39 protein-coding genes, 14 tRNA genes, 2 rRNA genes and 2 pseudogenes are annotated in these 45,272 nt (G+C 39.8%); 6 read left to right on the top strand and 51 right to left on the bottom strand.

Annotation, left to right across the window (positions count from 1 at the left end):
• The first annotated feature begins 341 nt into the window (after positions 1 to 341).
• Both ACDX78_RS19350 and ACDX78_RS19355 read left to right on the top strand, forming a co-directional pair.
• The gene (locus ACDX78_RS19350) at positions 342 to 1,514 is read left to right on the top strand and encodes an iron-containing alcohol dehydrogenase (RefSeq protein WP_486029956.1); all 1,173 of its coding nucleotides are present in this window, start codon (positions 342 to 344) and stop codon (positions 1,512 to 1,514) included.
• Positions 1,515 to 1,767: 253 nt separating this feature from the next.
• Positions 1,768 to 2,382 carry a GDSL-type esterase/lipase family protein gene (locus ACDX78_RS19355; protein ID WP_486029958.1) on the top strand — a complete coding sequence of 205 codons (615 nt, stop codon included), beginning with the start codon at positions 1,768 to 1,770 and terminating at the stop codon, positions 2,380 to 2,382.
• Positions 2,383 to 2,491: 109 nt separating this feature from the next.
• Here ACDX78_RS19355 and ACDX78_RS19360 read toward each other — a convergent pair whose 3' ends face one another.
• The 10 genes from ACDX78_RS19360 to ACDX78_RS19405 form a co-directional block, all read right to left on the bottom strand.
• A complete protein-coding gene (locus ACDX78_RS19360; RefSeq protein ID WP_486029960.1) occupies positions 2,492 to 3,439 on the bottom strand; it encodes an alpha/beta hydrolase in 948 nt (315 codons plus the stop codon).
• Positions 3,440 to 3,657: 218 nt separating this feature from the next.
• Entirely contained in the window at positions 3,658 to 4,902 is a 1,245-nt protein-coding gene (locus tag ACDX78_RS19365; protein ID WP_486029962.1) for a M20 family metallo-hydrolase, read from the bottom strand.
• Between the two features lie 68 nt (positions 4,903 to 4,970).
• A complete protein-coding gene (locus ACDX78_RS19370) occupies positions 4,971 to 6,077 on the bottom strand; it encodes a mandelate racemase/muconate lactonizing enzyme family protein (protein WP_486029964.1) in 1,107 nt (368 codons plus the stop codon).
• A 49-nt stretch (positions 6,078 to 6,126) separates the two neighbouring features.
• Positions 6,127 to 7,278, bottom strand: coding sequence for a M20 metallopeptidase family protein (locus tag ACDX78_RS19375; protein ID WP_486029965.1), 1,152 nt, complete (start codon positions 7,276 to 7,278; stop codon positions 6,127 to 6,129).
• 114 nt (positions 7,279 to 7,392) lie between these two features.
• Positions 7,393 to 8,808: a YfcC family protein gene (locus ACDX78_RS19380; RefSeq protein ID WP_486029967.1), complete on the bottom strand. Its 1,416-nt coding sequence runs from the start codon at positions 8,806 to 8,808 to the stop codon at positions 7,393 to 7,395.
• A 546-nt stretch (positions 8,809 to 9,354) separates the two neighbouring features.
• The gene (locus ACDX78_RS19385) at positions 9,355 to 9,939 is read right to left on the bottom strand and encodes a DNA-3-methyladenine glycosylase (protein WP_486029968.1); all 585 of its coding nucleotides are present in this window, start codon (positions 9,937 to 9,939) and stop codon (positions 9,355 to 9,357) included.
• Positions 9,940 to 10,201: 262 nt separating this feature from the next.
• On the bottom strand, positions 10,202 to 11,926 hold the full coding sequence (locus tag ACDX78_RS19390) for a sulfate adenylyltransferase (RefSeq protein WP_486029969.1): 1,725 nt from the start codon (positions 11,924 to 11,926) through the stop codon (positions 10,202 to 10,204).
• 364 nt (positions 11,927 to 12,290) lie between these two features.
• Entirely contained in the window at positions 12,291 to 14,966 is a 2,676-nt protein-coding gene (locus tag ACDX78_RS19395; protein ID WP_486029971.1) for a YhgE/Pip domain-containing protein, read from the bottom strand.
• A 92-nt stretch (positions 14,967 to 15,058) separates the two neighbouring features.
• Positions 15,059 to 15,634, bottom strand: a complete 576-nt coding sequence (locus tag ACDX78_RS19400; protein WP_486029973.1) for a TetR/AcrR family transcriptional regulator — start codon at positions 15,632 to 15,634, stop codon at positions 15,059 to 15,061.
• 164 nt (positions 15,635 to 15,798) lie between these two features.
• Positions 15,799 to 16,827 (bottom strand): aromatic acid exporter family protein, encoded by a 1,029-nt coding sequence (locus ACDX78_RS19405; RefSeq protein WP_486029975.1) that lies wholly within the window; start codon positions 16,825 to 16,827, stop codon positions 15,799 to 15,801.
• Positions 16,828 to 16,909: 82 nt separating this feature from the next.
• Here ACDX78_RS19405 and ACDX78_RS19410 point away from each other — a divergent pair, with 82 nt between their 5' ends.
• Entirely contained in the window at positions 16,910 to 17,428 is a 519-nt protein-coding gene (locus tag ACDX78_RS19410) for a methyltransferase family protein (protein WP_486029977.1), read from the top strand.
• 43 nt (positions 17,429 to 17,471) lie between these two features.
• On the opposite strand, the gene ACDX78_RS19415 is transcribed toward ACDX78_RS19410, so the two are convergent.
• Together ACDX78_RS19415 and ACDX78_RS19420 are read right to left on the bottom strand one after the other, a co-directional pair.
• Entirely contained in the window at positions 17,472 to 18,122 is a 651-nt protein-coding gene (locus ACDX78_RS19415; RefSeq protein WP_486030027.1) for an SDR family oxidoreductase, read from the bottom strand.
• A gap of 216 nt (positions 18,123 to 18,338) precedes the next feature.
• Positions 18,339 to 19,403: a C45 family autoproteolytic acyltransferase/hydrolase gene (locus ACDX78_RS19420; RefSeq protein WP_486029979.1), complete on the bottom strand. Its 1,065-nt coding sequence runs from the start codon at positions 19,401 to 19,403 to the stop codon at positions 18,339 to 18,341.
• 231 nt (positions 19,404 to 19,634) lie between these two features.
• On the opposite strand from ACDX78_RS19420, the gene ACDX78_RS19425 reads away from it, so the two are divergent.
• Together ACDX78_RS19425 and ACDX78_RS19430 are read left to right on the top strand one after the other, a co-directional pair.
• Positions 19,635 to 19,973 (top strand): hypothetical protein, encoded by a 339-nt coding sequence (locus tag ACDX78_RS19425; protein ID WP_486029981.1) that lies wholly within the window; start codon positions 19,635 to 19,637, stop codon positions 19,971 to 19,973.
• A complete protein-coding gene (locus ACDX78_RS19430) occupies positions 19,963 to 20,760 on the top strand; it encodes an ABC transporter substrate-binding protein (protein ID WP_486029983.1) in 798 nt (265 codons plus the stop codon). Before ACDX78_RS19425 ends, ACDX78_RS19430 begins: the two co-directional genes overlap by 11 nt.
• A gap of 383 nt (positions 20,761 to 21,143) precedes the next feature.
• On the opposite strand, the gene ACDX78_RS19435 is transcribed toward ACDX78_RS19430, so the two are convergent.
• From ACDX78_RS19435 to ACDX78_RS19450, 4 genes and pseudogenes are all read right to left on the bottom strand, one after another.
• A complete protein-coding gene (locus ACDX78_RS19435) occupies positions 21,144 to 21,377 on the bottom strand; it encodes a hypothetical protein (protein WP_486029985.1) in 234 nt (77 codons plus the stop codon).
• A gap of 153 nt (positions 21,378 to 21,530) precedes the next feature.
• Positions 21,531 to 22,697, bottom strand: a complete 1,167-nt coding sequence (locus tag ACDX78_RS19440) for an MFS transporter (protein ID WP_486029987.1) — start codon at positions 22,695 to 22,697, stop codon at positions 21,531 to 21,533.
• A gap of 249 nt (positions 22,698 to 22,946) precedes the next feature.
• Complete coding sequence (locus tag ACDX78_RS19445) at positions 22,947 to 24,131, bottom strand: DUF4317 domain-containing protein (RefSeq protein ID WP_486029989.1); 1,185 nt, start codon at positions 24,129 to 24,131, stop codon at positions 22,947 to 22,949.
• A 189-nt stretch (positions 24,132 to 24,320) separates the two neighbouring features.
• Positions 24,321 to 24,826, bottom strand: a pseudogene (locus ACDX78_RS19450) (TetR/AcrR family transcriptional regulator).
• A gap of 114 nt (positions 24,827 to 24,940) precedes the next feature.
• On the opposite strand from ACDX78_RS19450, the gene ACDX78_RS19455 reads away from it, so the two are divergent.
• Positions 24,941 to 25,219 carry a hypothetical protein gene (locus ACDX78_RS19455; protein ID WP_486029991.1) on the top strand — a complete coding sequence of 93 codons (279 nt, stop codon included), beginning with the start codon at positions 24,941 to 24,943 and terminating at the stop codon, positions 25,217 to 25,219.
• A gap of 82 nt (positions 25,220 to 25,301) precedes the next feature.
• On the opposite strand, the gene ACDX78_RS19460 is transcribed toward ACDX78_RS19455, so the two are convergent.
• From ACDX78_RS19460 to ACDX78_RS19630, 35 genes and pseudogenes are all read right to left on the bottom strand, one after another.
• Positions 25,302 to 25,433: a YuzL family protein gene (locus ACDX78_RS19460; protein ID WP_486029993.1), complete on the bottom strand. Its 132-nt coding sequence runs from the start codon at positions 25,431 to 25,433 to the stop codon at positions 25,302 to 25,304.
• 108 nt (positions 25,434 to 25,541) lie between these two features.
• Complete coding sequence (locus ACDX78_RS19465; RefSeq protein WP_486029995.1) at positions 25,542 to 26,300, bottom strand: acyl-[acyl-carrier-protein] thioesterase; 759 nt, start codon at positions 26,298 to 26,300, stop codon at positions 25,542 to 25,544.
• A gap of 314 nt (positions 26,301 to 26,614) precedes the next feature.
• Positions 26,615 to 27,082, bottom strand: a complete 468-nt coding sequence (locus ACDX78_RS19470; RefSeq protein WP_486029996.1) for an acyl-CoA thioesterase — start codon at positions 27,080 to 27,082, stop codon at positions 26,615 to 26,617.
• A 23-nt stretch (positions 27,083 to 27,105) separates the two neighbouring features.
• Complete coding sequence (locus ACDX78_RS19475; protein WP_486029998.1) at positions 27,106 to 28,845, bottom strand: class I adenylate-forming enzyme family protein; 1,740 nt, start codon at positions 28,843 to 28,845, stop codon at positions 27,106 to 27,108.
• Between the two features lie 24 nt (positions 28,846 to 28,869).
• Positions 28,870 to 30,111: a beta-ketoacyl-ACP synthase II gene (fabF, locus tag ACDX78_RS19480; RefSeq protein WP_486030000.1), complete on the bottom strand. Its 1,242-nt coding sequence runs from the start codon at positions 30,109 to 30,111 to the stop codon at positions 28,870 to 28,872.
• A gap of 185 nt (positions 30,112 to 30,296) precedes the next feature.
• Positions 30,297 to 30,845, bottom strand: a complete 549-nt coding sequence (locus ACDX78_RS19485) for an NADPH-dependent FMN reductase (protein ID WP_486030002.1) — start codon at positions 30,843 to 30,845, stop codon at positions 30,297 to 30,299.
• A gap of 716 nt (positions 30,846 to 31,561) precedes the next feature.
• Positions 31,562 to 32,635, bottom strand: coding sequence for a M20 family metallopeptidase (locus ACDX78_RS19490; RefSeq protein ID WP_486030004.1), 1,074 nt, complete (start codon positions 32,633 to 32,635; stop codon positions 31,562 to 31,564).
• A 1-nt stretch (position 32,636) separates the two neighbouring features.
• Positions 32,637 to 33,707, bottom strand: coding sequence for an ATP-grasp domain-containing protein (locus tag ACDX78_RS19495; protein ID WP_486030006.1), 1,071 nt, complete (start codon positions 33,705 to 33,707; stop codon positions 32,637 to 32,639).
• 862 nt (positions 33,708 to 34,569) lie between these two features.
• Entirely contained in the window at positions 34,570 to 35,025 is a 456-nt protein-coding gene (locus ACDX78_RS19500) for an SRPBCC family protein (RefSeq protein WP_486030008.1), read from the bottom strand.
• 673 nt (positions 35,026 to 35,698) lie between these two features.
• Positions 35,699 to 36,550 carry a DegV family protein gene (locus tag ACDX78_RS19505; RefSeq protein ID WP_486030010.1) on the bottom strand — a complete coding sequence of 284 codons (852 nt, stop codon included), beginning with the start codon at positions 36,548 to 36,550 and terminating at the stop codon, positions 35,699 to 35,701.
• A gap of 911 nt (positions 36,551 to 37,461) precedes the next feature.
• The gene (locus ACDX78_RS19510) at positions 37,462 to 37,965 is read right to left on the bottom strand and encodes a GyrI-like domain-containing protein (protein ID WP_486030012.1); all 504 of its coding nucleotides are present in this window, start codon (positions 37,963 to 37,965) and stop codon (positions 37,462 to 37,464) included.
• 69 nt (positions 37,966 to 38,034) lie between these two features.
• Positions 38,035 to 38,508 (bottom strand): DinB family protein, encoded by a 474-nt coding sequence (locus ACDX78_RS19515; RefSeq protein WP_486030014.1) that lies wholly within the window; start codon positions 38,506 to 38,508, stop codon positions 38,035 to 38,037.
• A gap of 60 nt (positions 38,509 to 38,568) precedes the next feature.
• A complete protein-coding gene (locus ACDX78_RS19520; protein ID WP_486030016.1) occupies positions 38,569 to 38,934 on the bottom strand; it encodes a VOC family protein in 366 nt (121 codons plus the stop codon).
• A gap of 88 nt (positions 38,935 to 39,022) precedes the next feature.
• Positions 39,023 to 39,406: a VOC family protein gene (locus tag ACDX78_RS19525; protein WP_486030018.1), complete on the bottom strand. Its 384-nt coding sequence runs from the start codon at positions 39,404 to 39,406 to the stop codon at positions 39,023 to 39,025.
• A 578-nt stretch (positions 39,407 to 39,984) separates the two neighbouring features.
• A pseudogene (locus tag ACDX78_RS19530) lies at positions 39,985 to 40,425 on the bottom strand (DUF429 domain-containing protein); the annotation flags it as partial.
• A gap of 21 nt (positions 40,426 to 40,446) precedes the next feature.
• Complete coding sequence (locus ACDX78_RS19535; protein WP_486030020.1) at positions 40,447 to 40,644, bottom strand: hypothetical protein; 198 nt, start codon at positions 40,642 to 40,644, stop codon at positions 40,447 to 40,449.
• 17 nt (positions 40,645 to 40,661) lie between these two features.
• On the bottom strand, positions 40,662 to 41,312 hold the full coding sequence (locus tag ACDX78_RS19540; protein ID WP_486030022.1) for a YdeI/OmpD-associated family protein: 651 nt from the start codon (positions 41,310 to 41,312) through the stop codon (positions 40,662 to 40,664).
• Between the two features lie 1,037 nt (positions 41,313 to 42,349).
• Entirely contained in the window at positions 42,350 to 42,664 is a 315-nt protein-coding gene (locus ACDX78_RS19545) for a nucleotidyltransferase domain-containing protein (protein WP_486030024.1), read from the bottom strand.
• A 1-nt stretch (position 42,665) separates the two neighbouring features.
• Positions 42,666 to 43,067 carry a nucleotidyltransferase substrate binding protein gene (locus tag ACDX78_RS19550; RefSeq protein ID WP_486030025.1) on the bottom strand — a complete coding sequence of 134 codons (402 nt, stop codon included), beginning with the start codon at positions 43,065 to 43,067 and terminating at the stop codon, positions 42,666 to 42,668.
• 348 nt (positions 43,068 to 43,415) lie between these two features.
• Positions 43,416 to 43,499, bottom strand: a tRNA-Leu gene (locus ACDX78_RS19555).
• A 4-nt stretch (positions 43,500 to 43,503) separates the two neighbouring features.
• Positions 43,504 to 43,577 (bottom strand) — tRNA-Cys (locus ACDX78_RS19560).
• 14 nt (positions 43,578 to 43,591) lie between these two features.
• Positions 43,592 to 43,663, bottom strand: a tRNA-Gly gene (locus tag ACDX78_RS19565).
• A gap of 6 nt (positions 43,664 to 43,669) precedes the next feature.
• A tRNA-Gln gene (locus tag ACDX78_RS19570) sits at positions 43,670 to 43,741 on the bottom strand.
• 20 nt (positions 43,742 to 43,761) lie between these two features.
• Positions 43,762 to 43,834 (bottom strand) — tRNA-His (locus tag ACDX78_RS19575).
• A 12-nt stretch (positions 43,835 to 43,846) separates the two neighbouring features.
• A tRNA-Trp gene (locus ACDX78_RS19580) sits at positions 43,847 to 43,920 on the bottom strand.
• Between the two features lie 16 nt (positions 43,921 to 43,936).
• A tRNA-Tyr gene (locus ACDX78_RS19585) sits at positions 43,937 to 44,021 on the bottom strand.
• Positions 44,022 to 44,041: 20 nt separating this feature from the next.
• Positions 44,042 to 44,117 (bottom strand) — tRNA-Phe (locus ACDX78_RS19590).
• Positions 44,118 to 44,151: 34 nt separating this feature from the next.
• A tRNA-Asp gene (locus ACDX78_RS19595) sits at positions 44,152 to 44,228 on the bottom strand.
• Between the two features lie 73 nt (positions 44,229 to 44,301).
• Positions 44,302 to 44,378 (bottom strand) — tRNA-Met (locus ACDX78_RS19600).
• A gap of 32 nt (positions 44,379 to 44,410) precedes the next feature.
• A tRNA-Val gene (locus tag ACDX78_RS19605) sits at positions 44,411 to 44,486 on the bottom strand.
• Between the two features lie 4 nt (positions 44,487 to 44,490).
• Positions 44,491 to 44,565, bottom strand: a tRNA-Glu gene (locus ACDX78_RS19610).
• A gap of 11 nt (positions 44,566 to 44,576) precedes the next feature.
• Positions 44,577 to 44,667 (bottom strand) — tRNA-Ser (locus ACDX78_RS19615).
• 3 nt (positions 44,668 to 44,670) lie between these two features.
• Positions 44,671 to 44,745 (bottom strand) — tRNA-Asn (locus tag ACDX78_RS19620).
• Positions 44,746 to 44,756: 11 nt separating this feature from the next.
• Positions 44,757 to 44,872, bottom strand: a 5S ribosomal RNA gene (rrf, locus tag ACDX78_RS19625).
• 211 nt (positions 44,873 to 45,083) lie between these two features.
• Positions 45,084 to 45,272 (bottom strand): 23S ribosomal RNA (locus ACDX78_RS19630); the annotation flags it as partial.

The raw sequence follows: 45,272 nt of genomic DNA on the forward strand, positions 1-45,272 counted from the left end.
CTTACGACGTACAGGACGTGCTAGTGCCGACAATGCCACAATTCTTTATGATGGGACGAGGAACTACTGTCCCGTAGTCCCAGGACGTGGCGTTTTTGTCGGCCAGCCAGTTACACTGCGATAAATGCAATTTCCATTATTACAAATCATATTGCGTTTGTATGTAGTCCTTTTGATCTACTTGTTTTTATATAACGGAAAATAAACCTATAATTATTTTATTTCATCACTGAATAGATGAATTTCATTATTTCAACCATTCTTGTAGCTTTTTATTTGCCTTTATAAAGAACTATATGGTAAGTCATGTAGTAGGTTCTTTAAAATAAGGAGGAACATCTGTGAAATCCTATAACTACTTTTGTCCGACCCAAATTGAGATGGGAATGGGGAAGGCCAGGAAACTTCCAAGTATGCTGCAGTCCCTACAAATCAACTCATCTATCTTACTTGTAAGTGACCCAGGTGTAATTCGTGCGGGAATAGTTAAGCCGATAAAAACTGCACTGGAAGAAGCTGGATTTCAAGTATCGTTATTCGACTCCATATCCCCCAATCCCAGGGACACCGATTGCTTAGCTGCTGCTGAACAATTTCGTGACTTTAATGCAGGCGCTGTTGTTGCCATCGGTGGTGGAAGTGCGATGGATACAGGTAAAGTTGTCGCACTATTTGGACCGAATGGCGGGACACCATCTGACTATGCAGACGGTCTACGTCCATACACCAACATTGCACCAATTATTTGCATTCCAACCACAGCGGGAACAGGATCGGAAGTCACTCGCTCCGCTGTTATAACCGAAGCATCTACACATCGGAAAATGACACTAAAACACGCTTTATTGCGACCCATTTTGGCCGTTCTTGACCCTGAATTAACATTCAGCGTTCCATCTTCTGTCACTGCCGCTACCGGTGTTGACGCATTGGTCCACGCCATTGAAGGATATACGTGTAAAGTAACAAATCCAATTTCACAAGCGCTTGGTGCCAGAGCGATGCAAGCCATTATTCCAGCATTGCCCATGGCCTTTCATGATGGCCAAAATGAAGCAGCTCGTCAAGACATGTTAGAAGGAAGCTTGTTGGCTGGTCTGTGTTTTGGTTCTGCTGACGTGGCAGCTGTGCATTGTTTAGCAGAAGCGCTTGGTGGGCTTTATGACACTCCTCATGGTGTCGCAAATGCCGTCTTCTTACCATATGTTCTACAATTCAACGCAGCGGAAAACAAGCAAATTCACGCTACAATAGCACGATATATGAGATTTGCAAAGGAATCGGACACAGATGAAATAGCTGTCGAAAAGCTCATAAAAGGAATTGCAGCTTTAATAGAGGATCTCAATATCCCCAAATTGAAAGACTTACCTGATATACGGGAAGAAGATTTCCCAAGTATTGTGGAATTGGCGTTACAGAACGGCTCAACATCAAGTAATGTTCGGATAGTTACACCTGCTGACTATCTGCAAATTCTTGAACGGACTTATCACGCACAGCCTGTATACTGATTGCCTAGATTTACAATAGATAATTGAGCAATAAAAGTGCGATACATGTTATTCATGTCTAATATGTATCGCACTTTTATTTAATAATTTTTTACAATTAATATCTTGATAAATATCTCGCTTTCGTGTACCTACCTTAGGTTCCGACCACGATTTTCCTCGTGTACGGTACCCTACGTCCCCCTTTCATGTATTTCACACACTCCAGGTTCTCTCATATACTATAAGACTATTTGTAAAAGGAGTGCCTTTCATGCCGTTAACATACACCGCACTTGGGGATTCTTTATCAGCAGGAGTTGGCTCGGCTTTCAGCAGTGGATATGTACAAAAATATGCACAAATTCTTGAAAGGCTTTATCACACTTCGATACAGCTTCATGTCCATGCAAAGCCGAAGATTACAACAACTGATTTCTTACAGTTTCTCTCCAACCCTCTTGTAAGACACGATATCGCAGCATCCAACTTCATCACCATTTCTATTGGAAGTAATGACCTTCTTCAGGCAAATAGAGCCTATATGAAACAAAAAGATCCGTGGATATTGGAAGAAGCGTACATTCATTTCCGGCAAAACATGCATAATATCATTCATGAGCTGATTCATATTCATTCACATACGAATCATTCAACATATATCATACAAGTTCTCGGATTATACAATCCCTATCCACAGCTCCCTCATAGTGATCCATGGATCCAAAAATTCAACACTGTGTTAAGCAGATTTAATTCACATACTGTGAGATACGTAGATCTATACGCTGCATTTGCCTATCACGGAAAAAAGGTATTGTCGTTTGGAATACACCCCAACGGGAAAGGCTATCAATTAATGGCTGAAAGATTAAAGGAAACACTATGAGGGTGCCTGGGACTGTGCGTAAATGCTCGTTGCTCGTCCCACCTTAAAGATCTGTCACTCCCCGAAAATCGTGGAAATTTGTCGATTGGGACATAGGTAAACTGTCCCATCATTCACCCAAAACACGATCAACAAACGCTCCCACTCTTTCTTTGAATTCTCCTGTAATATTATCCATTGCATCTGTATGCCCGGCATCAGGGACAATCCATAACTCTTTCTCTCCGCCGGCAGCATCATGTATTTCATATGCCATATCAGTTGGAACCAGGTCATCATCTCCCCCGTGAATGAGGAACAGCGGCAATGTATTATCTTTTACCTGATCGATGGCAGATGCACCACCAAGCGTATAGCCTGCTCTAATTTGAGTGATCACACTGGTGATTTCAAGCAGTGGGAATGCCGGCAATCCATATATATGCTGCAATTGGTGTGCCAACTCATCCTTTACGGTGGTATATCCGCTATCGGCAACGATTCCCTTCACTTCATCCGGCAAGTCTTCGCCGCTGGTCATTAGTACGGTGGCAGCTCCCATCGAATTCCCGTGCAAAATAATTTCTTCTGCCCCATATTCCTTCATCAGCAAATTAACCCAGTCAACAACATCCAATCGATCATGCCAGCCATATCCTATGTAATCCCCTTCACTTTCCCCATGCCCCCGTGCGTCCGGAAGCAGTATATCGAAACCTCTGTCATAATAAAGTCTAGCCAGCTTCCCCATATCTTCTCCGGTGTTGCGGAACCCATGGACAAGTATGACAGCCCGTTGGTCATCAGCATCATTTTCAATAAACTGGGAAACCAAATTCAAATCATCATAGGAAGTCATTTCAATGAGCTCTTTTTCTTGGCTCTCGAACCAATTGTTCACTTCCTCCAAAAGTGCTTGATCCGCAGCAGATGCCACCGTATCGGTTTCTTCCCGGTGCAGTTCCACCTCCGTTCCTCTTTTAATCCCTTCCCCGTAAAAGTAATTACCCGCAAAAATTAATCCAATAAATACGATAGCAAGTAGACTTGCAAAAGTAATAAGTAATTTCTTTTTCATATTCGTACTCCCCCACCATTGCTACTTTAATTTTCTGATTTTTCGTCAACTAAATTATAGCAGATTGATGGTTTGGCTGAAAACTATTAATCCAATTAAAAGTGTTTGCAGACAGAAAACGGCAGCATCATTAAAAAGAATGCAAAAGAGGCTTCTACAACTTAAATAAGGGAAAGGACTTTTATCCCTTTCCCCTCTCACAATAAGTAATTTATTACTTAATTTAAATCCTTATCCATATTGGCCAGCCGGCATACAGTCTCAAATAGTACATTTACCCCTTTTTCAATATCCTCATCCATTGTTAATTCAGACTCAACGTGACTTTTACCATTTACACTTGGAACAAAAATCATGCCGGTTGGCGCCATATCACTCATAAAACGAGCATCATGGCCTGCTCCACTTGGCAATTGCTTAAAAGAGCAACCAAGATCACGGGCACTGTCCTCCATAAGTTCGATGATTTGCGGATGAAATTTGTTCCCTTCCACTTTTTCGATGTCTTTAATGTCTAGGCTGACTCCTCTATTTAGGGCGATGGTCTCCATGTTTGTTTTCATTCTTTCCAAAGCCCTTTCTTTAACCTTATCTTCCAAATGCCGTAAATCAATGGTAAAAAACACTTCACCAGGAATGCTGTTGATGGAATCCGGGCTGACTGAGATGCTACCAACTGTTGCAACACCTCCATGTTCTGTTCCATTTTGCTCAATGGCAAGTATCATTTCAGCAGCTGCATTTAAGGGGTCCTTTCTCATATTCATTGGGGTTGCCCCCGCGTGGTCTGCTTCACCACTCACTGTTACTTTCAGCCATGCACTTCCAAAAATACCGGTTACTACGCCTATGGAAGTACTTTCCTTTTCCAAAAATGGCCCTTGTTCAATATGTAGTTCAACAAATGAATGTATATCCTGCAACCGGTTTTCCAACTTTCCTTTGTAACCAATCCACTCCAACTCTGCTTCAAAAGTTTTTCCATTCCGATCTTTCTTTTTATAGATTTCAGCTTTTTCATAAGCTCCTGTCATTCCGCCAGACCCCATCATTGAAGGAGCAAACCGTGCGCCTTCCTCATTTGTAAAATTAACGATTTCCACCGGTCTTTCCGTTTCCAGTTTTTTATCGTTTAACGTTCGAACTACTTCCAATGCAGACAAAATACCGAGCACCCCGTCAAACCTGCCCCCAGCCGGCTGTGTATCTAAATGGGAACCAATGACAACTGGACGCTTATCTGTTCTTCCCTTCCTCCTGCCATACATATTACCAAAATCATCAATCCTCACCTGTAATCCAGCTTCTTCCATCCACAATTGGAAAAAATTACGCATCTGCCGATCTTCCTCTGAAAGTGCCAGCCTTCTGAGACCATTCCCAGGTATTTCTCCTATTTTAGCGCTTTGCTCTATCGTATCCATTAGTCTTTCTATATTTATTGTGGAAGTTCCTTTGTTCATTTTTATCTATCCTCCTCAAAGTTTGGCTTATTGATTATATTCCTTTTCATTGGCACACTATGAATTTATCATTCCACTTTAAAATGTTTGACTGCTTTTTGCCTGACAAACGCTTCATCAACTTCAATCCCAAAACCAGGCTGATCATGAACAATTATCATGCCATCACGATATTCTGTTTTTGCTACATCCTCTTTAAACATCATCGGACCAACCATTTCATTTGAACGAATAATCTGCTGGGAAAAGCTAAGGTGGGCTCCTGCCATTGTTGCAACGGCAGATTCCACCATCGAACCAACCTGGCATGGCAGTCCTAGAGAATCTGCAAGATTTGCCAGCTTTAGTGCCGGGTAGATACCCCCAGTTTTCATCAGCTTAATATTGATATAATCGGCTCCCCTAAGTTGGGATAATGCTATTAAGTCTTCAGCTTGGTGAATACTTTCATCTGCCATAATGTTAACGCGTGTGGCATGCCGCACTTCAGCCATAGCTCCATGATCTCCGGCTTTTGTCGGTTGCTCATACCATTCCACTTTGCAATCACGCGTTTTTTCAATAACATAAATTGCTTCATTTGCTGTCCATCCCTGGTTGGCATCCACTCGAAGCTTAATGTGCTCAGGCAGTACCTGACGAACCATTCGAATTCGCTCTATATCTGTACCCGGGTCTGTACCAACTTTTATTTTCACATGGTTTATCCCTTTTTTCTCAATTTCTTTCGCTTCTTCTGCCATTTTTTCAGGGGGTAAAATACTTATCACATTTGGGATATCCAAATAATCATGTGCCTGCCCTCCGATCAATCGATACACAGGCTGTCCTGAAATTTTCCCCATCAAATCATAGAGGGCAAGGTCTATTGCCGCTTTTGCAGCAGGTGCTTCGTGCATTTGTTCATTCATTTTTCGATGAATTCGATTGATATTGAATGAGTATTCATTGATAACAAGAGGAGCCAGCTCGTGACGAATGATTTCAAATACGCTATCCCATGTTTCTCCTGTAACATGCTGATCGGGGACTGACTCACCCCAGCCAATATGACCATCCTCTGTTTCCATTCGGGTCAAAATCACAGGCATATCATGATAACTGTCATAGGAAACAATAAATGGCTTCATCAGAGCCAGCTTCAATCCATAAACATCCACCTTCTTAATTTTCATTACCAATGCTCCTTTGTGTTTGATAATTTTTATTTTTCAGCGTGCTTCTCTATCGATAGTCTTTTATGAGTTGGATCATCCATTTCATGGCATTCGGCAAAACTTTCTCATCAATATCAAAACGGGAGTGGTGATGAGGGTACTTGCTTTTTTCGCCGCCCATTCCAACAAAAGTAAAAGCTCCCGGCTTGTATAGCAGGTAGTTTGAGAAATCCTCAGCTCCCATAATAGGTGTCATTTCTTCAAAAACATCATTACCAAATGCCTTTTGCACAGCACGCTCCACTCGCTCGCTTTCTTCCTTATGATTAATCAAGGGTGGCGTACCTTTAATATATTCGACCTTCCCTTTTGCATGAAAGGTGTTGCAAATACCTTCAGTAATTTCACGTATACGTTTTTCAATATAACCCACTGTCTCCAGTGAAAAAGCTCGTACAGTACCTTTCATCGTAACCGTGTCGGGAATTATATTGTATGTTTTTCCGGCTTCTATACTTCCAATCGATATGACTTTCGTCTCGTTTGGATCTGTATTTCTACTCACGATTGCTTGCACTGCCTGAATAATATGAGAGGAAATATAAATGGGGTCAACCGTTGTATGCGGCGTTGATCCATGACCTCCAGACCCTTCAATGGTAATTTCAAATTCATCCGAAGAAGCCATCATTGGGCCATGGGCCAGACCAATTTTCCCTTTTTCCAATCCCTGCCACAAATGAAGACCATAAACTGCATCCACTCCATTCAGCGCACCTTTTTTCACTAGATTTGCTGCCCCGCTTGGCTCTGTTTCTTCCGAGGGCTGAAAAAGAAGGACGATATTGGGAGAGACCTTACCCCTGTTTTCTGAAATCCACTGCGCAACTCCCAGCAATATAGCCATATGTCCATCATGGCCACAGGCATGGGAAATACCCGGATTTTTGGATTGATATGGCTTTTCTCCTTCTTCCTGTACAGGCAATGCGTCCATGTCCGCACGTAATGCGATTGTCTGATTCCCTTTTGCTCCATTTATATATCCAACTACATGTGGCAATGGGTAGTCCAGCAACTCAATATTTAACTCGCTCAACCTTTTTTTGATAAATTTTGCCGTTTCAAATTCCTGCCATGATAATTCCGGATACTGATGAAAATATCGGCGGTCTTTAATTACTTGTGCTGTTAATTCTGCGAATGTTTTTTGACTCATATATTCCCTCTTCATATAAAATATTGTTTTAACACTTATATAAACCAAAGTGCTGTGGAACTTCATGTCCAACAGCACCAGTGGTTAATAACTATTATATTAAAAATAACAAAATTAAAACAGGAATAAATGAGCAATCGTCACAAAAATTCCCCCAAGAATATATTGAATAACCAGTAATGGCCAAATCCATCGCACCCATTTTGTCCAGGCAATTCCCGCTGCAGCTAACCCTGCCATGAAGTACCCTGAAGTTGGTGAGAAAATATTCGAAATACCATCACCAAATTGAAAAGCCAGCACGGCTGTTTGCCGTTCCACACCAACTAAATCAGCAAGTGGGGTCATAATCGGCATCGTTAAGGCCGCCTGACCGCTACCGGAGGGAACGAGAAAGTTCAATACAGATTGAGAAAGATACATTCCGACTGCCGTCAATTGACTGGGTAAGCCGCTGACCGCGTTGGACAAAGCATACAAAATTGTGTCCATGATCCGCCCGTCCTGCAGAACAGCCAGTATACCGTACGCGAATCCAACGACGAGTGCACCCATCACCAGCGTCTCACAGCCTTTAACAAAGTTTTCAGCAATAGAATTTACTTTCATTTTAGCAACGATACCCATTAATATCCCCATTAAAAAAAACAGCCCTGCAATTTCTGTAATGTACCAACCGAACTCAATAACACCAAAAGCTAATCCGAAAACAGTCAATACCAAGATACCCAAAATAATTCCTTGCCGTGTTGTTAATTCCTTTCTTTCTACTTCTTCTACCTGTTTTCTTTTCTGTTTATCTTCTTCATACATCAGACTCTTTGTAGGGTCTTTATTTATCTTTCTCGCGTAAAGCATGACATAGGCAATGGTAATGCCGACAAATATAAGCCAAAATATAATTCTTGGTACAAGACCTGAATAAATGGGAAGTTCTGCAATTCCCTGTGCCACACCTATGGTGAACGGATTCATAAAAGCTGCAGAAAAACCTGCTGCTGCCCCACCAAGTACAATGCCGGCACCAACGAGGGAATCATATCCGAGCAGTAATGCAAGCGGCGTAATAATCATAATGTACGGAATCGTTTCTTCCGCCAAACCAAAGACCGCTCCACCAAGGGCAAAGAAAACCATCAGAACAGGAATTAAATAAAATTCTTTTCCGTTCATCTTTGTCGTTACAGATGTTACGGCATTATCCAACGCACCGGTTGCTCGAAAAATCCCAAACGCTCCTCCAATAATAAAAATAAAGAAGATAATTCCCGCTCCATCTACCATACCCTGGTGTATGGACTGAAAAATTTCCAAAAATCCAACCGGGGTAGAGTCTACCTCTGCATAAGAACCATCGACGACGACTGTTTGTCCATCATCTGTTTCGGTACGCTCGTATTCACCAGCCGGCACTAAATAAGTTGCAATAGCCGCTATCACAATCAATATAAAAATAATGACATAAACATGAGGTACTTTGAATTTACTGGATTTGCTTCCCTTATCATAGTTCTCGTTTATTTCAGACATGCGTATTCCTCCTTATTTTTTATTTAATCATTCACCCAAACAAGTAATTGCAGAGCTGATATATAAAACAAATTTCTAATCCTACTATTATAAAGCTTTCTACCGGAATGATCTGGTGAGGCAGTTTTTAAGTTATATCAAAAACAAGGAACAAATATCACGATAGAAAATTAATAATTCTCCTACAAATAGAGAGATACTAATCTCTGTTTTTAGGTTGATTTTTTACTTCCATTTTCTCACCTTCGTCATAGTTAAAATCTTAATATATACCAGCTCATTTCGCAATTTTATTTTGTAATTTTTTAAATAAATAAAACAACCTATCTAACTGTTAAAATGGTAAACAACCACATAGGGCGTTTTGCAAGATGAGGTATTCTCTTTACAAATTATTTTGAGAGGCGCCAATGAATTGCCGGATTAATCCGAGAAGCATATTAATATACTCACCTCATGTTACGAACACATCCCGGTCTAATGCATAAACAAAATTGGTTCTTGCACATAGACTTGTTGCTGATTTCCAATAAATTAATGAATAAATCATCTTGAAACAAACGGATTACCCGAAACCCAAAACCTGTAAGGATAATCCATTGCTTCCCCGCTATTATCAATTCCAATCCTTTTTCCCTGCTCAATGCCTTCCGGTTCTTCACCTTCAGCAATAAATAAGGGCGGTTCAAGCAAGGAATGCCCATAATCATCCATATCAATTCCCAATGCTTTTGTCAGCTTCCCCGGTCCGCTCGTCAGATTCTGAAACTTTTTCACCGGTCTTCTTTTCAACATATTATCTATCCCTGCATAAGGCTCTACAGCTCTGATCAGCACAGCTTCAGGCTGTTCTTCCTCGCCGCTTACTACATTAATAAGCTTGTGCGTATGCATTTGATAGATGTATGCCAGACCTGCTTTCTGATACATGATATCGGTTCGTTTTGTTCTTCGGTTTCCAAAACTATGTGCTGCCCGGTCTGTTATCCCTAGATAAGCTTCCGTTTCTACAATAATACCTGAAGCTGTTCCTTCCTCTGTCTCTTTTATTAAAATACAACCTAGCAGTTTTTTCGCCAGGTCAAGCGTTGTTTCCTGATAAAATGATTCAGGGAGTGGTTTTCGCTGCATATTTCCCCTCATTTCAAAAAAGATTAAATACCCATCTAGCAAATTGTCCAATGAGACGTGGAAAAAACAACAATATATCCACAATGGTAACAATCCAATCAAACCGTTCATCATTTTTCTTTTTCGGTTTACTGATGATTACTCCCCCTTCGTTCTTTCCTTATATAATGTATTATAAGTAATATCATAAACTATGTACAACTTGAAAAGAGGAGATAGCTTTTCACTATCCCCTCATTACAAAACAAAATACCAAGTTATGCTAGTCTTCATCACTCCCGCGATAACGCTGATAAGGAAGCGGATTCCAAGTCCTGTAGGCCAATGCTTCCGACCTTAATGCAGATGGAATATCATCAAAAATTCGTTTAGCTACTTTTAATTCCTGCGCTGCTTCTTCCTTATCCTGATACATAAATTCATCAGATGCTTTTTCTGCTGCTTTATTCACTTTTTCCTCCAAATATTCCACAACCATATCCTGCTGTTTATGAATGGCTTCACGCGCATCAGCTACCCAATCAGCTTGTGCTGTCCGCAGCGTATCGGAAACATAACTGAATTCATCAAAGATTTCTTTATAAATTCGATCCGCATTTGACCGGACATCTAAAATAGCCTTCTCCAAGTCATCAATTGTCAGTTCTTCTGCTTCAAGGGCTTGATTTCGCATGGCGCCGCCCAGCCTGGAACGATTCAAATAGTACGGGAAAATACTTTTAATTGTTTTTCCGACCGGCGAAACGGCTTGATTATTTTCATCGATTCCTTTTGGCTGAACTCCCTGCATCGCAATTCGAGCTGATTCCGGCCTGACAATTTCTTTAGGCGGCAGCACACCATAACGCAATAATTCCCTAATACCTGTACCCGAAATATTAATTCTATAGCGCTCATCATGCGGACAAGTCATCTCTGTTGCCGGATGGTCACAACGCGTGCAATAAAATACTTCATGGAACAAGCGGATATCTATCCCTAATTCATCCGCTGTAAATTCATCAAAAATAGTATGTGCTGCATATTTGTCGTAATAGTCACCAATACCGGCATGATCCCGGCCAATCAGAGCATGGGTACAACCATAATTTTTCATAATGATGGCATGCAAAACTGCTTCCCGAGGGCCAGCAAAAATATACGTCACCCTTAATGGGGCCAGCAACGTTCTGTCTTTCGGATAATAATTATCCAACACACTGCGATAGGACAGCATGCGAAACTCATGTCTTGTATATTCGCGTTTGGCCATTTCTACTAATGGCTGAACAAATAAACCATCTAATTCTTCCAGCGCATTCCTATGAATATACTCATGCCCGCGGTGCAGCGGGTTTGCCCCTGTAATAAATCCGCCAACAGCGTTAAATTTCTTTTCTTCATAAAATTGTTTCCAAGTATCTTTTGGTTCCATTCTTATATTTTCAAATGGTCCCCAGTGTACCCTGCGCAGTAATTGAATCGGACCGCCTAAAGCAGTGTCACCCATTCTGCGGTAAACAGCATCCACCCCGGGGTGGTTCCGGTCTGTTGTTCCAAACAGGTGGGAAGCACGGAAATCCCGGTCATAGTGAAAAATATCATCCAATTTCAGAATGGCAACCGGCTCTTTCGATTCATCGGCAAGTGCCACCTCATCTCCAACGGATAATGTTTTAATAATTTGTTCATTCCGCTCGCCAACTGGTGCGAAACTGAGCGGCACAGGCCAAATAACACCATTTTTCAAACGCCCATCTGTGAGAACGGACTTATAATCCTCCTCATTCATAAAACCTTCGTTCGGAGACAGCACGCCAGTTGCTATCATTTCAACTGTAATTACAGCTTCCAAATCTATCATGATCATTGGCAGCTGCTTTGCTCTTTCCATGGCATCATCAAGCGCTGCCCCTGTAAGTACCCTGTTTACTAATTTTCCGCCATGCGGCTGCTGCGGATAACTGGCCAGCTTTTCTTCATCCAGTACGATTGTTTCTTTCTCCATTCTCTTCTCCCCCTCATTCCCCTTTGTAATCTATTGAATGGGACCTTCACTTTTTTCCACTTGTCCCTGTATTCATATATATGGAAGAACAACTTTCACTATAACTGTGAATGACTGTCTGCAAAATATTAATTGTGTACGCTGGATTTTAGAAAACGCCTACTTTTACTGTGATATAAAATCTGCAAAAATACAGACTACAAAACTGAAATAATAAAAAATCTGTAAATTCTATATATTTGTATATTAACGGATTTCATATAGTTTGTAAAGGCGTTTATCCTCCAAGCTCTCCATTCTTATGAAAAAGTAAAAGGTGTTACCCTGCTGTTTTAGAGGCTAACACCTAATACCTTCTGCTGTTCTAATCAATGAGTCTGCTTGCCTTCGATTTTTGATACGTTTTTTCAATTCGTTCTGTAAGAATTGGCTTTAATAACTGACCAATAATTAATGCAAGGATCCAAAACACAAGAAGAAACACTATATTTTTCCAAACGAGTGAAGAAATAATCCCGCCAAGGGCTTCTCTCAACAGGTCTATAGCATAGGGGAAAGGCATAAATGGATGGATAGCCTGAAAAAATGACGGAGCTACATCGATTGGAAATGTCCCCCCGCTGCTTGATAACTGAAGGACAAGCAAGACAATTGCTAATGCCTTCCCTAAATTCCCCAAAATAGAAACGAGTGTATAAACAATTGTCATAAAAATCACAGCAATGATCACGGAAAATAATATTGATAAAAATGGGTGAGCAGCATAGATTCCAAGTAATTGTAAATTCCCTACACTTACAATAATCCCTTGGAGTACTGCTACGATTAAAAACAATATCATTTTACCAAAGTATACCTGCCGCAATGTGTAACTCTTTCGCATGTCTTCCGGATGGAGATTTGTTGATATTAAATTGGATAATAACAATGCCCCGACCCATAAACTTAAAACAGTGTAAAAGGGAGCATTCGCTGAACCGTAGTTGGGTATATGGAATAAACTCTCTTCTTTTAAATTAACCGGACTTGCAAAAAAATCGCTCTCTTCATCCAAATCATTTCTTAAAACGGATATCAATTTAGTAATTCGGTCCCCATCTTCTATAACGCTTATTCGATCTACCGTTTTATGAATTGTTTCTTCCAAATCAGGAAGGTGCTCCCGGCTAAAGTTATTTAACTCACTTAATGACGCTTTTACTTCTGGTACTTGATCTTTTAAAATTTCCGCAACCTTTACGTACTTTTGTTCAACACCGGGGAGATCATCTTTAATCATTTTGGCAACGTGACTCACACGACTTTCTATAACCGGCAAGTCATCTCTTGTAAAATCTGCTACCCTTTTGATTATATCAATGACATCTGGAAGTTCTTCCTGTGTCTTTTGTACAAGCTCTGTCACTCTTGCCTCCACATCAGGTAACGTATTTAGCAACTCCTTGATTGTTTCCTCTCCTGCAATTACCACCTGCTCTGCCTGTTCAAGGACTTCTCCAATTTCGTCGAGTTCAACATAGGCATCTCCTATCTCAGATACCGACTCGGGTAAATTATCCAATAATCCTGCATACGCGTCATCTACATTCTCAGCCCATTCGCCTTCCAATAAATTTGCAAAATGGCTTGATGATTTTTCAGCCTTATGTGCTTTTTGACGAACTGTCTCTATTTGTTCCGTGTTAAGCTCTTCATGTTCCAGGTGTCCAATGAGCTGTTCAACTTCTTGTTGAAGAGATTCCAATACATTTTGCAGCTCTGTTAATCGATCAATGATTGCAAGTACATTTTCATCTTTTGTTGCTCCATATAGTATTCCATACATGTCAATGGTGTTTTCGAGGACATTTATATTAGATGCTAATTGATCATTTAGCTGTCTAAAAACGCTTGCCATCCCCTCCACCGATTCCTCATTTTCAATCATAGCCAGTGTTTGATCGACAGCCGACGCTGTTTGGTTCATAACATACAGCTGTTGAAGAAAAATTTCATTTACTGAATCTACTGAGCCTTCCACCTCCTGTACAAATTCACGAAGGGTCTCCACATATTCCCCGGCTTTATCTCTTTTTTCGACCAATGATGGGATTCTCTCTTGAATATTATTTATATTGTTATGTGCCAATTGGGTATTCTCTAATCCCCATTCCAGACGATTGGCAACTTCAGCAAATCGCTCAGCAATTGAATTTAAATCTTCAGCGGCTTGCTCCATTTCCGGAATAGACTGTTCCAGTTTTAAAACTTCATCACCCAACTGGTTAATAACAGGAAATTGTTCCTTCAAGCGTAATATCAATTCTGCACCACTATGAATTTGCGGGAAATAATCTTCCAATGCTAAAAATTGCTCTACACTACTATCAATTTCTTCCCAGTTTTCCTCTACCTCTATTAAGGTTTCAGCATATCTGTTTATTTCCGGTAAATGTTCGTCCAGTTCATAAATAACCTGTTTTATCCTCCGCATCGTTGGAAGTTCTTCTTCCAGTCTTATACCCAACCTGTCGAATTCCTCAAATAAAACCTTCGTTGTTTCTTGTACAAACTGTTCATTTATATTAGTTACAATAGCCGAAGCACCGGCTGATGTCATTTTAGGCGCAATAGCATTTATCTTTTCATTTACCTGATACGTTACCTCTGCTTTACGAGGCTCTCCATGTATTACTTGAGCCAGGCTTTCAGAAAATGCATGATCAATATAGATGCCTGCATAGTAATCACCATGCTTCACTCCATCTTCTGCCTCTTGTCTTGATGTAAATTCCCAACCCATTTCACGGTTATCTGCAAGGTTTTCGACCAGCTGATCCCCAATATTAATATACTCGTCTTCAATCTCTGCCCCTGCATCTTCATTCACTACAGCAATTTGTATTCCCTCCGTATTTGAATATGGATCCCAGGAAGCTCCTAAATTAAACCAGGCATACAGCGCAGGTAAAATAGCCAGTCCAATTAGCAGGATCCCTACGAAAGGCACCCTCCGTATATTTTTTAAATCTTGTTTAAAAATACTCCAAATATTTCTCATAACTCCTCCAATACAGTATTGCTATGATAAAGTATATTTTGACCAAAATAGTTTTTTGGTCAATTCACGAAAAATAAAAAAGGTAACTCTTATTACTCGCTACCTATACCTTCAATAAAATACATGTTTATTAATTCTGCAATCTGGTCTTTATCTAAAGACTCATAACGGTCTTTCCAATCATTAACTAGATTAACGTACATTTTAAACATTAAAAAAGCTGTGATCTTAGGATCGCACTCCCTCAGTTCTCCCCGTTCTATTGCCAATTTAATTTTTGACTCAATGAATTCACAAGTTTCATTTTCAATATCCTGAAGTACTTCAATAACCTCAGGAGTCCCCATCTCCTTTACTTCCTGTGAAAGTTTAATCATCAGCTCATGTTCTTCCTGGAATTTGGTAACTGCAAATAAAGCAGCATTAAAGTTTTCAACAAAAGGATGTCCGGTTGTAACTGCATCTGTCGCTATTTTTCTCATTTCAATACCCAGTTTGCGAATAATTTCATTTAACAACTCTTCTTTTGTAGTAAAGTAAGTATATATCGTACCTTTACCCACTTTAGCTATTTTTGCGACTTGATCCATTGTAGTTCCTTTATATCCAAAAAGGCTGAATGACTTCATTGCTGCATGTATAATTTTTACTTTTTTATCAGTGATCATTCACAGTTCTCCTCCGTTATGACCGAAAAACTATTTTAGTCATTTCATCCCTTGTAATTTTATCAAAATGTGAAAACTAAAGCAAGTGCATTTTGAAGTGTTTCATCCAATTGCTATTCCAGGAAAAAACTCACGTCTCACGCCCCATCTGCTTTCAGATAAGATTACTTTACTTTCTGATGAAATGATTTTGCAAGATTGTAAATCGATAATAATTCATATAAGATGATTAGGTCCGGAGGAAATCCTGTGAGATAATCAACATGCTTCCCAGCTGATACATTTCCCTCCCAAAATAACTTACGCAGTTGTAATTCCTCTTCCAAGTGCTTTTCTTCATCATATCTTGAGTTATCCTTCAGATTATTAACGAGAAATCCGGCAGCATGCTGAATCACTTTTTGTTTTTCCGTAGATAACAAAAATATTTGGGGCGGCATATTCATGAGATTCGTCATATGGTAGTGAATCAGCCGCAGATTTTTCAACTTCTGCTCGGCAAGGTGGAATGCATCTCGTTCACTTCCCACAAGCGGATGATATTTGGATTCCTCCCTTTGAAACTGAATTAATTTTTCCGATTGCACGATCTTTTTATCAAGCTGGTTTAAATCAGATTGATTTTGCGCTGGGTCATTCTCATTCAGCAAACTTTTCATAATTTTCCCTATTGTGTTCCCGGTTTGCTTAGAGATTTCTCTTATATTTTGTATGATCTCCCTCGTGTAATCCGGCGGGAGCACAAACATGTTTACCATAGTTGACACAAGAAGCCCTACAGTGGTAGTTCCGAGACGAATAAAGAAAGATATTAAATAGTTGCTGTGAATTACTTCCACCATAGCTACGGAAGTTAATGTCGCTACAAGAAGACCGGCGTGCAACTTCAAACGAAAACAGGTTGCAATGGTCAGTACAGCTGCCAATGTATATGTAATCGGAGAATTTCCGAACAACGCAATAAAGATAACAGCATAAGCTGATCCTATAGCAGAAGCCGGAAAACGGATCATGCCTTTTTTAATGGAGTCAGAGACCGTGGGCTCCAATGTTACAATTGCCGTTATCACAGCAAATACCGGCGGCCAATTCAGCAATTCACAAATCCATGCTGTAAGGAAAATGGCAACCCCTGTTTTAATTACCCTGCTTCCAACGAGCTCAAGAACACGCTTCAACCTTTTGACCCCCATTAGCACAATATCTTATACTTAGTTTAACACTTTTAGAGACAAAATTTAGTATCTTTACTGTGAAAATATGGAGGTGGGCATGATGAAACCGGACAAGCCATCTATTCTGTCGCAATTCCTTTCCATTACCATATTGCCTTTTAATGTCACTGTGGTTATTCCGGTGATTTTGTTATGCTTGTTTTCTTCCCGTCTGGCCTGGGGATTTGCTTTTCCGTATCATGTATTTGTACTATTTATCGGCGGGGTAATTTTCATTCTGGGACTGGTTATTGTCATATTGTCAATTCGTCAGTTTATCCAAAGGGGAAAAGGTACACTCGCGCCATGGGATCCTCCAAAAAACTTGGTAGTGAGCGGGCTTTATCGATACATGCGAAATCCGATGATAAGTGGAGTGGCATTTATTTTACTGGGTGAAACGATTTTTTTTGGTTCATGGCTCTTGCTTATTTGGTTTATCTTATTTTCCTCTGTTAATTATATTTATTTTATCGTTGGAGAAGAGCCGCTGTTGGAAGAAAAATTTGGAGCGGATTATCGGGAGTATAAAAAGAATGTTCCGCGTCTTTTGCCCAGAAGGAACCCGTGGAAACCATAAAAGACAACTCACCGCGGCAAGTTGTCTTTTATTTGAAAAGTTATCAGATGGAATTCACTGCATCTTCAACAGGCGTTGTTCCCTTCACTACTTGAAATTCTTTTCCGATCGACTTTTCATTTTCCAAACTGGCGAGGATTACGCTTGCAATATCTTCTCTCGCAACCTCGTCTCTATTCACTTCAGATGCTGCACTAACCGTTCCTGTTCCTTCTTCATTTGTCAGTAATCCGGGATGTATAATGGTATAATCCAGATCAGTTGCTTTTAACCATTCATCCGCATAATGCTTGGCGACAACGTATGGTGCAAAGTTTTCATTTGCTTCCTGAATTGCTTTACGGGTTGTATCAAAGGAACTAATCATAACAAAACGCTTTACACCTGCAGCTTTAGTCGCTTCAATTGTTTTAACTGCTCCATCCAAATCAATCATAATGGTCTTGTCTTTTCCAGTGTGACCACCGGAACCTGCAGTAAATACGACTGCATCGACCCCATCGGCAGCTTTTGCTATGGCATCTATGTCATCCTCCAGATCTACTACAGCTGTTTCTGCTCCTAAATCTTCAAAAAAGGAAGCCTGCTCCTGTTTGCGGATCATTGCTCTTGCTTCCAGGTTATCACTTTTTTGGATAAATTTAACCAAATGCTTTCCAATCTGACCATTTGCACCTACTATCAGAACCTTCATTGTATCATTCCTTTTCAATAATAATTTAGCCATATCTTTAATGTACCCTATGTTCATCGTAATAAATCAGCAATGGATTGTCTATTTTAGTGCATTTCATAAGAGTTGAAATGATTATATCCAAACAACTTAATCATCATCTATTGAACAGCCTCTAAATTCCCTGTTTTTCACATTTATTATAAATGGAGGAAAGTCATTTTTCATCATTACCATTTATGACTTAAACCAGTCCGCCTTTTCCCTATTTACAAATGGAATCTCTGTATCTACTTCTCCTTCCACACGTTCTACCGGAAAATCCTTCCCATCCAGCCATGCTGCAAAATCAAACTTTTTCGGTTCCTGATCCCCACCCAATGCATACCAGGCTTCCAGTTTTGAAGGAAAATAAGCAGAAGTATGAATCGTTCCTGCCCAGTTTCCGTAAAGTTTCGAGAATACGCCTTGATCAGTATCATTTAATAGTCTGAATGCTTCTTCCCCTGTTAAATGATGCGGTGCCACGGCTTCCATCGCACGCAATCTTTTCTTGGAATCTTCCAAAACATGCCGGTTTTCCTCGGTCATCATTTCAAAATGATTGGTACAGGCATTCCCCTGCCGCACCTCTACCCTTCTTGGTGAGGTTTCTACTATGGAAGGTATCTTGCTGTTTTTATCAAATAATACGTAGCTGAACGACCCACGGTGAGGAATTTCTTTTAACAAATCAGCTGCTTCATCGACATTCTCGCACAGCTCTAAAATGAGCCTGCCAATCATATTGCAGACAAAGCCATCCCCCGGCCGTCTCCGGTGCATAAAAGTGTAACCCATCGTCAGCCCCTTTTCATTCATACCATCAGATCTTCCGGTAATTTTCTGGCATACCCCGATAAGGGCATTTCCGCCGTCTGTTGGCTGAAAAAGCGAGTATATGCCATCATAGGTTTTTGGATGGTAGTCATAATTGCGGACAAGGTAGTTTTCACCAGCAAAAATGGAGCAGCCGGAGGGATCAATTTTAGTCCTGTACCCTCCAAACTCTAACAACACCCGTTCCATTGGCCAATTCAGCGCGTCCCTAAATCCTGAAAATTCATCCCAAATACGCGGAGCCACCGCCTGAAAAACCTGCTTTGTCTGTTCTACTTTTATATCAAATCGCGGCTTTCTCACTTTCCACTGCTGCTCCCTGTTTTTTATTAAAATGGAATTTTGCAGTCTCTCTCCCTGAAAATAGCCAAAATCATAATGCGTGCCACGGAATTGGAGCACATCTGAGAATATTTTTTTCATGTATATGTCCCCCGTTTATTGATCCCAGCATACAAATGCTGGATATATAGCTTCTATATTGAATATACAGGAATAATGTGGAACAGTAAAAAATCGAGATTGTATAGTATTTACTTTGCACCACTACAAAAATCAAAATAGGATTCTAACTACACAAATTATATTCTTATATTTTCAAATACGTTATAATACATGTAAATGGTGTAAATATAATTGGTTGGAGGTACCGTGATGAAAGAAACTGTTTCAATTCATGCATTAAAAACGCTCATAGAAAAGAAAACAAAGAAAAAAATCCTTATCAAAGTAATGTGGAATGATAACGATAAACTAACGTTATTTATTACCCCAAATATAAAAATCAACGCTTTTATATATGACGAAAAAGAAGGCTATTTGTTTTATGATCATGATGGAAAGCAGGTAAAACATGAAATTCCTTGCGTTCTCACTCAGAAAGAATTGGCTGATGGAAAAGTAAAGCTGGGTAGCAATATACTGATTAATGGAGAAGCTTTATCAAATGAAGATATAATTCTTTTAAATAAGGAGGAGGAAAATGGCAAATAAAAAAGTGACCGATCACCTTGGCCGCACGGTAAAATATTCCTATCCGCCAAAGCGTATTATTTCAATTGTTCCCGGGGTTACGGATATTCTTTATTCCTTACAATTAGAAAATGAAATCGTCGGCCGAACCCGGTATTGTATTTATCCAAAAGATAAAGTAGAACAGGCAAAAAAGATCGGCGGAACCAAAAAAGTAAAATCTGATCAAATCAGGGAGCTTGAGCCCGACCTTATTATTGCGGAAAAAGAAGAAAACACAAAAGAAATTGTGGAAATGCTGGAAGAAGAGTTTCCCGTTTATGTTTGTGAAATGCAATCAGTAGATGATACGTACAAAATAATTGAGGACCTCGGGAAAGTTACAGGTCGGGAGTCAGAAGCGAAAAAACTGCAGGTGAAAATAAAAACCGCTTTCGAATCACTTCCATCCGGGCAGGGCAAAAAGTTTGCCTATGTCATTTGGCAAAACCCTTATATGGTAGTCGGATCTGATACGTACATCACTTCTCTGCTGGAAAAAATGGGATTCATCAATGCTTTTTCCGGATATGACGGAAGATATCCCGCTGTTACGGAAGATGATTTTCGAGAGGCTGATTTGAATTATGTTTTTCTCGCCACCGAGCCATTTCCATTCCAGGAGAAACACATCAAAGAATTCTCAGCGCTTTTCCCTGATATTCACGTCATGAGTCTTGATGGTGAAATGTTCTGGTATGGTCCAAGGATGATTGAAGCAGCAGAATATTTTAATAAAGTGTTTAACAAAGCAACAACAAGCGATTAAGGCGGCTGCTTTTACTTACAGCATCACCATAAGAAAAACAGAAATCGTAAAAATCGAAATCACTGTTGTGGCTAAAAATATATAAAGAACTCTGCCTTACCAACGTTTGATACTTCTCTGCAAAAACGTAAACAATCGAGCCTGTTGGCAGGTCTGACAGGATAACCACAGAAATTGCCCATAAATTGTCCTACAGCGGGAAAACGACATATACGAAAAAGGTGCTATTAATGGTAAAGCCACTAATTTAAAACCAAGCAATGTGATAAGCTCGGATAATTGATCGTTTTTGTTTTTCAAAACCGTGTCTATCCAGATAACCCAAGACCCAGCGCAACTAAAGCAGTCGGGCCGGCAGCAGGGCCAAGTGTTGCTTTACATACTTAAACCGGCTTAGGCAATGGAAATTGCGTTACTGTGACAAGCACGCCTAATATTAATGAAGCATTAGTCGGGTTTAATAACACAGATTTTGCAATCATTCCGGGTAAAATCAGCAAGCTTGTCTGTTCACTGTGCTTTGTATTCAAAACCTTTGCTATCTCAAACATGCCTACAACAAAACCGCATAAAATAATGGCAAAAACCGGGATCACCGCTTGAAATAATACAATCAATGCGTTCACCTCGTTCGTACACTGCTTTTTGCACTATCAATCTATGCGACAAGGAAAGGCTATTATATTAAAAATGGTATTTTAGATAGACGACGAAAAATGCACAAAAATAAAACGCCTGAAGTAGAATTCAAGCGTTGCTGAGCAGTCATTTTATGATGTTTCATCCGCGAGCCTTGTTCTGGATAATGAAATCTGGAACATCACCAAGACAAACACGGATAAAAGAATACCGAAAATATAAGGCAATCCAATGAAAATAGAATACAATCCTCCTCCCAGTACCGGACCAATTATTCTTCCCAATGAATCAAAGGAAGATAAAGAACCGGTGACAACCCCGTAACCTACTTTCGACTTCTTCGTTAATAACGAAGACACACTCGGACGGATGACCCCGTTTCCTATACCAAAGATAGACAGGAAAATAGCTGCTGTGATAAAGTCCTGGATGAATAGGATTAACGCAAATCCGAGTGCAGAGATCATGATCCCCACTTGGATGATCCGCACTTCCCCGAATTTTTTTGTCAATATCCCCATTGAACCTTGTACTACTGCGCTTGCCAGTCCCATAATCATGAAAATATAACCTAGTGTAACGGCGTCCAACCCAGCCCTTGCTGTTGCAAAATATGCAAAGGTTGCTTCCAGAGCAGCCAATGATACCGTTATAAAAAATTGCAGAAAATATAACGTGGATAACGGGCCCTTAAAAACATTTTTCCAAGATACTTTTTTCTGTGCAGCTGCGTTATTGGTTGATAGGTGAATGGATTCTTTCAGTATAAACAATACCAGGAACATCGTAAGGAGCGACACCGTTCCAGCTATGTAAAAAGGTGCATCCAAGTTTATATTTGTAAACATGCCGCCAATTGCCGGACCGAATATAAACCCCAGCCCTGTAGCTGCTCCTATAATTCCCATACCCTTGCCACGATCTTCTTCTGTAGTTATGTCCGCAACATAAGCCATTACAGTTGGCATATTCGCTGCAGATAAAATACCACCAATAAAACGGGCAACAAATAACATCCAAAGTTGTGAAGACAATGCCATCATGAAAAAGGATAGAGAAAGTCCAAAAATCCCAATCAGGATGACCGGCTTACGGCCGATACGATCGGAAATACGCCCCCACATAGGCGCAAATAGAAACTGCATCAATGAATAAACTGCCATTAATAAGCCAAGTTCTGTCGGCGATGCCCCCAGTTCCTCAGCGTAAAAAGGAAGGACAGGTATAATAATTCCAAAGCCAACCATGACAAGGAACATAATGATAAATAGAATTGGCAGTACTTTACTTAGCTTCAATGTTATTTCCACCTTTTTAGTTCATCCCTGGAGTATTTCTGCATATCAAAAAATATTAATCGTCTTGATGCATATAAATCAACTTTTTAATTATACCAATTAATTTTATCATTACTTATGGATGAATATCCACATTTAGAGGTAACAACACAATAAGAAACAAAATTAATTCGACATTATTCGAGCTTTTTCGGGAAATGGCAAGTCTTTACGATGGGACGAGCATTTAGCGCAGTCCCAGGCACCATCCTACTCCTCTACTTTATTAAACAAAGCTTCTGGGATCATCTCAAAGCCTTCTATCTCTGCATTTTCCTCCACTTCCAGCATGAGGCATAGCTTTCCGTTCAATTCGACCTGGCGCACATATCTTAAATCTTGCGGGCTCACGGAAATATCCGCTATTTTTGTTTTAATTTTAATGGACTTGGAATTGTATTTTGGTATGATGTTATTTGCTTTAAACTCATATTTTTCATCATCAATCACCGTCTTAAATGCTTCCTCCACTTTTTCTGTATCAACATCCTCTACCCCGCTGCTTTTTAATACCTTTTCCACATCTCTGTAGTCAAGTCTTGGTGTATCTTCCTCTTCTTCATTTTCTTCCATGACCTGATGAATTTCTTCATACACATTCGAAAGGGTAGATGTATTGATCTGATCTCCGGTCACTTTTTTCACAATTTCCTCAAAAACAATTTTGTCCTCATGCGCTGTCATGATTTCTTCCGCATTTAATACTTCTTCCATGAAATGATAACTTGGTTCATTTGCCTTCCCAGCCGAATAAAGCACGTGGTTAACATCCGCAGTATTTTCAGTGAAACTCGGGAACAAAAACCCAGAAATGGGAGCTTTCAAGTTGATTATCGGATCTACGACAAAGTTATATTTAAATTCTTTCTCCACATAATCGAAAAGCAGCTCCTTTTTCGGATCCTGTGTTTTATTCATGCTGCAGAGAATAAACGAATGGGAATTCACCGTATCCCGTTCACTTTCATCGGACGTCTCACTTCGGCGTTTCATCGGTTTCATGTACTCTCCCCGAATAAAAGTGACAACCACATCCATTTCGTATTGCTTTTCTTTCAGCATTTTTTCTACCATCTGAAGCATATGCGCTTTCCATTCTTCTGAGTCATTGCTTAATAGACCCCGATGAAGAATAAGCTGACTGTTATCTTCCACATCACGCTGGAATTTCAATTCAAACAACTTTTGATCGAGCTGTCCGGTCAGTATTTTCTTGAAGTTATCCATAAATAGCTCTTTCTGTTCCTCTTCCATCAGCTCAAACGGTGAACTTTCCTGATGATAAATATCGCTTGATTCTTTCATTATGTATACATTGAAGATTTCATGTATTTTCAGCAGATCGTTGTTTATTTTGAATTGTTTCTTTATATTTGCAATGTCTTTTTTGTTCAATGTATTCCTCTCCTAAGTCAATTTCTGGATGTACTATATACATTCTATTATTCTAACATAGATTAAGTGCCTGTCACTTCCCGGTTTTTGTTGACATTTGTGGAAAGGGCAGAGGGACAGATCTTTACGGTGGGACGAGCATTTAGCGCATTCCCAGGCACCATGTCCGTGTTACTATTGAACGGGTCTTTAAAATTCAATCCCATGCTTTATAAAAGGGATAACTGATTTGATAAATTCCTCTGGGTACATTTCACTGTTACTTTTTCTCCATTCTACGGACGCTCCATAGATCCCCCAGCTTAACATGGTTGCCGTAAGATTAATGTTTTTTCATCCTTAACGGGACGTTTTTTTGATAACATTTAAAAAAAAATAACTTGAAGTTGTTTCCTGATGATTCTGGCAATCGTATCCTCGTATCCCCGGTGACAGCGATGTGATAAGGATGTTTGAAAATCGGCTATCGCTTTGAATATGCTGACGAAATCTTCGTCGTCTAATTCATTTTTTTCAAATGTATCGCCATCCAGATTAATTAATAACACTTCCGATAATGCCCGCTCCAACAGGTCATATATATCTTGAAGATGATAATAAAACGTGGCACAGTTAATCACTGCCTTTGATGTAATATCTTTTATGGTTATATCCCTGAACTCCTTCTCTTCTGAAAGGTCGATAAAAGCATCCATGATTAATTTGCGTGTACGCAGAATTCGGGGATCCGTTTTTGGCTCACTCCTGTGAGAAATCCCTCCTACTTTTTTCAACAATTTACTCAATGTGTTGTATAAACAACATATCCAATGAACTATTGGTGTGGATTATTTTCAAAGTATACTACAGAATACTATGTCTTCTCCGGCTTGACTCAAGTTTTAAATAGAGAAGAGCCAAAAGCCAAAGAACAGCCTCCCCTATCAAACTTGCTTGAAAAAGAAAAACTTCTTTTCGCCAAGGAAATTGAAGTAATGTATGATGTGAAAGAAACGGACCTTTCCGCTCTTGTTGAGGAACAATTAGCAGCGGGAACTTATGAAGAAAAAGAATTACTCGGGGAGAAATATGTAACAACAGCAAATTAATATTTTAAATGATGGCCCATAAATAAGGCTGGTGTTCCGGTCCAAAATTATTTCCCGGACACCTGCCTATTACATATCAAATTTACGTGCGTTTTTTCCATTTCCGTGAAGAATCAGCTTTTTTCTTACCAGTTTCTCTGTTTGTTGTCCCCTGTCCTTCTGTTTCAGGAGAGCTCATGCCATTTGTTAATGGATTTGCTTTTCGTTTAGCCACACTATTCACCTCCAAAAATAGTATGGCTTGAAAAGCTGATTTTACTACAACTATACGCTTATTGCCTTTCCTTTAGTTCCACATTCATTAACGTATAGTGCATCCTATTTATTCTGCCTCAACAACCTCAGCCATCGCCTTAAAAACGGTTCTGCTGCTATTTTCATTCATGCCTTCTATATAATATCGGTTTTCATCCCTTTTCGATGTATCCTTATATAAAACAATCGTCTCCCCCGGAAGCACCTCATTGACAAAGTTTACTTCCAGACTTTTTACACTCGATTTCATATGGGCTTCGATCGGAAAACAATCCAGCATAAAATCAACGTATTTTGTGTTATTCAGGTGGCCGTTAAAATCCACGTCACTATAGCCAATCATGCGCTTGTATGCAGTCTCCAGTGGACCATTCTTTCTCAGTCTGCCCAACTTACCGTCAATTGCTCTTTCTTCTATATTGTCAGGATATGTAAGCCCTATTGACTCGGTTCGTTTCAGCTTCCGTTCTTCTAGATCCATAACCACCCAGGAAGAAATAGCACGGATGATGACATCTCCATTTTGATCCTTCACCAGGAAATCTCGTTCAAATTCCAGACGCTTCGGCTCCAACGGCCACGTTTCGATAACAATTTCCTCTCCCCATTTCGGGAGCCTTGTAATATCCACTCGAATTCGCATAATGATCCACGCCACACCATGGGATGCTTGAAGCTTATTTATCCCAGCACCCAAATTGACTGCTGCATCACTGGCAGCATCCTGAAAATAGCTGAATAACGTACTCAATTTCAGTTTCTTTTCAAAATCTACATCACTTAGATCTACATGGTACCTCTTTTTAAACAAAGTTACCGGCTCCATCTTTCTACGTCCTTCCTTAATCATAATATCATCATTATAACGTATTTTATCGGTTCAACAACATCGAAAAATGCCTGCTCCCTCCCAGATAAAATCCATTTAACTTTTCATCATGAAAATGAGAGCCGGCAGAAAATAAAGGCTCTCATTTTTATATCCTTATATATTCAAAAACCGTCCTAAGCTGTGTGCTTCTTAATTAACCCTGCAAAAATACACCAAAGGGCTGCAGGAATAGCTCTACATCCTCACTCCTGGTCTTTCCCGCTATCATCCTGTATTTCCGGTGAGTTGGCAGGGTATGTTTCAGGCTATTATACCCCGGTATTTTGCACAATCGTATAAATTTCTGGGTTCACTTTATTGATCCTAACCGGTTTCCATTTCCGATCTACCCACATATGCTTCGTTAAACCTTTCGCAAGTAGCTCCCCAAAAGGCTGATCGGCTTGTCCGTCCCAGATTTGACTGAAATCCCCTTCGCTAATTTTTCTCGTTTCATATTCAAATTCAAGCCGTATCGGCGAATAGTTCGCTATCCTGGTAAAAACAGCAACACAATCATCAAACCTGGCTGATTCCTTATAATTAACATTTACATCCGCAACCGGCAGTAGTAAACCTGCTTCTTCCAGCTGATGATAAGCCATGCCAAAATGGCGCATCCATTCCGTCCGGCCGACTTCAAACCAGATGATATAATTTCCGTGATGCACCACGCCCATTTGATCTGTGTCCTTATACTGGACGCGCATTAGTTTTTGGTGCCAGGCACCTGACATGTTCATCCCCTCTTCCATTTGCATCAATCTTTTTTACCTGAAAGCTTTTCTTTTGCGACTTCCTCCAGGCGGAACTTCTGTACTTTTCCAGTGCTTGTCATTGGCCACTCCGAAGCATCGATAAACCAGACATGCCGGGGCCTTTTGAAACGGGCCAAACGCTCCGAGCACCAGTCAATAATCTCTTTCCGCGTGCAAGTCTCACCCTGTTTCAGTTCAATAAAAGCGGCACCTATTTCCGTTGTCATGGCGTCCGGCACCCCAATTACATTGACTTGGCTCACTGCCATATGCTCGGAAATAACAATTTCCACTTCGCGAGGGGATACCAGTTCACCGGATACCTTATACATTTCCTTGCTTCTCCCGAGAACCTGCAGATATCCGTTTTCATCAATTCTTCCCACATCGCCTGTGCGCAGCCATCCGTCTTTATCAATCGTTTTTGCAGTTTCATCAGGCTTTTTATAATACCCATGGGTCACCGTTACACCTCTCACCACTAGTTCCCCAACCCCCCCGGCAGGCAAATCTTCCCCTGTATCCCGGTCAATGGTTTTATATTGCACGGCACTGTGATTGAATTCCGGCAGACCGCTGGCACCATTCAGTTTCGGACGTCCGACCCTGGAGGAAATCCGTTCCAGCGAATCGCCAATCTCGGTAGTAACACCGGATGATGCCACTTCCGTCTGGCCATATCCAGTGATGATTTCAGTTAAGCCAAGTATATCCACAGCCTGTTGCCATACAGGAACCGGCGCCGGTGCAGCACCGCACCACATGGCGAAAAGACTGGATAAATCAAATTCGGATACTTTCGGGTGATTCAGTAATGGCACCAGGGTGGAAGGAACACAAAGGTAATCATTTGCCTTGTGCTTTTCCATTAATTGCAGTGACTGCAGCGGGGAAGCACCAAGTGCAGAGATAAACGATCCGCCCACAAAGGACATGGCAAAAATTGCTTCGATAATGGCAAAGCAATGATAAAACGGCAGCGGCGCAAACGTTACCCGTCCGTCTTCAATTGCCCGGCTCAAACAGGTGCCATACCCGCTGCGCAGAAGCATATCATCTGTCAGCATGACCCCTTTTGGGCTGCCTGTGGAACCCGAAGTATACATAATAATTGCCACTTCATCCGGATAACAGGATTCATTCCATCTTTGTTCCAAATCGCTGTCTGACACAAATTCCGCTTTTTTCATAAAATCATTCCATGTGAAAAAATGGTCATCGACAGAAGCTTCTAGTTCATTTTCCAGGCAGATAACTTGTTTCAAATTGCTGTTATACTGAAAATCCGGTTCCTTCATCAATTCTGAAACCACTTCACCATGCCTATTATCTTTTACCTTTTGCTGAAGCAGCAGATACCTGGTATCTGACTGGGAAAGAATATATTTCAATTCCGCTTTCTTCAGCATGCCATTGATTGGGATAAACACGCCTCCAACGATAGAAGACGCAATCATCAATGACGGAAATGTCGCATCATTATTCATTAAAACTGCGATATGCTCTCTCCGTTTTACACCAAGCTTTATAAATGCCTTCGCATATTGTATTGCCCTGTCCAAAATTTCCCCGTAAGTCAATGCTTCATCATCTATGAACATATATGGTCTGTCTTTATATTGGCGGCAAACTTGGTAGAAATGTCCGGCAATCGTATCACGCGGCCATTCCGGAAAACGTGCCTCCAGTGCTTTTCTTCTTTCTTCTACGCTTTGATTCATGTTGTTTGCAGTAGCAGTCATTTTTCTCCTCCCAATAGCTCCATGTCATGTTTTATTTTTAGTTTTTTTAAAAGCAACGACGGCATTATGGCCGCCAAAGCCAAAACCGTTGGATAAAGCAACATCAATGCTGCCATCCATTGCTTTATTCGCAACATAATCCAGATCACATTCCGGATCAGGGTTTTCCAGATTAATTGTTGGTGGAAACACATTTTCTGCCATACTTTTCAGGGTAATAATTGCCTCTACTCCTCCTGCCGCGCCAAACATATGACCCGTCATGGATTTTGTTGAACTCACCTTTAATGCGCTGGCGTGTTCTCCAAAAACTTCTTTAATCGCTTTTGTTTCAGAAATGTCTCCCGTTGGTGTGCTTGTCCCGTGAGCGTTAATATAATCCACATCTTCCGGCCGGGCCCCTGCCCGTTCAATAGCCAGGTTCATCGCTTTTACAGCTCCCCAGTAATCCGGGGCAGTAATATGATGTGCATCGGTCGTGCTTCCATAACCGGTGATTTCACCAAGGATATTGGCTCCGCGCTGTTTTGCATGTTCATATTCTTCCAGGAACAATACACCAGCGCCTTCTGACATGACAAAACCGTCCCGGTCCGCGTCAAATGGACGTGAAGCTGTCCCCGGTGTATCATTTCTCGTTGACATGGCACGCATTTTAGAAAAACCGGCAAAATAAAGCGGTGTAATGGTCGCCTCTGCTCCCCCAGCCAGGATTGCATCCGCATAACCATGTGCTATATTCAAATAAGCTTCACCAATGGCGTGATTACTCGTCGCACAAGCGGACACCGTGGCAAGGCTTGGTCCGCGAAATCCGGTTTTAATGGAAACCAAACCCGAAACCATATTATTAATGGACATCGGAATCAGGAAAGGGGATACCCTTTTTGCCCCTTTCTCCAGCATCGTTTTATGGTTGTTTAACAATGTTTCTATTCCCCCGGCCCCTGAACCGATATAAACACCGGCCCTGTCCTTATCCAGTGTATCCAGATTGATTTCTGACTGTTCCAATGCCTGGACGGCTGCAGCAAACCCATATTGGGTAAACAAATCGTACCTTTTTGTCTCTTTGGCATCCAGGTAATTTTCCCCTTGAAAGTTTTCTACCTTGCCGGCGATCTGTGTATTGATATCCTGATATTCCGCTGATTCCAGACGCTTTATGCCCGATTTTCCCTGTTTTATATTGTTCCAAAGGGTTGTCACATCATTTCCCAAAGGAGAAACGGCCCCCATGCCTGTTACTGCCACTCTTCGTTTCAAACTGATTCTCCCTTCGATGTTACGGTTTTTATGTATAAGTGTTAGATTTATATACTTGTATTTTAACATATTTAGAAGTAAATATTAGTCAACGTGCACGACAAGCATATAGCAAAAACCGGCAGAAATACAGTTTTTCACTGTAATGCTGCCGGCCATTCAAATTGCATGTATATTGTTTTTTCTTATTCTTGATGCTTCTTGATCAATTCCATAAAGGCATCCACAAAGGATTGCAGGAATTGAACCGTACCCTCGTTATTAATGTTGCCGTTGTCATCAAGTAATTCCGGAGAATTAGCAAGGTATGCTTCCGGCTGCTGGACCACAGGCATATTCAGGAATGTGAGTGACTGACGCAAATGATGGTTTGCACCAAAGCCGCTTAAGTTACTGATCGATTGGCTGATGATTGCAGCGGGTTTTCCATCCCACACACTTTCCCCATAAGGACGGGAACCGACGTCCAATGCATTTTTCAGTACACCGGGCACGGAGCGGTTATACTCAGGTGTTACAAATAAAATGGCATCCATTCCCTGTATGGTGCTACGGAATTCTTTATATTCTTCCGGAGAATTCCCGTCATATTCCTCATTATATAAAGAAAGATTGCCGATGGTTACAAATTCCGTCTCATACCCATCCGGGAATAACGTTGCTACATTTTTTGCAATTTTTTTCGAAAACGATTCTTTTCTCAAACTGCCAACTACAATACCTACTTTTGTCATTTACATCATCCTTTTTTCCTTTTTTGGTTTCCTTTCTAGGTTTTCCCTAATATCATGAATAAATAACTATTATTAAGACAACACTTTTCATTGATTTACTATTTTTCACTACCAAAGAACAGACCGACAAAAGTAAAAGTGACCTTCCATCCACAAAAGAGTTTTCATATCTCAAATAATAAAGAGAGAACAGCGATACAGAAGACAACAGAAGGAGAAAAGGGGAAACGAGTGATATTACTGCATTTGACACTTAGTTTGTGGTGTATAACAGCAAAAATCCCAAGGAATTTTCCAATGGGATTTTCTGATTATCTTAGTAATATCGAAATTGATCCATTTCTTCTTCGATTAATTCAACTGGTTCTTTACCAACAGACTTACAGTACTTGTTCATATCTCGAATTCGAATTCTTGGTGGTTGGCTGTCAGGATGTACGTGTTTCCCATTAGGTATGAATTTGTTCATCTCATCAGGTTAATGCAATTGCTTCGGAGTTATTTTAGGAGCTTAGTAACAGGAGACTTAACACTTGCGGGAATTCATATTAAAAGGCTGCCATAAAGACAGCCTGGACAAAAAAATATAACATTATTTACTTCACTTTTTCATATATATTTTTTCTGAAATTAACCTCTGGAAAGTATTCCAATAGAATTTTCGTTCAGCATATTAACTGAGGGAAGAAAGCAGAGCCTGCCTTCCTACTTCCATCTTACCCCCTGCCATAGTTTTCCACAAAATCTTCCAGCACTTTCTGATAATCTCGAACAGAATCTACATAAACAAGTTCTTCGTCGCCGTGCCAGTCATATCCGACAGGCCCAAATTCTACCGCAGACCCACCGTATTCGGTAAAGTACTGTCCGTCGTTGGAGCCATGCTGTCCAAAGATATTTACTCTTTCAAGATCAGTTTCATTTTTGACCGATGTTGCCAAAGCCTTTACATACGGGTTATCTTCCTTGGTTCTGACCGGCCCCTTGCTTTGTTGGATCTTCACATCTCCATCAGTAACCTCATCAATTTGTTCCACGATGTCATCAGGAGATTGATTTGGCAAATACCTGATATCCAGTGACATTTCACACCGCTCAGGCACCTTATTATATACCGTTCCAGCTTTTATTTTAGCCAGATTAATAGATGGCTTTTCAAACATGGACGAGGACTCTTCCGCAAAAGGGAGTTTAAGAATCCGCTCAAAGAGTTTATACGCATTCGTTATTGCGTTAACCCCTTCCCACGGACGACTGCCATGTGCCGGTTTACCACGAATATTGAAATCCAGCTGCAGTACACCTTTTGACTGAATGGCGATCCCCATATGAGTCGGTTCACCACAGATGATAAAATCACCCAAGTAGCCCTTCTCCGTTAAATATTTGGTGCCATGGTTTCCGCCTGTTTCCTCGTCAGGGACGATTTGCAGCATAACTTTTGTGGATAGGTCACTATCCTTCAGCTGAGCTACTGTCTCCATCATGGAAGCAACCCCGGCTTTCATATCAACAGACCCTCGGCCATACATTTTTCCATCTTTAGCGTAAGGCTCAAATTGACTTGCCTCTCCTTCAATCACATCAATATGACCGTTCAAAACGATCGTGTCTTCCCCTTTGCCAATCTCGCAAACTAACATACTGTAGCCTTCGTTTTCCAATTTTTTTACGGATAGACCCCGGTCTTTCAGCCTTTCTTCACAATAATCCATCGCTTTATTTATTCCCGGTTTTTTGGAACTATCTATTTCTATCAACTTTTCCATAAGTGGGATTGGATCACCCATGTTAACCCTCCTGTCGATCTAGTAATGCTTTATTAATATCCTTCACTTTCTGCAGATTTATAGGAACTACCACATCATGACGGGCTAATTCGATGTCTGAATCCTGTGTCAGCCAATCTTCTTTCACCTCTATGCCAGCCGTCAGGGCAATAATTGCAGCTGGAATATTAGCACCTGCATTATGGGTAAAAGAATAACCTCCCCCAAAACGAGGGTTAATATCAATCACGTAATAATTCATCCCATCGTAATAAACATCAGCGTTCATATAACCTGCATGTCCCAGATTTTCACCTGTTCTTTCAGCAATGGCTTGCAATTCAGGTTCATTCACTGTAATAGTACGATCCACATCCCCGCCCCGCATAGCCAATTGCTTTCGAACAAAGGAAGCTAGATGGTTTCCTTCCAGATCATTGAACATATCAACACTGAATTTATCACCTTCAATTACTTCCTGTATGATCACATTGTCTTCCGGTTTTTTGTAGGTGGCATCATTTAAGGATGTTTCTATAATTTCCTTCACAGCATGGTCATAAGCAACTTTCATCCCCTTTACACTATGGACGAATTCAATTCCAATAGAAGCAGACCCGTTCCGTGGCTTTACAATTAGTGGAAAGGACACTTCTTTATCATAGAGTGCCTTCTTCGCATCTTCTACGTTAATATACGAAAGAGGAGCCATCACATCAAAACTTTTTAAAAGCTCCCGATATTTCCCCTTATCCCTTACCTTATTAACAACAGGAAGGTCAGGCGCAAAAACAGAAATGCCTAACTGTTCAAGTTCATCCTTATGTGCAGATATTATTGGCACTTCCAAATCGTTCAAAGGAACAAGACAATCCACCTTTTGTTTCTTGCAAATTTCTAAAATCTCATCGATAAAACGTGGGTCTGTTTGATGCGGGATCACATAGCTTTCATCACCTGTCTGAAGAGATGGTGCATTTTGCTCAGGATCTGCTACAATTACCTTTCCTTTCGTGCCAACATTTCTTAGCGCATCGTTAAAAAAATCTACAAAGTCGATCCGTCTGGCACTAGATGTCAGTAATATATTCATGTTGATCCACCTCTTATCTGATTATTGTCTTTAATCGTTTATCAGGAAATTGTTGTGATTGAATGAAGGTTTTTTCTCTCCTACATCATAATTTTACCTTTCTTAACCAAAAGAAATTTCTTTAAGACGATAAAATATGTTTCATGCAATACTTGAGACTTGGATAATATACAATATCCTAAAAAAAGCAAATTAAAACTTCCTTCCCAAAGCGAACTGAAACTGATCGGATACTTTTCATACTAATTGATGGGGTGCGAGCAAGATAGCAGTCTAATAAAGGGGAATAAATTGAAACAGTATGCAAGACAGGGTGCAAGGAGTTTTTCAGCTGAAAATAAGAGCATATTTTGCAGAAATTAATAGAAAAAAACAGACTACGTAAAAAGTAAGTCTGTTTGAATAAGTGGAGGCAGTTTCCTGCTTTAGGCATATTTTTTAATGATGATATTTTTAATCAAGTCGACAAACGTATGAATGAATGATTACAGATAATAAAGCGTATCTTCATCATTCATATTATTCACCTTTACCTTCAGTGCCGTGTATCTCTATATTACTTACCGCTAATTCAGGCTTTTCGACCTTTAATTTTAATAAATACCTTCTGGGACGTTTTCAAAAATAGCAGTCCAATTTTTTTCTGCCTCATTTGATTTTAAATCTTCTGGTTCCCCTAATAATCCTTCATTCACCTCCACAATAGACCAGATAATGGAGATGTAAATACACTGACTACTTTTGAGGCCTCCACAATTATGATTCAGTATAGAGGTTTAAGAGATTGTACGCTTTTCAATGTCTAAATTACTTCTGATCCTTTCCATCTTTTCAGCGCCAAACCGGTATGTAATCTGTATCTTTATCCATTTTCCAAATAATCCTTTAATGCCTCCAAATCTTTTGCGGAGGATTTTTTAAAGGATCCAGCCAGCAGCTTTCCAAATAACTTTGCCAAGCCAGTAATCTCTTTCATCTCGCCATTCAAGGTGATTTCAGCAGATTCACCAGTAGTTTTGATTCTATATGTAAAAATATATTCTCCATTTCCCGCAGTGCTTTTTGTTCCGTCACAGCGAAGCACAATTTTTTCCGGTTGATGCAGCTCCACCGCCTCAAAATGTTCAGTAGCCTCTTTTCCAAATACCTGTCTTCTTTCCTTCCACTCACTGCCAGGTTGGATTGGATCATTATCTTCTCGCTCTATTCGAACTAATCCCTGCTTCCAATGATGAGCAGCGTCAAGATCCAGTAAACTCTCAAATGCTTTTTCTTTGGACACCCGAATCGTTTGTTTCACTTCGAAATGAATACTCACCTCGATTCCTCCCTACTTTAACAAATTAGGTTATTTACATCATGTAGTTGGTCAGATTGAGCAAAATACAAAATAAAGTTTCTTGATTAGACTATTTTTCGTAATAATTGTGTTTTTTCCATTAACAACAATAATCATAAGGATGGATTGGCAGTTTGGCTGTGTATATCCATTTAGGTGTGAATGTACAGTCACTCCAATGCCAGGCACCTAAGGCAGCTGTAAAATCATCAATTGAATAGCTTTGTTATGCCACTGTTTCCGGAACCCCGATTTGTTATTGTCGTTCAAACCATTTGAGAAGCACCTTTCTTACCTCTGTTTCCTGTTTTGTTTATATGTGAAAACACAATCCAATTCTTTTAAAGATAACCTTGAACCAATCACTGTCCCAGGGTGTCCTTCCACAATTGAAATTGGATGCTCTGAGGCTTGTGCTGTGATTTATACCATTCGATTAAAAGTCGGCGCCATAATTGAACCAGGTCTTATCCCGATTTCAACAATAAACTTTCTGAGTGAACGATCCCCTCCCGCATCTTCATAAGATCAAGGAACATCGATACCGATGACGATTTCATTAACCTGAGATTGTGCTCCAAATCTATTATTCTCCCCTCTTATTTCTGCCTACAATGAACTTTCAACAATTACTTAACAAAGTAGAAGTGACCTATCTTTCTAATCCAGCAACTCCGAATCCGCCGGGTCCCGCGTGAGTGGAGATCATAGCACCGGCTTGCATCCAGTTGATATTTTTAAATCCATTTCCCTTTGCGATCTCTGTCATTCTATCCTTAATCTTTTCATCGAGGCCAATAGAATACATTAAATAAAGTTGACCTTTATCAATGTCGTATTGATTTAAGTATTCTATCATAAGTTTTTCTGTAACAGCACTCATTTTCCCGCGGTATTTTTTAGTAGACAGGAGCTTTCCATCCTTTAACTCAATGCACGGCTTGATTTTTAACAAAGCACCTCCGAGAAAAGCTAGATTGCTAACCCTTCCGCCCGCTTTTAAAAACTCTAAACTTCCAGGCACAAATGCTAGTCTGGATTTAGGAATGATCGATTCAATTTTTTTTGTTAAACTTTCGGGTTCAATTGCAGGTTCTTTCTCTAATAAGTCAGCCGCATACAACACAATCGCCCCTAATCCCCCTGTAACATTCAAAGCGTCAATCAGAATAATATCATCCAATTCTTCCGTCGCAATGATCGCATTTTGAAAGGAAGAAGATGCTTTTGACGTATAACCAATATGTATAATGACGCAATTAGGATAATCCATTTTTATTTTCCTAAAAAAATGCTCATATTCATGGGCATTGGTCGCTGTTGTAGAAGGGATCTTTTTCGTTCGTTCATAATAATCATAAATATCCGCTACTGGTATGGAACCATCCAAATAATCCTTACCATTCATAATAACGTGCATCGGAATCACTTGAACACCATGTTTATCAGCTACCTCTTGTGGTAAATCCGCTCCACTCTCCGTTGTTAAAATAATTCGCCTCATTATATGTCCCCTTTCGTATTCCCACTATGCTCGTTCTTGAGTATTAATACATATTCTAACTATACATTAAAAAGTAAAGTTTTACAGATTTTTTTAGAATCTTATTTTTCCTTAGAAGACTTGATTGTCACCAAGCTTTTAGGTAACAACCTAGTTGCTTATGCAGAAATTAAGTTTTTAATCCTTCTTAACTGGGTCAGTTTATAAATGCTTAAAGCAGTGATTAAACGAATTTTATGGGTTTACATCCATGTATTTTAATAGGCTAAATCCACATATAGTTCGGTTTAACCATTTGAGATTTGGATTCTGCATTGTATTCTTCAGGGGAATTGCCGTCATACTCCTCATTATAGGGCACCAAGGAAGGAATTTGTGATTATCCCTCATTAAGGAATCGGAACTTCTCAATTGCCCCGATTGAAAGCGCTAATTGTTTAGGTATTATTTTCACAGCTTGAAATGATTTTCACTCCATATGAGATGATAAACTGCCACGACATAGACGATATTTTATTCCAGCTTACACAACAGGCTAATTCAAACTTAAACCGGCAATACGAAAATCCTGAAACATTAATATTAAAGAAAGAAATGCTCGAAGAAATCCGTGATCTTCTTTTCTGCTTAACGAAGCGGGAAAGACAAGTCTTTGAAGCAAATTTCTTTCGGCAAATTTCTCCGGATGAGCTGACGGGACACGTAAGCCGAAACGTGCCCGCTAAGCCGATACATATGTGAGGAGTTCTGTGTTACTATAATTGAAATAACATGGGCAAAACAATAACTTCCTCTAACCCAAGTTATGTAAGTCACGCTCAAATATACGACTTTAATATTTATCGCTAATATGAACAGCATACAAAAAGACGAATTGCCGGATTTCACACTAGCACTCTTCCTTTTCTATTTTATTTTTTACTAGCAAGAGGAAACCACAGTTCAAAAACAGATTCAGGATCCTCATTACTTGTATAATCTTCTCCGTAAAATTCTAAACTGTGCGGATAAGGAAAGCTAAATCCTTCTATTTTTGGTGCCCATTCACTATGGAAATAATCATTAGCATCCCCGATCTCATCTATGACCCCTTGGTAGGTTAAAACCGCGTATTCAAAACGAGGAATCTTCGCAGTTATCATGCCGCTTGGCAGTTCAGATGGAGATTCATTAACCTCCGTGCAGGCCATATATTTAAAAGGTTCACCCGGTTTCCAGCCATCTTGAAATCTTATCAAACCATAACATTGACTTGGTACAACATGGCTGATTTCTGAATATCTATCATTAAATTTATCCCATAGTTTTGCGATTACGTTTTCTGAAGGCTGTTCGTTATTAGGCAGCCAATCAATCTCTAAACCAACCACTTTAAAAGCCTCTTTTGCTGCTATTCTTTTATTTATAATCCCCATATAAAACTTCCACCTTCTTTATACTTTTTTAAAATCCCTTAACCGATACCAACCGTCCCCACGCCAAGACTAGTCAACATTTCGAATACACTTTTTAATATCGTTGATTGCTTGTATATGCATTCCTTCATGAAATGCCGTTCGAACCAGCACTTGCTCAATTGTTGTATAATGCTCCATATCCGTCGGCGGAAACATTTCTTCCAATTGGTGGGAGTAGTGCTTTTTTATCTCTTTTATTTGGTTTCCAAGCATATCTTTCAGCTCCGGGTATGAAGGTGTTTCCGTTGTAAAATTTGCAGGCGTTGTTCCAAATCCGAACCACTCATTGAATGTTTTCATCGTTTCATCCTTTTGTCTAGTGACCCCTAAAATCCATAAGTATTGATCAAGATAAGTATGTCCCATATTCCATCGGATATTATTTTTAAAACCTTTCGGCACTATTTCTGCGTCTTCTGCCGTTACATCCTCTAGAACATCCAGCAAATATTTTCGGTACGTTTCCAATGACTTAAATAATGCTTCTTGCCTCTCATTCATATCATATTCCCCCTTGTAATTGATTCGTCTATATCACCTGTGCTATCTCCATCTGGTGATTTATTTCATTTCTTCACAAAACAAAATTTTATTTCCTTCACTGTCTAGTACTTCAAAAAATTTCACATCCTCTCCCCCTTCAATTTCTGTAAGAATATGGACATGTTTCTGTTTCAAAAATTCATACGTTTCTTCTATATTATCGCTGTCAAACATAAAAAGGTGGTTGGCACTTGGCATTAACTTATCACGGTGAATACTATCCAAGATGAGGCTCGTTTTCCCTAATGGTATGGAATAGATCGTTTTCATATCAGGTGTTGCCGTCTGCATAAATTCATCGTCTTCCGTCAAGCCTAAAATTTCCCTGTACCATTTTACAAAAACTCCACCTATACTTTGCCTTACTGGACTATTCGTTTTCATCTAATTGTTTCACCTTCTTTTTTAGTTAAGTAATTCTTTCTAATAACGAATTGAAATTTGTGTACCTTCCAAAGAACAGTATCTCTTTCTACCGACAAACCATAATATGGTTTCCATCAGGGTCTTTAAATACAAACCATTGATTGTTTTCCACTTCCGTTACCAAGTCTGCACCCATCATTTTCATATATTCATAGGAAGCATAAATATCTTCTGTTCTAAACATAAATGCTGGTGCTTGGTATGATGCTGTCCCCCCTTCATTATTACCGCTCCACCTTGGCATTTCATCTAAAATGACATCAACCCCTTCCATTGGCAAAACGTATAAATGACCAAATTCAACTTTGCCGCTTTCAGGAATACCAAGCATTTTACAGTACCATGTCTTTGCTTTTTCTACATTCTTGACTGGTATGAAAACACCGCCTACTTCCCTTTGAATTGGACTATCTTTCACCTTTTTAGCCATCGCTTTTATCTTTCCTTTCTATGATTTATTGCACTATTATATAAGATGCCAGGAGAACATTTTTTCTTACAGTATTTTTAAAAGTAACTATTTTATTAGAAAAAATTTCACGTATAAACAACCCTATCATTAGTCAGCAGATATTCGTCAGGACATAAAATAACGCTTACAAAATAAATACCGGGTACAAATAGAACAGATTTAGACAAAAGAATGGATAAATTGTTAAAGGAATTCCCCCCCCTCATTGACTATATTGAAGATTATTTGACTGACGACATCCCACCCGAAAACATCGCTGAATACGCCGAGGTTACCGATTATCAGTTCAGAAAGTTATTCTTTTACTTGCAGAGATGACGCTGAATCAATACATTAAGAACTGATTTTTGTTGAAAGCTAAGCAAGGAATGATTGCGCGGATTAACGGATCTTGCTTTTAAGTATCGTTACCAGTCATTGAACGACTTTACCAGAGCCTTCAAAGAATGGATGCTTGTTCAAAAAAAATAAACAATTAACCGGAATAAGTTGTCAGGATAATACGTCTTTCCAGTGCCTGACACTTATTTTTTCCACTAACAGCAAAAATCATAAGGATGTAACGGCGGATTTGCAGCATACCTCCATTTTGGTGAAAAATCAGGATCTCCCCAATGCCAGGCACCCAAAGCCGTTGCACAAGCATCAATAGAATGATTCTCTTCAGCAACTGTTTCTGGAATTCCGATAACCTGTTGCTGCTCCAGCCATCTTAGAAGCGCCTTCCTCATTTCCAAGTCATGTTTATATGTTAAAACATAATCCATTTCCATGGAAGATAACCTTGAACCGATCACTGCACCAGGGTGCACCTCTACAATTGAAATTGGGTACCGTGATGCTTGTGTGTCGATTTCTCTAGTGAGCTTAATTCCTCTTAATGTTAAATATACCATTCGATGTAAAGTAGGAGGCATGATCGATCCGGGTTTCATCCCAATTTGAACAATAAATTTTCTTAATGCACGATCCGATTCCCTGTCCCCTCCTCCATCTTCTTAGGACAAAGGAGCATCAAGGCCGATGACGACTTCATCTATTTGAGATTGGGCCGAAATCTCTTTTAAAATTTCTTCATCTGTCAAATAACTTCTGCACTTGACAAAGCTCAATTGTTTTTTTGTTACTTCAAACACCATAAGTGCTGTATCCTTGTGGTTACTCGGTCCTGATAAATCAATTCCTATAACTCGCATTGAACCCTACTTTCCTATTATTTCTTACCCAAACGATATAAATCAATGGATTTATATCCGAGGGAAAGGACCTCAATCATTTGTGCCTGTCGTTTGTCACGTGTTTTCTGCTGTTTAGCTGAAAAGATATAACGGGCCCAATCCTTTTGATAACCCGGTGTTAATTTCTGATAAAATTTTAATTCATCGGGATGGTCTGCCAGCAGCTGTTCTATATCTATCACCTTATTCTCATAATCTGCTACAGACTGGCTGGCAGCCTCAGACTTTTTCACTTTCTTTTTTTCACGCTTCAAACCAACAACAGTGAATACATCATCCATGCTGACCATGCGCGAAAATTTCACCTCACTGTTTCCAATATATCCATCTTTCGCTACTTTCATCGCCGGAAAAATATCATCCCTGTGCACGTAAGTATCATATCGTTTGTTCCCTTTTTTAGGGTAGGCAAAAAACAGATATCCTTTTTCAAGCAATAGATCTTCATTGATAATACGCTCGGTATAACCGACCATTTCTTCTGCCTTTTCAACAAAAATAAAGATAGCATCATGTTCTTTGGATAATGATGTATTAAATCCGTTAAATACATCATAATCACCTGGTTCATTTAAAACAGCTGCATTTTTATACTTCCTGAGTTTTAACTTATCAATAATTGTCATCCTAATCTCCTTTGTTTATTTTACTATCATTTCATTTCCGGCTCTACTTTCTCCACCCTGCAGTTTACTCCAGTCGTTATTTGCCAGGGACCACTTTTCTTATATCGCTATATGTTAGTGAAACTCTCTTCAAGTTATCTTCACACAAAGGGTTCACTGTTACCGTTACCTACATGGAGCATTTTTACTGATAATCCATCTTCCATGGAAACATCCAAAACGAATGAGGCTTCTCATCTTTATCAATCCTCTGAATAAGCCTTTAATGCCTCTAAATCTTTTACACAGGATTTTTTTTAAGAACCAACAATCAGCTTACCAAGTAATTTTGCCAGGCCAGTAACCTCTTTAATCTCGCCATGAAGTGTAATTTCTGTGTGTTCCCCTGATGAAGAAATGGCACTATACTATTGATATGATGAGCAAGTTTTTGTAAAAGATTGAAAGTTACGATGCGGAAATCTATTTCCTATCCATCATCCTGCACCTTTAACAAAAGATGTATATGGTAATTTTTTTTCATTGTTGAAGACAGGTGCTTTATTAACCAGGAAGCATAAAGGGGTAACAAAGATAATTGCTGCAGAAATTTCCTCTCTTTTTAAACGTGAGTTAACTGAAGAGGATTTGGACATAATCACGTACTTTGTGAATGCATATGCGTTACATGGCATCATTGTATGGATCACCCACCCTAAAATATATGCATGAACCTCATTTAAAGCAATAAAATACATAGCCCGTTAGGATCTTCTTATTAAAAAGTGGGGCGCTGACTAACATGGATATTCGAAGTATATATAGATAGTTTTATTCTCTATTATACATTAGATCCATATTTGAATGAAACATTACCCAAACCTAAAAACAGCAAAAAAGCAAAAACATTAAAGTTATGTCCTTACTTTTTAAGATAATAATATTTTATTATAACATTGATACTGTGGAACCAAACAACATTTTATACACACAAGTTAACTATGTCCTTCTGTTATAACAGAGAATAATAAAGAAACCTATTACTCACCAAAACTTTCCTAGTTCCCTGAGTTAGATTCATAAATTATTTTACCTTTACTATCAATATGATTTATTAAATTCATATTAGAGACAGCCTCATAGTGAATGAGATCAAAAAAGTACGGTAAAGGATACTCTTCGTTTAGTAAATCAGATAACTTATATAAGGTATTTGGAGTAATATCCTTTCCTTTTATTGCAAGATCCACATCAGATCCTCTTTTGTAATTACCCATTGCTCGACTTCCATAAATAATCCCACATTCTATTTCATTAAACTTCGCAAGGGCAACCTTTATATACCGCAAATCACTTTCAATTAGTCCATACATATTATCTTTCCTTTAATAATTTTTCATATAAGTTTCTAAGTATAGGTAAAAATTGTTGCTTTATTTCTTTCACCAACTTTTCTGCTAGAACTTGATCATAAGTACGGGTTGTTAAATTCCGCTTAGATAGTGCATCCATCCATAGGTGTCCATCTTCAATAATCTCAGACTGAAACGCTTGTTTAATAGATTCTCTAGGACTTTTAGCAACATAACCCTCTGCCTCTAAATAATCCTTCAATACCTTCCAAGCTAATTCAAAACTTGTCTCAAAAAATTGAATAATACCTGCTCGTTCTAATTCAGTTGATATTGGTTCTATCGAGTATTTTTCTAGGAGTTTAAAAGATCTTTCAAAGTTTTCAAATCTTTGCTTCCAACGAACATCCTTCATTTCGTCCATATTTTCACTCCTAATTATTATCTATATTTAATACACTTTAGCAAATGTACCTCAATAAAAGGATTATAAATGTGGTACATATCATTAAGATATATACCTTGTCAGAATATAAGCAGCTGCCTCTGCAAAGTCTGACTGTTTGATTATATTATACATCATACACTAATTCTGACGAAACAATCCATTTTTCATATTTATTTTAGAATACTTGGTATCGCCAAGCCTTAGTTACACTTATGCAGGTAAGAAGTTTTATACTTATCTGCATACAAAAAAAGAGACAGGGAATTATACCATGTCTCCTTTCTTATGATAATAATCTTTAATTAGGTTTGTGTTTAGATAAAATACCGGTGGTCGGGGTCGAACCGACACTCCCGTGAAGGAACGGGATTTTGAGTCCCGCGCGTCTGCCAATTCCGCCACACCGGCATATTGGAGGCGGTAACCGGATTTGAACCGGTGGTAAAGGTTTTGCAGACCTCTGCCTTACCACTTGGCTATACCGCCATACAAAAACAGAGAGCGGAAGACGGGATTCGAACCCGCGACCCCCACCTTGGCAAGGTGGTGTTCTACCACTGAACTACTTCCGCAATTAGCTGGGCCACTAGGATTCGAACCTAGGATACACGGGATCAAAACCCGATGCCTTACCGCTTGGCTATGGCCCAATATTTATATATAAGAAAGGGGCGACCGGTGGGGATTGAACCCACGTATGCCGGAGCCACAATCCGGTGCGTTAACCACTTCGCCACGACCGCCATATAAAGAAATGGCAGGGGTAGTAGGAATCGAACCCACATCAAAGGTTTTGGAGACCTTCGTTTTACCATTAAACTATACCCCTACTTTTAAATATTGAATGGTGGAGGGGGAGAGATTCGAACTCCCGAACCCTGAGGGAGCGGATTTACAGTCCGCCGCGTTTAGCCACTTCGCTACCCCTCCATAACAAAAACACAATAAAATGGTGGCTCGGGACGGAATCGAACCGCCGACACACGGATTTTCAGTCCGTTGCTCTACCGACTGAGCTACCGAGCCGTATTATATTGTATAAAAATAATAATTTATATAGTGGCGGTCCGGACGGGACTCGAACCCGCGACCTCCTGCGTGACAGGCAGGCATTCTAACCAACTGAACTACCGGACCTTATTACATTCCAAAGTACTACTGATTTCCAACTAGCATTGAAACCTATTCGCCGTAGTGAGCTGGAATATTTTGGTTGCGGGGATAGGATTTGAACCTATGACCTTTGGGTTATGAGCCCAACGAGCTACCAGACTGCTCCACCCCGCGGTGTAAAGAAATATTTTATTGAAACTCTTGAATGGTGGAGGATGCAGGGCTCGAACCTGCGACCCCTTGCTTGTAAGGCAAGTGCTCTCCCAGCTGAGCTAATCCTCCATGTTGGTGACCCGTACGGGATTCGAACCCGTGTTACCGCCGTGAAAGGGCGGTGTCTTAACCGCTTGACCAACGGGCCATATATATAAGTGGCGGAGAGCGAGGGATTCGAACCCTCGAGACCGGATAACGGCCTACACGATTTCCAATCGTGCTCCTTCAGCCACTCGGACAGCTCTCCATGTGGCTCCACAGGTAGGATTCGAACCTACGACCGATCGGTTAACAGCCGATTGCTCTACCACTGAGCTACTGTGGAAAGAATTTTTAGCCTGGCGGCGTCCTACTCTTGCAGGGGCAAGGCCCCAACTACCATCGGCGCTGGAGAGCTTAACTTCTGTGTTCGGCATGGGAACAGGTGTGACCTCTCCGCTATTGCTACCAGACCTAATGGATGAAAGTTATTTAACTTTTTATAATCCGATTGGAAAGTAATTAATTTTAACTGATTTTTCTACCTTCCAAATAGTTGCCTGCAATTTTAGTGACAACCATTATTATAATTGTTTTTTGTAAAAAATCAAGTAAAAATACATAAATATGTATGGTATTGTACCTTAAAAACTAGATAAGAGCAGAGAACGACATATTTTTTGTTTAGTTAAGTCCTCGATCTATTAGTATCCGTCAGCTCCACGTGTCACCACGCTTCCACACCAGACCTATCAACCTCATCGTCTCTGAGGGATCTTACTCATTTAAAATGATGGGAAGTATCATCTTGAGGGTGGCTTCATGCTTAGATGCTTTCAGCACTTATCCTTTCCACACGTAGCTACCCAGCTA

The organism is Virgibacillus oceani, from assembly GCF_041521345.1.
GTDB lineage: Bacteria > Bacillota > Bacilli > Bacillales > Amphibacillaceae > Virgibacillus_N > Virgibacillus_N oceani_A.

Coding starts and splice junctions, on each gene's coding strand:
- ACDX78_RS19410 (WP_486029977.1), top strand. CDS start 16,910: ATGAAACCGGACAAGCCATCTATTCTGTCGCAATTCCTTTCCATTACC.
- ACDX78_RS19455 (WP_486029991.1), top strand. CDS start 24,941: ATGAACTATTGGTGTGGATTATTTTCAAAGTATACTACAGAATACTAT.
- ACDX78_RS19495 (WP_486030006.1), bottom strand. CDS start 33,707: ATGAATATATTACTGACATCTAGTGCCAGACGGATCGACTTTGTAGAT.
- ACDX78_RS19485 (WP_486030002.1), bottom strand. CDS start 30,845: ATGACAAAAGTAGGTATTGTAGTTGGCAGTTTGAGAAAAGAATCGTTT.
- ACDX78_RS19390 (WP_486029969.1), bottom strand. CDS start 11,926: ATGGAGAAAGAAACAATCGTACTGGATGAAGAAAAGCTGGCCAGTTAT.
- ACDX78_RS19360 (WP_486029960.1), bottom strand. CDS start 3,439: ATGAAAAAGAAATTACTTATTACTTTTGCAAGTCTACTTGCTATCGTA.
- ACDX78_RS19540 (WP_486030022.1), bottom strand. CDS start 41,312: ATGACAATTATTGATAAGTTAAAACTCAGGAAGTATAAAAATGCAGCT.
- ACDX78_RS19490 (WP_486030004.1), bottom strand. CDS start 32,635: ATGGGTGATCCAATCCCACTTATGGAAAAGTTGATAGAAATAGATAGT.
- ACDX78_RS19425 (WP_486029981.1), top strand. CDS start 19,635: ATGAAAGAAACTGTTTCAATTCATGCATTAAAAACGCTCATAGAAAAG.
- ACDX78_RS19405 (WP_486029975.1), bottom strand. CDS start 16,827: ATGGGGGTCAAAAGGTTGAAGCGTGTTCTTGAGCTCGTTGGAAGCAGG.
- ACDX78_RS19365 (WP_486029962.1), bottom strand. CDS start 4,902: ATGAACAAAGGAACTTCCACAATAAATATAGAAAGACTAATGGATACG.
- ACDX78_RS19515 (WP_486030014.1), bottom strand. CDS start 38,508: ATGAATGAGAGGCAAGAAGCATTATTTAAGTCATTGGAAACGTACCGA.
- ACDX78_RS19535 (WP_486030020.1), bottom strand. CDS start 40,644: ATGCGAGTTATAGGAATTGATTTATCAGGACCGAGTAACCACAAGGAT.
- ACDX78_RS19505 (WP_486030010.1), bottom strand. CDS start 36,550: ATGAGGCGAATTATTTTAACAACGGAGAGTGGAGCGGATTTACCACAA.
- ACDX78_RS19520 (WP_486030016.1), bottom strand. CDS start 38,934: ATGAAAACGAATAGTCCAGTAAGGCAAAGTATAGGTGGAGTTTTTGTA.
- ACDX78_RS19470 (WP_486029996.1), bottom strand. CDS start 27,082: ATGTCAGGTGCCTGGCACCAAAAACTAATGCGCGTCCAGTATAAGGAC.
- ACDX78_RS19550 (WP_486030025.1), bottom strand. CDS start 43,067: ATGGACGAAATGAAGGATGTTCGTTGGAAGCAAAGATTTGAAAACTTT.
- ACDX78_RS19475 (WP_486029998.1), bottom strand. CDS start 28,845: ATGACTGCTACTGCAAACAACATGAATCAAAGCGTAGAAGAAAGAAGA.
- ACDX78_RS19420 (WP_486029979.1), bottom strand. CDS start 19,403: ATGAAAAAAATATTCTCAGATGTGCTCCAATTCCGTGGCACGCATTAT.
- ACDX78_RS19355 (WP_486029958.1), top strand. CDS start 1,768: ATGCCGTTAACATACACCGCACTTGGGGATTCTTTATCAGCAGGAGTT.
- ACDX78_RS19380 (WP_486029967.1), bottom strand. CDS start 8,808: ATGTCTGAAATAAACGAGAACTATGATAAGGGAAGCAAATCCAGTAAA.
- ACDX78_RS19375 (WP_486029965.1), bottom strand. CDS start 7,278: ATGAGTCAAAAAACATTCGCAGAATTAACAGCACAAGTAATTAAAGAC.
- ACDX78_RS19395 (WP_486029971.1), bottom strand. CDS start 14,966: ATGAGAAATATTTGGAGTATTTTTAAACAAGATTTAAAAAATATACGG.
- ACDX78_RS19525 (WP_486030018.1), bottom strand. CDS start 39,406: ATGGCTAAAAAGGTGAAAGATAGTCCAATTCAAAGGGAAGTAGGCGGT.
- ACDX78_RS19465 (WP_486029995.1), bottom strand. CDS start 26,300: ATGGAGCCGGTAACTTTGTTTAAAAAGAGGTACCATGTAGATCTAAGT.
- ACDX78_RS19415 (WP_486030027.1), bottom strand. CDS start 18,122: ATGAAGGTTCTGATAGTAGGTGCAAATGGTCAGATTGGAAAGCATTTG.
- ACDX78_RS19400 (WP_486029973.1), bottom strand. CDS start 15,634: ATGATCACTGATAAAAAAGTAAAAATTATACATGCAGCAATGAAGTCA.
- ACDX78_RS19545 (WP_486030024.1), bottom strand. CDS start 42,664: ATGTATGGACTAATTGAAAGTGATTTGCGGTATATAAAGGTTGCCCTT.
- ACDX78_RS19385 (WP_486029968.1), bottom strand. CDS start 9,939: ATGCAGCGAAAACCACTCCCTGAATCATTTTATCAGGAAACAACGCTT.
- ACDX78_RS19370 (WP_486029964.1), bottom strand. CDS start 6,077: ATGAAAATTAAGAAGGTGGATGTTTATGGATTGAAGCTGGCTCTGATG.
- ACDX78_RS19510 (WP_486030012.1), bottom strand. CDS start 37,965: ATGGGGATTATAAATAAAAGAATAGCAGCAAAAGAGGCTTTTAAAGTG.
- ACDX78_RS19430 (WP_486029983.1), top strand. CDS start 19,963: ATGGCAAATAAAAAAGTGACCGATCACCTTGGCCGCACGGTAAAATAT.